This window comes from Sphingobacterium cavernae (assembly GCF_008520265.1).
GTDB lineage: Bacteria > Bacteroidota > Bacteroidia > Sphingobacteriales > Sphingobacteriaceae > Sphingobacterium > Sphingobacterium cavernae.
Genome location: NZ_VIQM01000034.1, coordinates 1 through 47,125, shown reverse-complemented (window position 1 = coordinate 47,125; position 47,125 = coordinate 1). Strand labels below are relative to the sequence as shown.

Annotated in this window: 47 protein-coding genes, 1 tRNA gene and 1 pseudogene; 18 read left to right on the top strand and 31 right to left on the bottom strand. The window is 36.8% G+C overall.

Annotated features, from left to right (window positions below):
- Nucleotides 1-116: pseudogene (locus tag FLS47_RS07010) on the bottom strand (transposase); the annotation flags it as partial.
- Between the two features lie 317 nt (nucleotides 117-433).
- Here FLS47_RS07010 and FLS47_RS07005 point away from each other — a divergent pair.
- Nucleotides 434-1,249, top strand: a complete 816-nt coding sequence (locus tag FLS47_RS07005) for a tetratricopeptide repeat protein (protein ID WP_188347378.1) — start codon at nucleotides 434-436, stop codon at nucleotides 1,247-1,249.
- A gap of 43 nt (nucleotides 1,250-1,292) precedes the next feature.
- Here the strand turns inward: FLS47_RS07005 and FLS47_RS07000 are convergent.
- Nucleotides 1,293-1,367, bottom strand: a tRNA-Arg gene (locus tag FLS47_RS07000).
- Nucleotides 1,368-1,568: 201 nt separating this feature from the next.
- Between FLS47_RS07000 and FLS47_RS06995 the strand changes: the two genes are divergently transcribed.
- The 6 genes from FLS47_RS06995 (at nucleotide 1,569) to FLS47_RS06970 (ending at nucleotide 7,636) form a co-directional block, all read left to right on the top strand.
- Nucleotides 1,569-2,201 (top strand): peroxiredoxin, encoded by a 633-nt coding sequence (locus FLS47_RS06995; protein WP_149913666.1) that lies wholly within the window; start codon nucleotides 1,569-1,571, stop codon nucleotides 2,199-2,201.
- A 61-nt stretch (nucleotides 2,202-2,262) separates the two neighbouring features.
- The gene (locus FLS47_RS06990; protein ID WP_149913665.1) at nucleotides 2,263-2,577 is read left to right on the top strand and encodes a thioredoxin family protein; all 315 of its coding nucleotides are present in this window, start codon (nucleotides 2,263-2,265) and stop codon (nucleotides 2,575-2,577) included.
- The gene (locus FLS47_RS06985; protein WP_149913664.1) at nucleotides 2,558-2,815 is read left to right on the top strand and encodes a DUF6952 family protein; all 258 of its coding nucleotides are present in this window, start codon (nucleotides 2,558-2,560) and stop codon (nucleotides 2,813-2,815) included. The genes FLS47_RS06990 and FLS47_RS06985 overlap by 20 nt, the downstream gene beginning before the upstream one ends.
- A gap of 340 nt (nucleotides 2,816-3,155) precedes the next feature.
- A complete protein-coding gene (locus tag FLS47_RS06980; protein ID WP_149913663.1) occupies nucleotides 3,156-5,624 on the top strand; it encodes a PIG-L family deacetylase in 2,469 nt (822 codons plus the stop codon).
- Between the two features lie 14 nt (nucleotides 5,625-5,638).
- Entirely contained in the window at nucleotides 5,639-5,833 is a 195-nt protein-coding gene (locus tag FLS47_RS06975) for a hypothetical protein (RefSeq protein ID WP_149913662.1), read from the top strand.
- Nucleotides 5,834-5,938: 105 nt separating this feature from the next.
- A complete protein-coding gene (locus tag FLS47_RS06970) occupies nucleotides 5,939-7,636 on the top strand; it encodes a sodium:solute symporter (protein WP_149913661.1) in 1,698 nt (565 codons plus the stop codon).
- 2 nt (nucleotides 7,637-7,638) lie between these two features.
- Here FLS47_RS06970 and FLS47_RS06965 read toward each other — a convergent pair whose 3' ends face one another.
- The 8 genes from FLS47_RS06965 to FLS47_RS06930 all read right to left on the bottom strand — a co-directional run bounded on the left by FLS47_RS06965 (nucleotide 7,639) and on the right by FLS47_RS06930 (nucleotide 13,633).
- The gene (locus tag FLS47_RS06965; RefSeq protein ID WP_149913660.1) at nucleotides 7,639-8,568 is read right to left on the bottom strand and encodes an N-acetylmuramoyl-L-alanine amidase; all 930 of its coding nucleotides are present in this window, start codon (nucleotides 8,566-8,568) and stop codon (nucleotides 7,639-7,641) included.
- Nucleotides 8,569-8,580: 12 nt separating this feature from the next.
- The gene (locus FLS47_RS06960) at nucleotides 8,581-9,573 is read right to left on the bottom strand and encodes a DUF3078 domain-containing protein (RefSeq protein ID WP_149913659.1); all 993 of its coding nucleotides are present in this window, start codon (nucleotides 9,571-9,573) and stop codon (nucleotides 8,581-8,583) included.
- Between the two features lie 9 nt (nucleotides 9,574-9,582).
- Complete coding sequence (locus FLS47_RS06955) at nucleotides 9,583-10,257, bottom strand: hypothetical protein (RefSeq protein WP_223225168.1); 675 nt, start codon at nucleotides 10,255-10,257, stop codon at nucleotides 9,583-9,585.
- A gap of 142 nt (nucleotides 10,258-10,399) precedes the next feature.
- On the bottom strand, nucleotides 10,400-11,236 hold the full coding sequence (locus FLS47_RS06950; RefSeq protein ID WP_149913658.1) for a glucosaminidase domain-containing protein: 837 nt from the start codon (nucleotides 11,234-11,236) through the stop codon (nucleotides 10,400-10,402).
- Nucleotides 11,233-11,754 carry a glucosaminidase domain-containing protein gene (locus FLS47_RS06945; protein WP_149913657.1) on the bottom strand — a complete coding sequence of 174 codons (522 nt, stop codon included), beginning with the start codon at nucleotides 11,752-11,754 and terminating at the stop codon, nucleotides 11,233-11,235. The genes FLS47_RS06950 and FLS47_RS06945 overlap by 4 nt, the downstream gene beginning before the upstream one ends.
- A gap of 22 nt (nucleotides 11,755-11,776) precedes the next feature.
- A complete protein-coding gene (locus FLS47_RS06940) occupies nucleotides 11,777-12,412 on the bottom strand; it encodes an O-methyltransferase (RefSeq protein WP_149913656.1) in 636 nt (211 codons plus the stop codon).
- Between the two features lie 150 nt (nucleotides 12,413-12,562).
- Nucleotides 12,563-13,192 (bottom strand): GTP cyclohydrolase I FolE, encoded by a 630-nt coding sequence (gene folE / locus FLS47_RS06935; protein ID WP_149913655.1) that lies wholly within the window; start codon nucleotides 13,190-13,192, stop codon nucleotides 12,563-12,565.
- A 27-nt stretch (nucleotides 13,193-13,219) separates the two neighbouring features.
- Nucleotides 13,220-13,633: a 6-pyruvoyl trahydropterin synthase family protein gene (locus tag FLS47_RS06930; protein WP_149913654.1), complete on the bottom strand. Its 414-nt coding sequence runs from the start codon at nucleotides 13,631-13,633 to the stop codon at nucleotides 13,220-13,222.
- Between the two features lie 53 nt (nucleotides 13,634-13,686).
- Here FLS47_RS06930 and mqnB point away from each other — a divergent pair, with 53 nt between their 5' ends.
- From mqnB to FLS47_RS06915, 3 genes are all read left to right on the top strand, one after another.
- Nucleotides 13,687-14,298, top strand: coding sequence for a futalosine hydrolase (mqnB, locus tag FLS47_RS06925; protein ID WP_149913653.1), 612 nt, complete (start codon nucleotides 13,687-13,689; stop codon nucleotides 14,296-14,298).
- A gap of 125 nt (nucleotides 14,299-14,423) precedes the next feature.
- On the top strand, nucleotides 14,424-15,410 hold the full coding sequence (locus FLS47_RS06920) for a pyruvate dehydrogenase complex E1 component subunit beta (RefSeq protein WP_149913652.1): 987 nt from the start codon (nucleotides 14,424-14,426) through the stop codon (nucleotides 15,408-15,410).
- Between the two features lie 114 nt (nucleotides 15,411-15,524).
- Complete coding sequence (locus FLS47_RS06915; protein ID WP_149913651.1) at nucleotides 15,525-16,277, top strand: hypothetical protein; 753 nt, start codon at nucleotides 15,525-15,527, stop codon at nucleotides 16,275-16,277.
- A gap of 77 nt (nucleotides 16,278-16,354) precedes the next feature.
- Here the strand turns inward: FLS47_RS06915 and gcvH are convergent, their stop codons facing one another.
- Entirely contained in the window at nucleotides 16,355-16,735 is a 381-nt protein-coding gene (gene gcvH, locus FLS47_RS06910) for a glycine cleavage system protein GcvH (RefSeq protein ID WP_149913650.1), read from the bottom strand.
- 73 nt (nucleotides 16,736-16,808) lie between these two features.
- Between gcvH and FLS47_RS06905 the strand changes: the two genes are divergently transcribed.
- Nucleotides 16,809-18,005, top strand: coding sequence for an anhydro-N-acetylmuramic acid kinase (locus FLS47_RS06905; RefSeq protein WP_149913649.1), 1,197 nt, complete (start codon nucleotides 16,809-16,811; stop codon nucleotides 18,003-18,005).
- Here the strand turns inward: FLS47_RS06905 and FLS47_RS06900 are convergent.
- From FLS47_RS06900 to gcvP, 13 genes are all read right to left on the bottom strand, one after another.
- On the bottom strand, nucleotides 18,002-19,582 hold the full coding sequence (locus FLS47_RS06900; RefSeq protein ID WP_149913648.1) for a calcineurin-like phosphoesterase C-terminal domain-containing protein: 1,581 nt from the start codon (nucleotides 19,580-19,582) through the stop codon (nucleotides 18,002-18,004). The two genes, FLS47_RS06905 and FLS47_RS06900, sit on opposite strands and share 4 nt — an antisense overlap.
- Nucleotides 19,583-19,607: 25 nt before the next feature.
- On the bottom strand, nucleotides 19,608-20,270 hold the full coding sequence (locus FLS47_RS06895; RefSeq protein ID WP_149913647.1) for a DUF2461 domain-containing protein: 663 nt from the start codon (nucleotides 20,268-20,270) through the stop codon (nucleotides 19,608-19,610).
- A 1-nt stretch (nucleotide 20,271) separates the two neighbouring features.
- Entirely contained in the window at nucleotides 20,272-21,072 is an 801-nt protein-coding gene (locus FLS47_RS06890) for a phosphatidate cytidylyltransferase (RefSeq protein WP_149913646.1), read from the bottom strand.
- The gene (locus tag FLS47_RS06885; protein WP_149913645.1) at nucleotides 21,062-21,286 is read right to left on the bottom strand and encodes a putative signal transducing protein; all 225 of its coding nucleotides are present in this window, start codon (nucleotides 21,284-21,286) and stop codon (nucleotides 21,062-21,064) included. Before FLS47_RS06885 ends, FLS47_RS06890 begins: the two co-directional genes overlap by 11 nt.
- Entirely contained in the window at nucleotides 21,267-22,199 is a 933-nt protein-coding gene (locus FLS47_RS06880; protein WP_149913644.1) for a CPBP family intramembrane glutamic endopeptidase, read from the bottom strand. The genes FLS47_RS06885 and FLS47_RS06880 overlap by 20 nt, the downstream gene beginning before the upstream one ends.
- A 66-nt stretch (nucleotides 22,200-22,265) precedes the next feature.
- A complete protein-coding gene (locus FLS47_RS06875) occupies nucleotides 22,266-25,559 on the bottom strand; it encodes a S41 family peptidase (protein ID WP_149913643.1) in 3,294 nt (1,097 codons plus the stop codon).
- Between the two features lie 137 nt (nucleotides 25,560-25,696).
- Nucleotides 25,697-26,431, bottom strand: coding sequence for a zinc ribbon domain-containing protein (locus FLS47_RS06870; RefSeq protein WP_149913642.1), 735 nt, complete (start codon nucleotides 26,429-26,431; stop codon nucleotides 25,697-25,699).
- A complete protein-coding gene (locus tag FLS47_RS06865; RefSeq protein WP_149913641.1) occupies nucleotides 26,431-27,528 on the bottom strand; it encodes a Nif3-like dinuclear metal center hexameric protein in 1,098 nt (365 codons plus the stop codon). The genes FLS47_RS06870 and FLS47_RS06865 overlap by 1 nt, the downstream gene beginning before the upstream one ends.
- Before the next feature lie 18 nt (nucleotides 27,529-27,546).
- The gene (locus FLS47_RS06860; RefSeq protein ID WP_149913640.1) at nucleotides 27,547-28,017 is read right to left on the bottom strand and encodes a hypothetical protein; all 471 of its coding nucleotides are present in this window, start codon (nucleotides 28,015-28,017) and stop codon (nucleotides 27,547-27,549) included.
- Complete coding sequence (locus tag FLS47_RS06855; RefSeq protein ID WP_223225167.1) at nucleotides 28,017-28,736, bottom strand: alpha/beta hydrolase; 720 nt, start codon at nucleotides 28,734-28,736, stop codon at nucleotides 28,017-28,019. The genes FLS47_RS06860 and FLS47_RS06855 overlap by 1 nt, the downstream gene beginning before the upstream one ends.
- A gap of 48 nt (nucleotides 28,737-28,784) precedes the next feature.
- Nucleotides 28,785-29,495 (bottom strand): SAM-dependent methyltransferase, encoded by a 711-nt coding sequence (locus tag FLS47_RS06850; protein WP_149913638.1) that lies wholly within the window; start codon nucleotides 29,493-29,495, stop codon nucleotides 28,785-28,787.
- A 47-nt stretch (nucleotides 29,496-29,542) separates the two neighbouring features.
- Nucleotides 29,543-30,556 carry a PorP/SprF family type IX secretion system membrane protein gene (locus FLS47_RS06845; protein WP_149913637.1) on the bottom strand — a complete coding sequence of 338 codons (1,014 nt, stop codon included), beginning with the start codon at nucleotides 30,554-30,556 and terminating at the stop codon, nucleotides 29,543-29,545.
- Between the two features lie 244 nt (nucleotides 30,557-30,800).
- Nucleotides 30,801-33,665: an aminomethyl-transferring glycine dehydrogenase gene (gene gcvP / locus FLS47_RS06840; RefSeq protein ID WP_149913636.1), complete on the bottom strand. Its 2,865-nt coding sequence runs from the start codon at nucleotides 33,663-33,665 to the stop codon at nucleotides 30,801-30,803.
- A gap of 315 nt (nucleotides 33,666-33,980) precedes the next feature.
- Here gcvP and FLS47_RS06835 point away from each other — a divergent pair, with 315 nt between their 5' ends.
- From FLS47_RS06835 to FLS47_RS06815, 5 genes are all read left to right on the top strand, one after another.
- The gene (locus FLS47_RS06835) at nucleotides 33,981-34,895 is read left to right on the top strand and encodes a dimethylarginine dimethylaminohydrolase family protein (protein ID WP_149913635.1); all 915 of its coding nucleotides are present in this window, start codon (nucleotides 33,981-33,983) and stop codon (nucleotides 34,893-34,895) included.
- Complete coding sequence (gene ctlX / locus FLS47_RS06830) at nucleotides 34,895-35,815, top strand: citrulline utilization hydrolase CtlX (protein WP_149913634.1); 921 nt, start codon at nucleotides 34,895-34,897, stop codon at nucleotides 35,813-35,815. The genes FLS47_RS06835 and ctlX overlap by 1 nt, the downstream gene beginning before the upstream one ends.
- Nucleotides 35,816-35,909: 94 nt before the next feature.
- Nucleotides 35,910-36,845 carry a hypothetical protein gene (locus tag FLS47_RS06825; protein ID WP_149913633.1) on the top strand — a complete coding sequence of 312 codons (936 nt, stop codon included), beginning with the start codon at nucleotides 35,910-35,912 and terminating at the stop codon, nucleotides 36,843-36,845.
- 88 nt (nucleotides 36,846-36,933) lie between these two features.
- Nucleotides 36,934-37,305 carry a ribosomal maturation YjgA family protein gene (locus FLS47_RS18975; protein ID WP_149913632.1) on the top strand — a complete coding sequence of 124 codons (372 nt, stop codon included), beginning with the start codon at nucleotides 36,934-36,936 and terminating at the stop codon, nucleotides 37,303-37,305.
- 74 nt (nucleotides 37,306-37,379) lie between these two features.
- Nucleotides 37,380-37,718, top strand: a complete 339-nt coding sequence (locus tag FLS47_RS06815) for a hypothetical protein (RefSeq protein ID WP_149913631.1) — start codon at nucleotides 37,380-37,382, stop codon at nucleotides 37,716-37,718.
- 66 nt (nucleotides 37,719-37,784) lie between these two features.
- On the opposite strand, the gene bshC is transcribed toward FLS47_RS06815, so the two are convergent.
- The 7 genes from bshC to FLS47_RS06780 form a co-directional block, all read right to left on the bottom strand.
- On the bottom strand, nucleotides 37,785-39,374 hold the full coding sequence (gene bshC, locus FLS47_RS06810) for a bacillithiol biosynthesis cysteine-adding enzyme BshC (protein ID WP_149913630.1): 1,590 nt from the start codon (nucleotides 39,372-39,374) through the stop codon (nucleotides 37,785-37,787).
- Nucleotides 39,375-39,515: 141 nt separating this feature from the next.
- A complete protein-coding gene (locus tag FLS47_RS06805; protein WP_149913629.1) occupies nucleotides 39,516-40,829 on the bottom strand; it encodes a nicotinamide mononucleotide adenylyltransferase in 1,314 nt (437 codons plus the stop codon).
- Nucleotides 40,830-40,898: 69 nt separating this feature from the next.
- Nucleotides 40,899-41,441 carry an NUDIX hydrolase gene (locus tag FLS47_RS06800; protein WP_149913628.1) on the bottom strand — a complete coding sequence of 181 codons (543 nt, stop codon included), beginning with the start codon at nucleotides 41,439-41,441 and terminating at the stop codon, nucleotides 40,899-40,901.
- 1 nt (nucleotide 41,442) lies between these two features.
- Complete coding sequence (locus tag FLS47_RS06795; protein ID WP_149913627.1) at nucleotides 41,443-43,182, bottom strand: phospho-sugar mutase; 1,740 nt, start codon at nucleotides 43,180-43,182, stop codon at nucleotides 41,443-41,445.
- A 96-nt stretch (nucleotides 43,183-43,278) separates the two neighbouring features.
- Nucleotides 43,279-43,917, bottom strand: coding sequence for a hypothetical protein (locus tag FLS47_RS06790; RefSeq protein WP_149913626.1), 639 nt, complete (start codon nucleotides 43,915-43,917; stop codon nucleotides 43,279-43,281).
- Between the two features lies 1 nt (nucleotide 43,918).
- Entirely contained in the window at nucleotides 43,919-44,788 is an 870-nt protein-coding gene (locus FLS47_RS06785; RefSeq protein ID WP_149913625.1) for an SDR family oxidoreductase, read from the bottom strand.
- 2 nt (nucleotides 44,789-44,790) lie between these two features.
- Nucleotides 44,791-45,558, bottom strand: coding sequence for an enoyl-CoA hydratase/isomerase family protein (locus FLS47_RS06780; protein ID WP_149913624.1), 768 nt, complete (start codon nucleotides 45,556-45,558; stop codon nucleotides 44,791-44,793).
- Between the two features lie 550 nt (nucleotides 45,559-46,108).
- Between FLS47_RS06780 and FLS47_RS06775 the strand changes: the two genes are divergently transcribed.
- The gene (locus tag FLS47_RS06775; RefSeq protein WP_149913623.1) at nucleotides 46,109-46,636 is read left to right on the top strand and encodes an ExbD/TolR family protein; all 528 of its coding nucleotides are present in this window, start codon (nucleotides 46,109-46,111) and stop codon (nucleotides 46,634-46,636) included.
- 177 nt (nucleotides 46,637-46,813) lie between these two features.
- A partial coding sequence (locus FLS47_RS06770; protein ID WP_449441407.1) for an ISAon1 family transposase N-terminal region protein occupies nucleotides 46,814-47,125 on the top strand: 312 nt, incomplete at its 3' end.

Genomic DNA, 47,125 nt, shown 5'->3' with positions numbered 1-47,125 from the left:
ATGGTTGATTTTCCAATTTCAGCAGTTCCTTTGAAGACCTTATTGGCTTTTATACGTTTGTTTTTGCAAACCCTTATTGGCGTAGAGTCCACAAATGATATTCCTGTACAAGAACCCGAACAACAGGATAAGAAAAACAAGAACGGTAGCGCGGGAGTTGCCAATTTTATTGCCGGTGGCAAGAGACATAACGGAAGACAATTTACTCCGGAAGACAATTTACTCCGGTAGGCAATACCATGTTTGTTGTAGGCGGAGACGCTGTCCGGTATTGGCTCGATAAATAAAAATCATTTTGAAATGAAACCATCATGATTTATTCAATCACACAGAGGAATGAATAAATCTGATAGCTTCATCACCATTAAAAAACAAAATACGAAGTATTCATGAATACCATTGAAAATAAACACAAATGAATAATTATATACGGATGAAAAAATCAATCCTACTTATCATCACATTCTTTACCGTTTTTGCCGTTTCGGCACAAGGTACGGATAGCCTTACAATCTTGGCAAACAAAGGTGTGGTAACGGCACAGTTCAAGCTGGCGATGCGTTATCTGGAGCAGGACGATTTCAAGCAAGCGGGACATTGGATGGAACGCTCCGCCATAAACGGACATGCCAAAGCCCAAAACAATATGGGCGTATATTACGAAAACGGTATGCTGGACGGACAGCGGAACTACGACAAGGCTTTTCAGCTCTATACCGCTTCCGCCGAACAAGGTTATATGGTCGCTATTCATAACCTCGGTTTGTGCTATTTCAACGGCAGGGATACTACGGCAGACCGCAGCAAAGGCGTATCGCTACTGAAAAAATCTGCTGATATGGACTACCCACCGGCTCAATATTATACAGGCGTAGCCTATATGAACGGTTTTGGCGTGGAGAAAAATATGCAGACGGCACTCGCTTATCTTGAAAAGTCTGCCGAGAACAACAATGCAATGGCAACCAACCAAATGGGCGTACTGTACGAATTTGGCAACGGTGTACCGCAAAACGGACAAAAGGGATTCAGCTATTACCAAAAAGCGGCGAGTGATTATTACCTCGCCGCCTATAACCTTGCCCAATGCTATTTCAACGGAACAGGCGTATTGCAGGATTATGCCCTCGCTCTGCAATGGTTTAAGCGGTCGGCAACGGCAGAATACCTGCCTGCTATCTACAACATCGGGGTATTTTACGACAGGGGTTACGGCGTAACGCAGGATTTCGTAAAGGCAAGGGAATGAGGCATACCAGAATTAGGACTGGATTATGCCTCTTTTGCAACGTTGGTAGCCCCGAGCAGAATCGAACTGCTATCAAATGTTTAGGAAACATCTATTCTATCCGTTGAACTACGGGGCCAGCTAAAAAATATAACGCCAAAAATATAAAATGACTTAATTAAAAACTAATTTCCCCTGAAATATAAAAATATAAAAATATAAAATATACCAATAATATTTAAACAAAAATATAGACTATACCAATGCCCTATAGGCAATAACTATACGATTGTATCGTCTTTATGTTTACCTTTGCAGCACATTAAAAGAAGATACTATTATGAGTTTTACAGGTAAAAATTTCCCGAACATTACTGTTGATGCTATTGATTATTTAGGTGACTATATTTCACTAAACCTTTTTGAAAAAGCACAAAAAGAAAATAAAAAAATCTTATTATTCTGGTACCCAAAAGATTTCACTTTCGTTTGTCCTACTGAATTACACGCGTTCCAAGAAGCTGTAGCAGAATTCGAGAAACGCAATACAATCGTTATCGGTGCTTCATGTGACTCTAACGAAGTTCACTTTGCTTGGTTGAACACAGCAAAAGACAATGGTGGTATCGAAGGTGTAGAATACCCTATCATCGCCGATACAAACCGCAACTTATCTAGTATCTTAGGTATTTTGGATGTGAAAGAAGTTGAGCACTCAGAATTCGGTTTAATCGCTGAAGGTTCTGCTGTCACTTTCCGTGCGACTTACTTAATCGATGAGACTGGTAAAGTATTCCACGAATCAGTAAACGATATGCCTTTAGGCCGTAACGTAAAAGAATATATCCGTTTGGTAGACGCTTACACACACGTACAAAAACACGGTGAAGTATGTCCAGCAAACTGGGAAGAAGGTAAAGATGCTATGAACGCAACTCGCGACGGTGTAGCTTCTTACCTATCAATGAACTAAGAAATTAGCTTTATCTCCAGAGGCGGAGTACTTCCGCCTCCTATTTCAAAATTAAGATATCATGTTACAAGAATTAGAAAACGACACGTTACAAACAGTTGTGGCTAACAACGATACTGTAATAGTACAATATTCGGCTTCATGGTGCGGAAATTGCCGTATTATGAAACCAAAATTCAAAAAAATGGCTAACGAGAACGAAAATGTAAACTTCGTAATCGTAGATGCAGAGAAATTCCCTGAGTCTAGAAAATTAGCTAACGTAGATAATTTACCTACCTTCGCCGCTTTCAAAAATGGTCAATTGGTAAATCAAGTACAAACAAACAAAATCGACGGATTAATCGACTTATTAAATGAAGTTACCAGTAATTAAGCACTTGACGGATTTCATCGAACAAAACGATGCAGATTATGTTTTGGAAACAATCGAAACATTAGAAGCTCTTACAGAAGTACCTTCCTTGAAACATGAAGAACTAGATGTCATCGGTGAACTAATTTCAAATATGTATGGTGCCATCGAAGTAGATAAATTAATCAAAGAAGGCACACCGAAAAAAGAAGCTTTAAACGTGTTTATGAAACGTGTTTTAGGCTCGATAGATAAATAAATATCTGTCTAATATTAGTAGTTACATTTATTTAAAAAGGTTTCCAGATTGCGTATGTGCAAAACTTCGTCAATGTGGAAATTTTTTTTTACTCGACTTGAAAGTATTTCAATCTTTTATACTACTTTTATAATAGAGCTCAGATAACTCTGATTAGTAACATCAGCCTTTAATTACTGACATTTTAATCATCGAAAGATTTATTTAAGCATTCTATTTAAGACTAAAAGATTTTTAATTGTTGTTGAAAAAGAGTTGAAATAATATTTCAGCTCTTTTTTCATTTTTAACAATTCTGTTTCAATAGTTTATTTATCAATGAAACCAATTATATTTAGCTATGCGAAATTTTTTCAAATACATCACCTTCGTTTTTTTATTGCTTATAAATGGTCAGCAAGCAAATAGTCAGACTTTATCAAAATCTGCAAGTGATATTGGAATTGGATTGCAGAAACTCAATACGCTAGGATCTGTATTATATTTTGCTGCGCATCCCGATGATGAAAATACCCGACTCATTGCCTGGCTCGCCCAAGAGCAAAAATATCGAACCGCATATCTTTCGCTTACACGTGGTGATGGTGGTCAAAATCTTTTAGGCACAGATTTAGGTATAAATCTTGGGTTGATTCGTACACAAGAATTGTTGGCTGCACGTGCTATAGACAAAGGTGAACAATTTTTCTCCTCAGCTTATGATTTTGGTTTCTCCAAAACGCACGAAGAAACTTTTGAATTCTGGGATCATGAGACAGCTTTGCGTGAAGCGGTTTGGATTATACGAAAATTCCAACCTGATGTTATTATCAATCGCTTTCCACCAGACAGAAGAGGAGGCCACGGGCATCATCAAGCATCAGCTATTTTGGCACATGAAGCTTTCATTGCGGCAGCTGATAAAAATAAATTCCCAGAACAACTTCAAACAGTGAGTACCTGGCAAGCCAAAAGATTGCTTTGGAACACAGCTAATTTCGGCGGACAAAACAATACTTCAGATAGTCAATTGAAGGTTGAAATTGGACACTATAACGCTTTATTAGGCGAATCTTATGGCGAAATAGCAGCTAAAAGTCGTTCACAGCACAAAACTCAAGGTTTTGGCGCTGCTTCTTCACGCGGCACGAGTACAGAGTATTTTGAACATGTGGCAGGCGCAAAAGCTAATAATAACCTATTGGATGGCGTTGAAACATCTTGGAAAAGATTGCCTAATTCACAAGCTATTCAAAAACTTATCACAAAACTAAACACTGAATTTCAAGCAAATCATCCTCAAAAATCTGTTAATGATTTAATTCAGCTTAAAAAAGCGTTAGATGCTTATAAAGTGGACACTAAAAATCTACAAGCCTCTAACCACCAATATTGGATAGCCCAAAAAAAGAAGGAAGTAAAAGATTTAATCATTGCTTGTGCTGGAATCTGGGTAGACGCATACTCAACCCAAAGTCAACAAGTCGTAAATCAGGAATTTACTTTTCAAGTTGAAGCAATTGTGCGCAACCGTGAAGTTCAGGTAGAGTTGGTTAATATTAATAATAAAAATGTCCAGCATAGTTTTCAAACAAATAATTTGTGGAGAGCCTCCGCGAATACAAAATTGAACAAAACATCACAGCCGTATTGGCTTGTTGAACCAAATACATTGGGGAAATTTAATATTCCAATCGAATCTGTGGGTTATCCAACCAATCCTGAGCACGCTCATGCAACTTTCACCTTGAAAATAAATGGCGAACCTATTTCTATTACACAAGAAATCCAACACCGTTATGTTGACCCTGTGAAAGGTGAAGTGAACAATCCATTGGTTATACTGCCAGAATTGACTGTTGAAACAAGCTCTTCCATTCTTCTGAGCAAAAATCAAGAGCAGAAAATAATTGAAGTAACTTTCACAAGACATGATAAAAGTACAAAGACATTTGAAGTAAATATACCTGCGTTAGAAGGTTGGGAGATTTCGGACAGCAAATGGACTTTGAATTTTAGAAATGAAAATTCGATAGTACAGACATTGACATTGAAGCCTCTTTCGGAGCGTTCAAATAATGCGACTTTGCGTTTCCAACATAATGGCAAAACGCTTACGCATATAAAAACGCTTAACTATGATCATGTCCCGTCGATTACATGGTTTCCATCAACAGAAATCTCTTGTCAGAATTTGCAATTGACAAATAAGGTGCAACATGTTGGCTACCTAGCTGGAGCTGGAGATTTAGTGGCAGAATCATTAGAACAAATTGGAATTAAGGTTACAAAACTGTCCGACAAAGACTTAACAACCGCCTCACTTCAACAGTACGATGCAGTATTAGTTGGGGTACGTTACTTTAATGTGGTGCAAAATGGCTCAAATACGCACAAGAAATTGATGGATTATGCGCAAAATGGTGGAGTTGTCTTAGTACAGTACAATGTAAATAGCACGTTGTCAACGGACAAACTTGGCCCTTATAATTTTAGCCTAGGTAGAAGTCGCGTGACGGAAGAAGATTCGCAGTTCTCTTTTGATGAAAAAGACATTGCACTGAACTTCCCTAACAAAATCAGCAATAAAGATTTTGAAGGCTGGGTCCAAGAACGAGGATTGTATTTTGCAGAAAATGTAGATAGCAAATACAGAACTCCACTGCGATTAAATGATAAAGAAGAACAAACACACAATGGGTCACTTTTAATCGCGAAACATGGAAAAGGTAAGTTTGTATACACATCACTTTCGTTTTTCAGACAATTGCCTGCAGGAGTTCCCGGAGCTTATAGATTATTTGTAAATTTGTTAACGAACGAAAATTAATATATCACAATAACATGGAAAATCAAGTAAATGAGCAGCCTTTAAATGTTAAAGGTTTAATCTTATTAATTGGAACTATCTTTGGTGCATTAATTGCATTTGCTAAAGAGGGGTCAGTCTTAAGTATTATTGGTGGATTAGTAGGCGGACTAATTGTTGCTACAATCTTTATTTCTGTCATTTTACCTCATAAAGAAAGTGATAGATAACAATATGCCACCATTTGCGCGTAGCTGGAAACAATTTTACTGGATAGTAGTTGTCTGGCTCGTGCTGTGCATATTAGGGATGTATTTATTTACACAATATTTCTCATGAGTATTATCGACTGGATAGTACTTTTTTCTACCCTGCTTTTGATAGTTCTGTATGGAATCTACAAAAGCAGGAATATTAGTAATATCGAAGGTTTTCTACTTAGCAATCGTGAACTGCCGTGGTATAATGTTGGACTTTCAGTGATGGCGACTCAAGCCAGTGCGATTACTTTCTTATCTGCTCCAGGGCTAGCGTATACTTCAGGAATGAGCTTTGTCCAGTTTTATTTTGGACTGCCTCTGGCCATGATTGTGCTCTGCATTACTTTTGTCCCTATATTTCATAAGCTTCAAGTCTACACAGCATATGAATTTCTGGAAAAACGATTTGACATCAAGACTCGTTCTCTTACCGCATTCTTATTTTTGATACAACGCGGAATATCTACTGGTATAACCATATTTGCACCTTCTATAATTTTATCTGCTGTATTACACGTTGACGTATTTTATACTACCATTTTGATTGGAAGTGTAGTTGTCCTTTACACTACCTATGGTGGCACTAAAGCTGTTTCGTATACACAATTACTCCAAATGGGAATCATTTTCGGAGGACTACTTGCTGCCGGAATGATGGTTATTCATTTTCTGCCATCAGAAATTGGATTTATTGAAGCTTTGCATATTGCTGGCGAATCAAATAAAACCAATGCTATTGATTTTACATTGGATTGGAACAATCAATACACAGTTTGGACAGGATTAATTGGTGGTTTCTTTTTGCAATTGTCGTATTTTGGAACAGACCAAAGTCAAGTTGGACGCTATCTTACAGGTTCTTCAGTACGTGAAAGCCGAATGGGATTATTGATGAATGGACTATTGAAAATCCCGATGCAGTTTTGTATTCTGTTAATTGGGGTATTGGTTTTCGTATACTACCAATACAACAATGCGCCGTTATTTTTCAATCCAACAGAAATTCATAAGATAGAAAATAGTATTCACGCAGAAGAATACAAAAATCTCCAAACAGAACAAAATGCGCTAACACAACAACGTATTCAGACGCTTAATGCTTTGTATGAAGCCAGAGTTAATAATAAAGAATCAAGTCTTGAGCAAGAAAAACAAAATTTAGAAGATATAAATGCAAAATCAGCGGTATTACGTAAGTCTGCTGTTGATTTGATAAAAGCCAACGACAGCAAAGCCGAAACGAATGATAACAATTATATCTTTCTATCCTTTGTGACGTCTGTCTTTCCCAAGGGCTTGATTGGATTGCTCATCGCTATCATTATGTTGGCGTCCATGGGGGCAACATCCAGCGCGATAAATTCATTAGCATCTACCACCGTTATAGACATCTACAAGCGCCTAATCAATCAAAATGCTTCCGAAAAAACCTACCTAAATGTATCTCGCATTTCGACTTTGGGATGGGGAATATTCACAATTATAGTGGCCTTATTTGCAAACAAGCTGGGTAATTTGTTGGAAGCTGTTAATATTTTAGGCTCTCTATTCTATGGCACCATTCTCGGAATATTTCTTGTGGCATTTTATTTTAAGAAAATACGTGGGAACGCCGTATTCTGGGCTGCTGTAGTTACCGAAATCATAATTGTTTATATCTGGTATTTGGATGTAATAGCCTTCTTATGGCTGAATTTAATTGGATGTGTACTCGTTATTTTGTTTGGAAATCTTCTAGAATATCTTTTACCAAAGAAACAATTAACAAATTAATACTAATAATACTTTCTATACAAATCGTATAAAACCGACTTATCACGAACTGTTAAGACACCATTGACTTCTGTGCGAATATATTTACGCTTGAACGCACGAATAGCGGCTTCTGGATTGCTCATATCGTAACCCATGATTTTAAGCGCATCTACTGGATTAAAGTTAAGAGGTGGTTCAGCCAGAAAATCTTCATTATACCATATTCCAAATCCACGCTCAGCTAATCTTTTCCATGGAAAATTTACATTCGGATCGTCTTTGCGCGTGGGCGAAATATCTGCGTGACCAATAAAATTAATTTGTGGAATAAGATATTTACTTTTTAATGTATCTAAAAGAATTATTAATGCATCAATCTGGGATTCAGGGAATGGATCTCTCCCATTATTATCCAATTCTATTCCTATTGAAGCAGAATTCATATCTGTCACAGACCCCCACTTACTTTTGCCCGCGTGCCACGCTCGCTCATAATCATTAAGCATTTGTATGACCTGTCCATCACGACCAATTACATAATGAGAGCTCACCTTAGTGTGTGATAATTGAAACGTACGAACAGTTTGAGAAGTACTATTTTGAGAGGTGTGGTGTATGATGACATAATTAGGCTTTCGGTTATCATAATGAATAGCACTAGCCCAATTTGCCGATTTATTAATTCCAGTACGCTTTTGCTCGGCTAATTTCTCTTCAGGAGTAAGCTCCTGAAAAGTTGTACCCGAATCGAATTGCTTTACGGAATCTACCCTTATTGGCAATACCACCGCACTATCTTGGAGATTTGCACTTGCTGATTGTTTGATTACAGAAGTTAGAGAATCCACCTTTTGCTGAGAAGTAGATACGAGTGGCTTCTGAGAACTTACTTTAGAACTACTACAAGCACTAAATAAAACTGCAGCCAACAATCCAACCCATTTCTGCATTTTATAAATTCTTTATCTAGGGAATGAGAATAATATACCTAAAGCTAGGGCTTGACTGAACTGCACCTTAGTGTCTTGATCAGAATCATATACTAATATACCAGAAGCACTCACGTTTACTAATCGAGTCACTTTAGCCGTTAATGTCAAGTCCAAACGATTATCGGGATCAGATAAATCTTTATAGTCCGCAAACAAATTATACCTTGCTTTTAGGTTTAGGTTCTTTGATAAATCTTTATCTAAATTGGCTGTGACCTGAAAAGCGAGATCATTACGAACTTTTTTTCCTGGCTCCACACCATAAACAGCTTTACCTCCCTCTGGTGGTGCAATTCTATTATCCAAAATCACTGTTTGACGTGCCGTACCAGTACCCAAACGTAAAGAGAATGATTTGTCTGGTTTATACTCCAAACCGAATGACTCCGTGAAATAACCTGGCGCCATAAACGCCGAAATTGTGTCTGTAATTATTTCAAAGCCATCAGCATCTTTTCCATATTTATAACCTTGATCAAATTGAGACTCAAAAGTTAAAGAGAAAAACAACGCCCATTTATCTGTAAAACGGTAAGAAAGCTTATTATCCCAGAAGATCCGATCGTTATTCTTCTTTGCTAATTGATCCTTATTCTGGATTTTACCATATTTAAGGTCCAATTCCGAAACAAAATTAAACCTGTCACGTGTGTAATCTGCTTTATGCCAAAATAAACCCATCAAAGACATCGAATTCACACCTCCGGCATTCCAGTTGTCACTGAAAGATGCTTGATTGGCATTCAATCCAAACTTCGTCCAATGTTTCCAATAATTGACCTCTAGACCTAATTGAGGAATAGGTACATTGATTTGCTTGATCGAATTCTCTTTAATCGTATCCGCATTCAATATTTTTGAATCTGGTTTCTCACGCAAATCTTTTAAATTCACCTGAGCATAAGATTGCATGCCCACAAACGACATGATAACAGTAAGGATAATAGTTAGATTTCTTAACATAAAAAACGTCTAATTTCCCAAATTTAAGTTTATTTCATTCAAATCTGGTAATGGTTTAATATATGGTATATGTTTAAAATATTCGTACTTCGTTTTAATATATTTAATTAATTGATATCGGTCCGCTGTCAACACAAAATTATAGGTTGGACGATATCGAATCATAAAATTATCGAGCGGTTCTCCTTCTAATCCAGTAACATCGCGAACTAGCTCTCTTGTAAAGACAATATCTATATAATTATCTTCGTACTCCTTTTGAAAATATTTTGTCAACCGGCGTGCATTTTTCCCTTCTCTACTGAAATAGTTATAAACGGCATCTATACTTAGCCCAGCTCCATTCTGCCCCACGCTAACAAACTCTCCCGGATCAGCAAGTCGATATGCTTTATTATACTCTTCTTTACGTCGCGCCAAAATCTCTTCTGGTGAAACACGGCCCATAACAGTAACTGGAGCTATGGCAATAGTTTTTCTTTTCAAACTAATTATAAGTGCCTTTGCTCCTTCGTATGTTATCGTATCACCATGATAATTTTCCTTATTCGCTATTATAATATCACCAGGTTTAAGTTTTAAAATAAACTCGCCTTTGCTGTTATTATAGATATTTTCGCCAGTTGTCTTATTTACAATCAATACCTTGGCTATACGCTGCTTACTCTCCGCATCAAGTACCATGCCCCCAATATTTTCTTGGGAAAATGACCAGAATGGGAACAAACTACATAGTAAAATTAAATCTATATGGCAGATATTGAGTTTCACAACGATAAAACTACATTATTATCCAATAAATTACCACTATCTTAACATCTTTTCACTATTTGCTGATTACTAACAACTGGCCAATCGATAGATTTTCAGAAGGTAAGTTGTTCAATTGCTTGATTTGATCAACTGTGACATTATATTGTTTAGAAATACTATACAATGTATTACCTGATTTCACTTCGTGAATAATCATTTGGACTGGAGATTTTATTTTCTCAGCCTGCACCACTTCTCCAGTTTCTTCCTTTTTTTCGATGGCTGTTTCAATTTTGACTTCACGAACAATTTTCTCCGAGCGACTTTCTGCCGAATCGTATTTATATAATTCGTAACGCTCAATCAAATCAATCAGCAATTCGGGATAGCGTGGGTTAGTAGCATAGCCAGCATCCTTAAGACCTCGCGCCCAACCTCTGTAATCATTCTTATCCAAACTAAACAATTTTTCATAGCGCTTGCGCAATAGAAATTGCGAATGATCTTTGAAAGACTGCTCTGGATTATCATATACACGAAAGCAATCGTTAGGATTGTCATCCGATTTCGTAATACTTTTCCCTGTCCATGTGCCACCACATTTGATGCCAAAATGATTATTTGCATCACGTGCTAATGTAGAATTTCCGTTACCCGATTCTAACAAAGCTTGCGCTAGCTTAATACTCGCTGGAATACCGTATTTTTCCATTTCAGCTATCGCAATATTCTTGTATTGATCGATATAACTCAAACCTGTAGTTGAGGTCGGTTTTCGCTCAGAAGAAGTGGAATTTGATCCTTTTGATGTGGTAGAAGCTGATGGATTTTTGGATAAAGTCGTCGTACGCTTACTCGCGCAAGAACTTAAAAATCCAACGATTAATAAAATATAAACAAGTAATCTCATTTTTGGGAAGCAGAATAATGGCTTATGTTATCGTATTGATCTAAATTATATCTCTTTATTGTCCCCAAAACATGTGTTTTCCATGATTTCGTCTGCGAATAACCCGAACGCGCTATTCCATTCACCCATGCTGAAAAATCTTTAAAAGCATATTTATCAAATAAATGTACAGTGGACTTTCTGCGCTTCAATAAACCAATAAAATCAGAATATGACTCTTTTGTGGAAGAATAACCTTTGTAAGCAGATTTGATCTTCTTACTGTTATTTTTTCCTTTGATTCCGAAGTGATTATTTAAGTGCTTTGCTATACGGCTATTGCCATAGGCACTTTCATGAATAGCGACTGCTAAAATCACAGATGCTGGCACACCTGTTTCGTGCATGAGCTGCTGAGCCATTGTTTTATGTTCCTCGATATAACTTTTTGGCGTAAACTTATTCTGTCCAAATAATGCTATACTACTGAAACACAAGAACACTAAAAGCAGCCATTTGCTGATTAATGATTTTTGCATTTTCTCTTTTTTAGTTCAACCATTACTTTTTGCGCAACACAAAAAGTCCGTCTCTAACAGGCAATATGAGTTTTTCAACTCTTGAATCTCTTGCCAATGTTTTATTTAATTCTAATACTTGTTTTGTTTGATTATCCGGGTTCTCATCAAAAACCTTGCCTTTCCACAATACATTATCGATCATCAAAATGCCCCCTGAAGGAACTCGATCTACTAGCATATCATAATAGATAAGATTTCTCTTCTTATCGGCATCAATGAACACCAAGTCAAAATCACCTTCCAATGTTGGAATTATTTCAAAAGCATCACCAATATGATAACGAATTTGAGTCGCAAAAGGCGAATGGTCAAAATAACTCTGTACATGCTCCTCTTGCTCTTCGTTAATATCGATCGTGTGCAAGAATCCTTCTGGCGCTAATCCTTCTGCCAAACACAATGTCGCATACCCTGTGAATGTGCCAATCTCAAGAATGCGCTTAGGAGAAACCATTTTACTTATCATAGACAATACACGCCCTTGATAGTGACCAGACATCATATGCGGCATAGTCTCCCGCAAATATGTCTCTCTATTAATCGTCTTAAGCAATGAATTTTCTTCATCGCAAATGCTCTCCAAATAACTATTTACGCGCTCCTCATTTTGAAACATAAAAGCAAAGTTAGAAAGTTATTTTAATTTCAATTGTATTTATAAAGAACAATGGACTATCCTAAATCCAATTCGTTTAATATCTAAATGAAAAAACCTGCATAATATGAATACTATGCAGGTTTTTGAATTATACTTTCAGCTGAAGATTTAATCCAGCGAAGCCGTGATCAAACGTAAAAATTCTGATCGTGTAACATCGTTTTGAAATGCACCCGTGAAAGCCGAAGTAGTAGTTACAGAATTTTGTTTCTGCACCCCACGCATTGCCATACACATATGCTTACATTCTATTACTACAGCTACCCCCGCCGGATTCAAAGTATCTTGAATACAATCTCTGATTTCATTTGTTAAACGCTCCTGTACTTGCAAGCGACGTGCAAACGCATCAACAACGCGAGGGATTTTACTCAATCCAACGATATGTCCATTTGGAATATACGCAATATGCGCCTTTCCGAAAAATGGCAACATATGGTGCTCACACATGGAATAGACTTCGATATCTTTTACTACAACCATTTGACTATAGTCCTCCTCAAACATTGCGCTACGTAAAACTGATGCCGCATCAATATCATAACCGTGCGTCAAAAACTGCAACGCTTTAGCCACACGCTCTGGTGTCTTTATCAAACCTTCGCGGTTTGGGTCTTCGCCCAAAGCTCCCAAAATATCCGAATAATGATTAGCAATACGGTCTACCTGCTCTGTATTATACTGGTCAATTTTTCTATAACCATCCAATTCCTCATTGAAATCCGTAGGATTACTCATTTTATTGTTTTTTGTTTGATTACTTGATTAATCGCCGAAATATTCGACGGAGTTATTTTCTGTCTCGTGCAACTTTACACTATGCAAAATGACATTTTCTTTATCAAAATGTGGTTTTAGCTGGTGAAATATTTCGATGGCTATGACTTCTGTTGAAGCCATCTTACCCTGCATAAAATCGACATCCAAATTAATATTCTTGTGGTCTAATTTATTAATCACGTACGTATTGATGATACTTTTCATGATTTTCAGATCAATGACGAATCCCGTGATTGGATCAACCTCACCTTTAACTGTGACAAATAGTTCATAATTATGCCCATGCCAATTTGGATTTGCACAATACCCGAAGATAGCCTCATTTTTCTCGGCAGACCATTCTTCCCGATGCAATTTGTGTGCTGCGCAAAAGCGCTCTCTTCGCGTGATATGTATCATAACTACAAAGATACCTTAAAAAAAATTAACTTAGCATTTCAAAATATAAGAAAATGAAGCCCTTGATTGTCGCTGCTACACGGTTTGAAATATTGGATAGCATTCCATTAATAGAAGAAAAACAAATACCTTATTTGATCACTGGAGTCGGAATGACTGCTACGGCGTATGCATTGGGTAAAGCTTTAACGCAGCAACACGATATTTCGCACGTATTGAATGTTGGGATAGCCGGATCATTTGATAAAAGTATTCCATTAGGTGAAGTTTTGGCTATTCATACTGACACATTTTATGAGTTAGGCGCAGAAGATGGAGAGGAATTTTTAAATATTGAAGACCTCGGTCTTGGTAAAGGAACTTACCATAATATTAATACGTCAATAGATTTCAAAATTCCGAAGTATGAAGCCATCACGGTGAATAAAGTGCACGGGAATGAAAAAACTATACAGAAAGTATTGATGAAGTACCCAAATGTCAAAGTGGAAAACATGGAAGGTGCTGCTGTATTTTATGCGTGTGAACAAGAAGGTTTGCCTTGTGCACAAATAAGAGCGATATCAAACTACGTGGAACGTAGAAATAAAGCGAGTTGGCAGATAGATTTGGCACTTAAAAACCTGAACAATTGGCTACAGAAATTCCTTTTAGAAAATTATTAAGTAATAGCAAAAGGTTATCAAAAAATGACAAATATCATCGCAATTCCTCCATCGTAATTGCAAAAATATCATTTTAAAATATTAGCTTTGCGTATTCTATAAAAATAAGACTATTTTACAGACTAATGAGAGAAATACAATTCAGAGAAGCACTTCGTGAAGCATTGAACGAAGAAATGCGTAAAGATGAAACTATATTTTTGATGGGTGAAGAGGTAGCTGAGTATAACGGTGCTTACAAAGTAAGCCAAGGTATGCTTGACGAATTCGGGCCTAAACGTGTTATTGACACACCGATTGCTGAGCTTGGTTTTGCAGGTATTGCGGTAGGTGCAGCTACACATGGCTTGAAGCCAATTGTAGAGTTCATGACATTCAACTTCTCATTAGTAGCGATTGATCAAATTATCAACTCGGCTGCAAAAATTCGTCAAATGTCAGGCGGACAATTATCTTGCCCTATTGTATTCCGTGGCCCAACTGGTAATGCTGGTCAATTAGCAGCACAGCACTCTCAAAACTTTGAGAACTGGTTTGCAAATACGCCAGGCTTGAAAGTTGTAGTTCCTTCTAATCCTCACGATGCAAAAGGTTTATTAAAATCAGCTATCATCGATCCAGATCCAGTTATCTTTATGGAATCTGAGGTAATGTACGGAGATAAAGGGCCTGTGCCAGAAGAAGAATATTATTTACCAATCGGTAAAGCAAATACAATCCAAGAGGGTACTGATGTAACGATCGTATCTTTCGGTAAAATGATACCTCGTGTAGTAATTCCTGCTGTAGCAGAATTAGAAAAAGAAGGTATCAGCGTAGAATTAATCGACTTACGTTCGGTACGTCCAATTGATTATGCTGCAATCTTAGAGTCAGTTAAGAAAACGAATCGTTTAGTAGTAGTAGAAGAAGCATGGCCTTTGGCTTCAATTTCTTCAGAAATAGCTTTCCACGTACAGAAAAATGCATTTGATTATTTAGATGCTCCTGTTACACGTGTTACTTCGGCTGACGTTCCTTTAGCATACGCGCCTACTTTAGTAGAAGCTTCATTACCAAGCATCGAAAAAGTAGTTAAAGCTGTAAAAGAAGTCTCTTATTTGAAAAAATAAGACTTGAAACATATAAATGTAAAAGGGATAGCATGTGATGTTATCCCTTTTTTGATAAATATAACCAATGCAATAAATCTGAAATTGCTATATTGCAGTAACAATTTAAATATTATGAAAAAATTCACAAGCACACTCGTGTTAGCCATGCTTACTTTTTGCGCAGTAGCACAACAAAAAGTACTTTTTAAACTTGCTCCAACCTCGAATGCACCTATCAAATATGAAATGATAAACAAAATGGACATTGAAGGTCCACAAACTATTATCATGGATATGATTATGCATATGAATCTTAGTTTTAACGAGCATCAAGATTCATTATTAAATATTGTAGGTAAATATACGTATGCAAAAATAGATTTGGACGCTGGTATGATGACTGCATCATACGATTCATCGAAAGAACCTGCAAACGAAATGGAGAAAGCTTTTGCTGCGCAATTCAATCCTTTATTGGAAAACGAACTAACTTATAGTATGAATAAATTCGGTCAGATTAAAGATGTTGAATTTCCAAATGTATCGGACCAAATCTTTGATAAATCAAGTGTGACTAGTTTTGGAGTCGCTTACCCATCATATGCTATTGCCGTGGGTGAAAGTTGGACTGCAAATAATAAAATGGAAAAATTAGGTCTTTCCGCAAACGCAAAATATACTTTTGTAGAGAAAAATGACCAAGGCTATAAAGTGGATTGTGATATCACAATGGAAGATGCTTCAGGCAATGCAGTAGGTACTTCAAAAGGACATTTCATTGTACATCCTAGGACTTTTATGACTGTATCTTCTTCGACTGTCACAAACGTAGAAATGCAGGGAGCAAAAGTGCAAACTACAACAGAACTTAAAGAGGTAAAATAATTTGACTGAAAAGTCAGAAACACAAAAGGGAGCAAAATTTGATTTTGCCCCCTTTTGTGATTTTTATAAAATCGCTATTACGCGTTGATTTCTGATTTGTATTCGTCAGCAGATAATAAGCCGTCTACATCAGCAGGATTTGCTAATTTAACACGGATAATCCAACCTTCACCATAAGGATCAGAGTTCACCAATTCTGGAGAAGCATCGATAGCTTCATTAACCGCTATAACAGTAGATGTTACAGGCATGAATAAGTCAGAAACTGTTTTTACCGCTTCGATAGTACCGAAAACCTCATCAGCTGCTACTTCTTCATCAACTGTATTGATATCAACAAATACGATGTCACCTAACTCACGTTGTGCGAAGTCAGTAATACCAATAACGGCTTCATCGCCTTCCACACGAATCCATTCATGATCCTTAGTGTACTTTAATTCTGCTGGAAAATTCATTCTATATTCGTTTTTTTTCAAAAATATGATTAACAATCCACATTACCAAAGAGATTGTATGTAATTTTAGAGCATGAATAATCAAATTAAAAAGCTTTATAACATCAGTGCGAAAAACAATCGATTGATTATAGGTCTTATGTCTGGAACTTCGTTAGATGGCTTAGATATTGCCTTATGCAGAATCGAAGGAGCAGGATTTACCACAAAATTAGAGCTTATAAAATTTGAAACTTTTGATTATGCGGATGATTTTAGAACCTACATCCGTAAAATATTTGCGAAGCGACAAATAGATCAACAAGAATTCTGCGGGATTAATGCCTACGTGGGTCATGCACATGCTGACTTAATCAATCAAGCGCTTAAAAAATGGGATTTATGTGCTGAAGAAATTGACTTAATAGCGAGTCATGGGCAAACAGTTTATCATGCTCCGCAGATTTTGACGAAAGATCTTACTCTTCCAAATAGCACCTTACAAATTGGTGATGCGGATCATATAGCCGTAAACACTGGGATTATTACACTTTCGGATTTTAGACAAAAACATATTGCCGCAGGTGGTGAAGGTGCTCCATTAGCCGCTTATGGCGATTATTTATTGTTTACAGATACTACAGAACATCGCATACTTTTAAATATTGGCGGTATCTCGAATTTTACATTTCTACCAAATAGTAATTCAGAATTGCAAGCATTTGCCACAGACCTTGGACCTGGCAACACCATTATGAATCAATATGTGAAGCAACATTTTGATTTAGAAATGGATGAAGATGCGCGTATTGCTTCAAAAGGAAATGTAAATCAGGAATTGTTGGCAGCCTTGCTTTCAGAAGAATTTTTGACGTTGGATTTCCCAAAAACAACTGGGCCGGAACTGTTTAACTTAACTTATTTGGAAGAAAAACAAAAATCAACGTATACTGAAAATCTTACGGAAGAAGATATTATGGCAACGTTAAATGCCTTTTCTGCGAAAGCTATTACAGACGGCATTTTAAAAGTATCAGAAGGTCTAGATAATGTAGCGGTTTATGTTAGTGGTGGAGGTTTGCACAATCCTTTACTTATGCAGAATATTAAAGAAGGTTTGCCTAAATATAAAGTAACTTCTATAGATGCTATAGCGATGAATCCTGATGCAAAAGAAGCTTGCCTATTTGCTATTTTGGCAAATGAAACAATAGCAGGCTCACCTGACAATGTGCGAAACATCAAAGATTCACCTGCTATTTGTATGGGTAAAATTAGCTTACCGAATTAATTCTTTGCGACTTCGTATTCACGCGTAGTTGTAAATGTTCTACCAAACATATCACGCAGACGAAACTCAATGGTATGTTTGCCAATCGGCAAATCCGAAGGAACTGTTGCTTTCCAAATATGCGAACTCAAACGAGGATCATTAGGACGTTCCCCTTTCAACAATTTGGTGGATGTATCCCAATTGAACACTTCCAAAAGTAAATATGGATCAAATGTTTCTGTACGATTCATTCGCATCCATTTCCCATTATTTACGCGATAATCAATCGTATCTTGCTCTCCACCCAAGTAGTAATTCACGTACATACTCGCTTTGGAGTTTTTGCGTTTCTCGGTGACTTTAGGAAGAAACACATTCATTTTATAATCCTTAGGCGCATTACTTACATGATAATCCACCTCATACTTATTCCCCTTAAAAGTAACTACAGCATAGCCCTTTTTGGTACCATCCGCCATTGTCGCCGAAGGAACTCCATTTGCATCCAACTCTCCTGAATACCAATTGCCACTAGTAGTTCCCACATTATAATGGTGATGTGGTTTATCTTGTTTCCAGCCTAAGGACTTATCGATAAAAGTTTGTGCCTGCACGTGTGTATGCGCTGACATCGAAAAGGTATATGGAAAATCCGCTAAAGCATTAAATAACCTTAAATTATCTTCTTCACGAATTGCATGTTTTCCATTATTAACCAATGGAATATGTGCACATATCACAATCAAATGATCTTTTGGAACAAATTTTAGATCGTTTTCTATAAATTCTAATTGATCTTCACGTAATCCGCCGATATATTGTCTTGTAGCTCCTTCTCCGTTATAAATAACATCGTCCAAAACAATAAAATGTACTTTTCCTTTATTAAATGAATAATTGTTAGGTCCAAAATGTGCTTTAAAACTGAAATCAGACATCTCGTCATTTGGCACATCAAAATTAATATCATGATTTCCCATTACCTGATACCATGGCACGCCAATATCCTTCATTACATCGATGTAAGGATTGAATAAATCAGGATTATTTCCAACTAAATCGCCCAAACTAATTCCAAATTCATAACCTTGCACACCTTTTAATTCTTCTACGACCCCTCTTTTCAAGTAATCAACTTGATTCAAGTTATAGACTTGTGGATCTCCAAATACTAAGATTTTGTATTCTTCTTTTTCCTCGGTACGATAAAGCGGAAAATCTACTGATGTGGGTAAGGCTCCAGTAGCTGAGACGCCCTTGTACTTCAAATCAGGTGCGCCATTCGGATTATGGATATAATAAAATTGGGGTAGATTATTCTTATCGACAGGTGTTGTATAGCCCGAAGGCTTAATTACAAACAAAATATTGTCTTCCCCGACAGGCAAAGCATATTCTCCTTTATTATTCGTCTGTACAACCTCTCGTCCGTTAGAAACCGCAACATTTGCTAGAACTTTTTCTTTTTTATCACGCTTTCCGTTTTTGTTGACATCTTCATAAACCACACCTTTGGCAAACTGCTGTGCAGATGCTTCAAAAGCTAAGAGAAAGACCCCACTTAAAAAAGCGATCTTCAAAAAATTGTTTTTCATAATATTAGGTGGTAGATATAGTGAATCAGCTGTTTATAGCTTCATGAATAAAATTTTTGAAATTAATAGTTCTTTGGTACAATTGTACCATATCTTCCAAAGCAAAAGGTTTAAGTACTTCCCGATCCTCCAGTGAACGAAATATGATGAAACTCTTTAACTTCAGATATTCTATAGCATCATTCTCCTCGCTGTAACCTGCTGGTGGTCGTACCAGCTTGTCCTCAGTTGATAGATCATCTGGTGTGAGATTTCCAGAGCTTAAAGTTTCTTCGAAAGCTACTAAATTATAATCAATTTCTTGACGAATGCTTTCTAAATGCTCTTTCTTAGGTCGCCAGTAACCCACTGCCATAAATGAAGAATCTGGACCTATGTGCAAATAATATTCTGGTCCCTCTAATTTACGGCCATCAAGAGAAATCCCTGCGGCAAACCAAGTTTTATAAGGCGACTTATCCTTCGCAAAACGCACATCTCTATATATTCTGAATAGACACTTCTTTGCCTGAATAGAGGAATCAATATGCGGATCAAAAGTTGATAATTTGCTAATCAACTCCTGGATAAAATCTTCCACATTGGATTTAGCTTTTTCGTAATCAGCTTTATGCGCATTGAACCACTCTCTGTTGTTATTTTCTTTGAGTGCTTTCAAAAATTCAAAAGTCGATGCCGATATATTCATATTATTGAAGCATTAATAAAAATAAAAAAACTAACGGTGCAGCGATCAGTAAACCATCAAAACGATCCAACAAACCTCCGTGTCCTGGTAATATACTGCCCGAATCTTTCACGCCTAAACTGCGTTTTAACATAGACTCTACTAAATCGCCTAAAGTTCCAAACACGCCTATGATTGCTGCCATCGTTACCCATTCCCATTTTTGTAGCGACCCAAAGTACTGTGCTAAATTTAACGCTATAAGCATCGCAAATAGTACACCTCCTACGAAACCTTCCCAGGTCTTATTTGGTGAGATACGTTCAAAAAGTTTATGTTTTCCGAAACTGCGTCCAGACAAATAAGCTCCTGTGTCATTTGCCCACAGAATTATCAAAAATCCTAATGGAATGTAGTGATTGAATGTGCCTTGTATAAATCCCAAAGCAACAAAAAATATAAAAGGAATGCATGCGTACATAATTCCCAATAAGGTATAGCCAATATCATTGAAAGGCAATTTACTCTTCTGGTATAGACTTACGATGAATATCAAAGCAAAAAAAGGAATTACTAACCAGACAAATTTGAATGGAATGTAACCTAGGCAATGTATACCAACTAATACAGTCAATGCGATTGCTGCAAACATTCCTAAAAAAAGATTTGGCTTATTGTCTTCGGATTTTGTTATTCCGTAAAATTCGTACAACGCTCCCAATCCGACCAAACTAAAGAAGATAGTATAAACCACTTCACCCAACAGCAAGGCACCGATCAGTACAATAATAAAAAATAATCCAGTGATGGCTCTAGTTAGCATCGTCCTCCTCTGTAAATGTTGCGCTATTAATCAACACATTAGCTAAAGCTTCGTTCGATTCATTGACATACAGTTCAATCTTTCCGAATAAATAAGATGAGTCTTGTTTGTTTAACAAAACAGCTGGAATTTCATGTTCTTCCAACATTTGCTTCACTATTTCTGCCTCTATAGGCTTTGCGAATGTTTTGACCTTAATCCAACCCTTCTCCATTGTTAATATTTGATTTCGATTTTTTGTAAAATAAAACAGCAATTACTACCGTCAACATAAAGCTACCAAGATACACAAAAATGGAATAGCTATCGAAAGTTTGCAACTCTTCAAACGTCTTCCCTTGTGTTGTATAATAGAATGCCAGCACCGTTACAATAGCATTATTGACAAAATGCGCAAGAATTGGTACCCGGATATTATTCGTCCAAATCAGCATATATCCAAAGAATGCTCCCAATATCACGCGGGGAAAAAATCCGAAAAATTGTACGTGAATAGCACTAAAGATAATCGCTGTCACCCAAATCGTCACGTGAATATTTTTGAAAATACGATTTAAAATATGCATCAACGAGCCCCTGAAGTAATACTCTTCAGCGACAGCTGGGAATACGGCTAACACGATAATATTAACAAATAATAACCCGATATGATCCACCATGACAATTTTTTTGATCAAGTCGTTGGAAGCATCTTCTTGCGTGCGCATCCAGTTTTCTACTCCTTTAAGACTTTCTGGTAAAGTCATCTGCGCATTCCATTCCCCTATGAGTTCCATCATCGGACTAAAAGCTACCAAGATTGCAACAGCCAACACATAGAACATCGGTACAGTTTTTTCTATAGGAAAATACGTATGTAGTGGTTCCCTTTTTTGTAAAAAAACTGAAGGAAGGTAGAATGTTCCAAAAGTTCCTGACGCTAAAAGCGCATACATAAAGAATCGCGAATTACCTCCTAAAGATTCGGGACTATTATTCCCTTGCATAAAGCCAATCGCAGAGGAATTTGTCAACTCCCCCAACATTAAAACCAGCAACTGTATACCAATACTAAATGCAAAGGTATATACCAAGAGCATCATCAATGAATACCACGGTGAAGGTTGTTTTTCCAAAAAATCATTCATTGGTTAAAGTTATATAATATTTATGAATGAAAAAGGGACTTTTCAGTCCCTTTTTTATGCTATAATTTAATTAACACGGATTGGATCCGCAGGCTTTTTAAGCTCTTTGTAAGGATATGTTTTCATTTCCTCCAACAGCAACTGCACTGTTCTTTCCAATTGTGGATCTCTACCTTCTAATAAATCCTTTGGCATTTGTTCTACAAAAACATCTGGTGCTACACCTTCATTTTCGATGATATAATTACCATTCAGGTCGAACACCCCAAAGTTTGGTGAAGTGATACTTCCGCCGTCCAATAGTGGAGGATAACCTGAGATACCAACCAAGATACCCATTGTCATACGACCAACTAATTTGCCTAATCCTTTGTGACGGAACATATATGGCATCATATCACCACCAGAACCTGCATTTTCATTGATGATCATCGCTTTAGGTCCGTAAATTCCATTTCCTGGCGTAGTGAATGATTTTCCATCACGAATACCCCAGCCAGCGATTAAATCACGTGACAACAAGTCAATCACGTAATCCGCTACAGAACCGCCGCCATTGTTACGTTCATCTAAAAGCAACGCTTTCTTGTCCATTTGCGAGAAGTAATAACGGTTAAAGTTGGTGTACCCTTCTCTACCCGTATTTGGCATATAGACATATGCAATTTGACCATTACTCAATTCATCCACTTTCTTGCGGTTAGCTTCAATTTTATCGGTTTGACGAAGTGATATTTCTTGACCAAATGAAATTGGCTTCACAATCACTTCACGCGCACCATCAAGAGAAGGCTTACCGTTGATTTTCAAAGCAACTTGCTTATCGACTTTGTTCTCTAATAATTTGTACAGATTTACATCAGCAGAAAGTTTCACCCCGTTCACTGCAACAATATACTCACCCTCTTCAATGTTTGATCCAGGCACAGCTAAAGGAGCTTTGAAAGATGGATTCCAATCCAGTGTTGTGAAAATCTTGTTGATTTTGTACACACCATTTACGTATTCCAAATCCGCACCTAATGTACCTGTGCTAACTGATGGACTTGATGGCTGATCACCAGGATAAATATAAGCGTGACCTACAACAAGCTCACCCATCATTTCATTTAATAAGTACCCTAAATCCGAACGGTGATTCACATACGGAACAAATTTCTCATATTTTGCTTTTACAGCATTCCAATTAGCTCCATGCATATTTTCTACATAGAAAAACTCTTTCTGCATCGCCCATACTTCATTGAAAATTTGCTTCCACTCAGCAGATGGATCAACTTCGATTTGAATATTATCTAAGTTAACTTTCCCTGTATTAGGCGCTGGTTTTTGACCCGCGTTAGTAATGAAATAGTCACGGCCAGATTGATACAACATTTTCTTACCATCGGCACTAATTACAAACGATCCTGCATTTTCTACTAAAGTTTTATCTTCTGCCTTTTCTAAATCAAAAGCACCGATTATACTTCCGCGACGGTAAATCAACATTTTATCTACATTACCATCCAAAGAATAGTATCCCGGTTGCAATGGCAACGCAATGATTCTTCGATTGATATTATCAAAGTCAACCTCTAGCTTTTTATCATCTGCTTTGGAAGCATCTGATTTCTTCGCAGTTTCTGACTTTTTATCGTCCTTCTTATCCTCTTTTTTAGGCTCTTCCTTTTTATCCTCTTTCTTTTCTTCTTTTACCGTTTCCTCATCGCTCTCATTTTTGAAAATTGTAGGTGTATTTTTCGATAAAATAAAAGCATACACATTAAAAGCTGGGCTGCGATCATACGCAGACATATGTAAACCTGAGTTACTCAATCCTACATTGGTACTCGCCGTAAAGAATAAATATTTACCATCCCTACTGAATGTCGGTTGACTCACATAAGACATTCCGTCTGTAATTTGCTGTGATACTTTGGTATCCAAATTATACATAAATACCGCCGTAACACCATTATTCAATGTCTTAACGTAAGAAATCCAATTGGAATCAAAAGACCACGAAGGTGTGAAACTATTTCGAGTACGACCAGTCGTAGAAGCTAATTTATCAGAGTCGACTAATACCACTTTTTTAGTAGTCACATCTACATAATAAAGATTCAAATGCGCATCCGCATAGAAAAGCTTCTTGCTATCTGGAGACCAAGTAGGTTCAAAATAAAAGATATCCTTACCCAAATCAATATAGGTAGGCTCTTCCATTGCTTTCTGATCGCGCAATACCAATTGATATTTTCCTTTTGCATCAGACAAATAGGAAATCCATTTTCCATTTGGAGACCAAGCTGGATATTTCTCATGACTTCCTACTGCATTGGAGATATTTCTTGCTTCACCTTTTTCTTTTGGAACAGAAATGATCTCACCACGTGATTGGATTAATACACGTTGACCTGTTGGAGATATATTAAAATCGCGGATATCCGAACGTATTTGTTCATATCTAGCACGTTTGTACATTGGATCTGCAGCAATAGCAATTTTTAATGTATTTACTTTTTTGCTATTTGTTTCCAAAATATGAATACGACCAGCTTGCTCAAATACTAATTCACTGCCTTTACCCTGTAGGGTGCGCACGTCGTAATCTTTATAGTTAGTTAGCTTTTCAACTTTTTTAGTATTTGTATCATAGCTAAAGATATTTACCATCTTGTCTCTATCTGACAAGAAATATACTTTAGAACCCAACCACACAGGTTTTACATCGTTGCATCTTTCACCTGGGATTGCCTCAACATTTTTGGTTTGTGTGTCAAAAATCCAAATCGATACCATACCACCACCACGGTAACGTTTGAATGCTACACGATCACGCTCTGTAGGATCCGAGTTTTTGATATATGCCCAATACCGGCCATCGGGAGAAGGTGTACCTTGATAAGCCTCTGGCATTATCAATGGCATATCAACAGCAGAATTTGTACTTGTCTTATATATTCTTGAGCCTAATGAGTACTGAAACTCACGCGTAGTTGTATAATAAAGTTCATTATTATTCAACCACCCACGTACGACATCCGAAGAAGGATGGTAGGTCACACGCTTTGGCTCTCCACCATAAACGGGAATGGTATACACATCGTTGTTGCCATCATAATTACCAGAAAAAGCAATTTGCTTTCCGTCAGGAGAAAATATGGGATTAATTTCTACACCAGGATTTGTCGTCAGACGTCTAGGGTTGCTTCCATTTTTATCGGCTATCCACACGTCGCCACCATAGACAAACGTCAGATGCGTATCACTAATACTTGGACTACGAAGTAAAAGCGTTTCCTCTTGTGCTTGAGAAAATGTTATGCTCGTTAAACTTAACGTAACACCGAGCATCATAGATAGTTTATTTAACATATTATGTCAATATATGGTTGTTATACGAATCAAATATACTTATTAAAACATTTACTGTTTATCTATATCCAACTTGTTGCAAAAAAGAAAAGGGTAAAATCGAATGACTTTACCCTTTTAATATTTTTAGAAAGAAATTAATCTTCTGCAGCAATCTCTTCGTCTACCAAAATACGACCGCAGTGTTCACAGATAATCAATTTTTTACGTTGACGGATTTCTGATTGCAATTGAGGTGGTATTTTATTGTGACAACCTGAACAGCTATCACGCTCGATAGAAACTACAGCCAAACCATTGCGGTAAGAACCACGAAGTTTGTTGTATACTTTCAAAAGACGTTCTTCGTTCTTTTGAGAAGCAACTTCTGCTTTCTTTAGTAACGTTTCTTCTTCAATTTGAGTTTCCGAAGAAATAGTATCTAACTCTTGCTTCTTAATTTCTAATTCGCCTTTAGCATAATCTAGATTGCCTTGTGATTTTTCGTAAGCTTCAGTTTTGTTTTTAATTTCAAATTCTGCTTCTTTGATACGTTTTTCACAAACTTGGATTTCTAATCCTTGAATTTCAATTTCCTTAGAAATAGCGTCGTACTCACGATTGTTTTTTACTTCGTTCAATTGACCTTCGTATTTTTTGATCGCTGCTTGCGCATCTTTGATCATATTTTTACGTTTTACAATTGAATCTTCTAAATCGTCTAAATCAACTCTGATTTTTTCAAGACGAGTTTCTAGCCCAGCGATTTCATCCTCTAAGTCAGCTACTTCAATAGGTAACTCGCCACGTACTTGACGAATCTTATCTATTTTGCTGTGAATCGCTTGCAACGACCACAATGCCTTTAATTTTTGTTCTACCGTTTGTTCCATTAAATGAAATATTTTATGGGATTTGTGTCTATTCCTGTCAATAGGACAGCAAAGTTAACAAATTTTTTCTGAATTATTTCTAATAATAATTCTTGCGTAAATTGTTCTGATTCATAGTGTCCTATATCCGCGATGACAATATCATTTTCGGCATCAAAAAACTCATGGTATTTGTAGTCTGCTGTAATAAAAATATCTGCTCCAGATCGTTTAGCCTCGTTTAATAAGAATCCTCCAGCCCCACCACAGACCGCAACTCTTTGGATTTTCTTATCAGACAGTTTTGTATGGCGGATGACATTAAGATTTAACCTTTCCTTCAAATAAGCTAAAAAATCTTGCGCCTCCATCGCTACCTCTAAATTCCCGATAGCACCAGATCCTACATATTGCAAGTTATTGTCCAAAGTAATAGTATGATATGCAACCTCTTCATATGGATGAGCTGCCAACATACTAACTAAAACCTGTCGCTCTAACTGTTGCGGAAAAATAACTTCAATCTTAGTTTCCTCCACACGTTCTTGCGCCCCTACCTGACCTATAGTCGGATTAGCACCCTCCAAGGGTCGAAAAGTTCCATATCCAGCCGTATTGTAGCTACATTGGTCGTAATCTCCGATACTGCCCGCGCCAGCATCAAATAACGCTTGACGCACTTCTTCGACATTAGCACGTGGAACATACACGACCAGCTTTTTCAACAAACCCGATTTTGGACTTAATATCGCATGGTTTACTATTTCCAACTTCTCCGCAATTTTCGAACTCACGCCTCCCATCACATTGTCCAGATTGGTATGAATAGCGTATAATGCGATATTGTTTTTAATGGCTTTTATTACCGTACGTTCTACGTAATTCTTATTATTAAATTTTTTTAAGCCATTAAATACGATAGGATGATGCGAAATAATAATGTCACAACCTTTAGAAATAGCTTCATCTACAACTTCTTCAGTACAATCCAAAGAAATCAAAGCTTTAGTAACCTCATCATTTGGATTTCCAACAATTAAACCAGAATTATCGTAAGACTCTTGATACGCTAAAGGTGCGATAGACTCTAAATAAGATGTAATATCTTTTATTTTCATAATTGTAACTACTAAAGTCTAAAATTTGTCTTCTAATCCCAACGTTTCATCTTCCAATAACTTCTTGTATTCATTGATTTTAGCAACATAAATTATTAATGCAACAATACTTAAGATGTACATCACGAATCCAACAAACATAGGTAAAGGAAAATTATATACTAAAAATGTACCTGCAAAAAAGTATCCATATTTTTCTGTAGGATTTTCCTCAACTGCAACCTGTCTATCGTAAAATTCATTATTTAGCGAATCAACTATTCTGCGCATAAATATAAAATTCCAATATATATTGAAAAACGGAATAAGCAATAACCAAACCTGTCCAGAAGTTATACAGCGGTTTTCTTCCTTAATCAATAACAAGGCTTTTTTACTCGATACACATAAAAATATTACAAATAAAAGTCGCAAAAAAACTGCTGTAAGTAAATAAGGCACATACGGCAATAATTTTTGATACTCAGGGCTATTAATTATCTCTTCCATTACTTCTCTTCTAACAATATAGCTACTAACTCGTTCAACTTATCTATTTGTGGATTGTGCGAGGCTTCCAGCTCAACGATTTTCCAATTTCGCGCTTTAGCCTTTACATAAAATCTATAAAAATCATCCTTTTCCTTTCCACCATTTGCATGCTCATACGTTAATATGTATGTGATTGGGAGCTTTGCTAATTTTTCTGCATCATACTTCAATGGCTGGGTAAATGTAGCAGCAGGATGTGGCACATCACGTGGCGTTTTTGTAGTATCTCTTACCCAACCTGGGATGATACGACCATTTTGAGCTTTGAATGAATTGCTACCGTTAATTTCGCCCATTCCTAATGCCTGAACAGCAGATTGGTTTACTTCTGGAACGATAGCATCGAGATAAATAACTTTCTTAATACGCTCCGGAATACTATCCGCTACACCTGTCACGATCATTCCTCCATAACTATGGCCTATTAATACCACACTCTGGAGGTCTTCAAATAAAATAGTATTGACCACATCCGTAATATGCGTAGTCAAATCAACTTGATCATTGTACAAATGATGACGTTCGCCCAATCCAGTCATAGTAGGTCGATATACAACATGACCTGCTTCTTGCAGATGCTTTGCTGTGTTTTTGAACTGCCAAGCTCCTCCCCATGCACCATGAACAATGACATACGTGGATTGCGCTTGTGCAATGGCAACAAAAATTAGCGCCATTAAAAGTGTGATTAAACTACGTTTTCGCATATTTAAAAATACAAATACTTAGGCAAACATTAAAAATATTGCAGGTATCTTATGCAAATCAATTGCTGTGTTTTTCCATTCTGCAATAGATTTGGTTTTAATATATTCATCCGCTGAAGTAAGATTTGCTGCAATACACAATTTTGTAGAAGGCTTGCCAATACGAATGATCTCGGCTAGCATTTGATTATTGCGAAAAGGTGTCTCTATAAAGATCTGCGTCATCTTCTCGCGCGCGCTTTGATTCTCCAAATCTTTTATTTTCTTCGAACGATCACTTTTATCTATCGGTAAATAGCCATGAAACGTAAATTTTTGTCCATTGAATCCAGAGCCCATCAACGCTAATAAAATCGAACTTGGCCCAACCATAGGTATCACTTGAATACCTCTTCTGTGCGCTTCGAGGACAATATCCGACCCCGGATCAGCTACCGCTGGACAGCCTGCTTCTGACATCAAACCAATATCCTTTCCTTTAGCAACATTCGCAAAAACTTCATTATAATCCATCTTTTCACGCGTGTGTTTACCATAATCATGAATAATTAATTGGCTCTGCGGAATTGTTAAGCCCGCAGCTTTTAAAAATTTGCGTGCTGTTTTCTCATTTTCCACCACATATTCCTCAATCGTATTGATGATATCATGGTGAATCAATGTATAGGACAATTTTTCAGCACCCTCAGAAAGTGGTACCGGAATTAGATAGAGTTTGCCTTTTTGCATATGCAAACCTAACAAGAAAAGTCGATATAATAGGACTTCGGGATTGGCTAAAAATACTTAGGCATTGGAAAACGATTCATTGACTTACCTAAAGACACGCCCAAAGATATTTCATGTGTGCCGTTATTCATTCCGGCAATTTTGTTTAGACTGTGCTCAAAAGAATAGCCGATTCGAAGTTTTGAGCTTGTGTACAGCTGTGCCAATAAACCTATAGACTTGTATGAAGTAAATTTAGAAAGTGGCAAATCATCGTAATCACGATTAAAGATCCTTGACCTTGAGCGGAATGCAGCGCCTACCCAAAATTTTTCATCAAAAATCACCATTGCATTCACATCAAAAGCTGTTGGACCAATTAAATCGTCCTTTATTAATAAACTCGGTCTAAAAATCAAACCATCAGCAACTGGAAATGCCGCTCCAGTCATTAAATAGCCATGCGTGTTACGATAAAGTCCCTCGAGTGAATTCTGATTGTAAACAAAATCCTCTCGACTATCTGAATTGGCCAACAAATCGTGAACTGAAAAACCCAAATACCAATTCGGATGATAATAAAATGCACCAAGTCGAATATCTGGACGCCATGTCGTAATCATTCCTCGCGGAATATAGGGATCATTCTCGTCAATATAAATTAGATCATTTCCATTCAAACTGTACTGCGTCGCTCCTCCTGCTATTCCTAAACTCAACCGCTGTGTATCATCATCGTCCATTTGCAACCGCAACGCATAGCTTACGAACATCGAAGTAGCTGATTGGACTCCTATCTTGTCATATGCAATTTGCAATCCAGCGCCATGACGCTTCGCTACAGGATCCAAAATACCATCTACATTAGCATAACCAGATTTGGGCGCACCATCCACCTTGGCCCATTGTGAGCGTATACCAACCTGTGCAAACCACATTTCTTTATAGCCGACGTATGCAGGATTGATTTGTGAACCATTAAAAGCATGCTGTGCAAAAGGAATATATTGTTGTGCTTTAGAAATTGTAAGGCTTCCAAATAAAAAAAAGAAAGAAACGGGTAGATAACACCAGAATTTCATAAGCGAGTTAAATCATAATTATAGATATATCAAATATAATGTATAGTTATGATTAATTAAAAACAATAATTTTTACTGATAGTTAATTATTGTTTTTAAGCAACTTCTATTTTATTATTAGTTGTAATATTCTAGTTTGATTATTTATAGTCAATATTTGATTGGTTATTAACAAGAAAAGCCTCAGCAATCAAAATGATGACTGAGGCTTCTTATAGTTTATCTCTTCAGAGAAGAGAATTAATTATGCGTACTCTTCGATTGAAGGACAAGAACAAATCAACATTCTATCACCTTGTGAATCATTCACACGTCCTACTGATGGCCAGAATTTAGCCGTTTTCAAGTAAGGAAGCGGATAAGCTGCAGTTTGACGTGAATATGGTCTATCCCATTCGTCTCCCGAAACTACTGCTGCCGTATGTGGTGCATTTTTTAATACGTTATTTTCTTTATCAACTTCGCCAGCTTCTACTGCTGCGATTTCTTTACGGATGGCGATCAACGCATCACAGAAACGATCCAACTCTGGTTTTGATTCCGACTCAGTAGGCTCTACCATCAATGTACCTGCAACTGGGAATGATACCGTTGGCGCATGGAAACCGTAGTCCATTAAACGTTTTGCGATGTCTGCTACTTCCACACCAACATTTTTGAAACCACGACAATCTAAAATCATCTCGTGCGCACAACGATCGTTTGCTCCTGCATAAAGCACAGGATAATGATCTTCTAAACGCGCTTTAATATAGTTTGCATTTAAGATAGCTGTTTTAGTAGCATCTGTAAGTCCATTTGCGCCCATCATCGCAATATAAGCATGAGAAATCAACAAAATGGAAGCCGAACCAAATGGTGCTGCTGAAACAGCTGTAATACCTTCTTCACCCGAAATTTCCACAACTTTATGGTTTGGTAAGAAAGGAACCAAGTGCGCTGCCACACCGATTGGCCCCATACCAGGACCACCACCACCATGAGGAATACAGAATGTTTTATGTAAATTCAAGTGACACACATCAGCACCAATGAATCCTGGGCTAGTCAAACCAACCTGCGCATTCATATTCGCTCCGTCCATGTATACTTGACCACCATTTTCGTGGATAATATTACAGATTTCAATGATTGTCTCTTCAAACACACCGTGAGTCGATGGGTAAGTAACCATCAAAGAATTCAAGTTGGCAGAATGCTCAATAGCTTTCTCTCTCAAATCTTCAACATCGATATTACCTTTGTCATCCGTTTTCACAACGACAACTTTTAGACCAGCCATAGAAGCTGATGCTGGGTTTGTTCCGTGTGCCGAAGCTGGGATCAAACAGATGTTACGGTGACCTTCACCACGGCTTTTGTGGTAAGCATCGATTACCATCAAACCAGCGTACTCGCCTTGCGCACCAGAGTTTGGTTGGAACGACATTTTCGCAAATCCAGTAATTTCAGATAACCAATCATTTAATTCGTTGATTAAATGCATATAGCCCGAAGTTTGGTCTGCTGGTGCGAATGGATGCAATCCACCAAAACGGGACCAAGTCACAGGAACCATCTCTGTTGTTGCATTCAATTTCATTGTGCATGAACCCAATGGAATCATTGAGTGACACAATGACAAATCTTTAGCTTCTAAAGATTTGATATAACGCAACATTTCGTGCTCTGAGTGGTATGTATTGAAGATTGGGTGGGTCAAATAATCGGAAGTGCGCTCCAATTCCGCAGGAATTGAAGTGCCTAATTCATTTGCCAATTCTTCTAAATCCAAATCGTCCTGTAATTTGCCTTTTACTTTAGCAAATACACGTACGATAGTTTGAATATCTTGGAAAGTTGTAGTTTCATCGATTGAAATTCCAACTGTACCCTCGTTATAATAGAAATTTAATTCATTGTTTAATGCTTCTGATTTCAAGCCGTCAACCTCATTACCCAAATTGAATCTTAATGTATCGAAATACGTTTTGTTCACTTGCTCGTAACCCAATGATTGGATTGCTTTATCCGCAAGTTTAGCTAGATCATTGATACGTGTAGCAATATTTTTGATGCCTTTTGGACCGTGATATACGGCGTAGAATGACGCCATAATCGCTAACAATGCTTGCGCAGTACAAATATTCGAAGATGCTTTATCACGACGAATATGTTGCTCACGTGTTTGTAACGCCATACGCAATGCGTATTCACCATTAGAATCTGAAGTCACACCGATGATACGACCAGGAATATTACGCTTGTACGCATCTTTAGTAGCGAAGAATGCAGCGTGAGGACCACCAAATCCCATCGGTACACCAAAACGTTGTGAGTTACCTACCACAACATCCGCACCCCATTCGCCTGGAGGCGTTAATAATGCCAATGACATTAAATCTGCAGCCACACAAATTGTAATATTTTTAGCGTGAGCCACTTCTGCAAAGTTTTTATAATCAGCAAGCGTACCATCAGCAGCTGGGTATTGCATAAAAACTGCAAATACATCATCTGCCAAATTATCTTCTGTGATATCAGCTATGCGCAATTCTACACCAAATGGTGTAGCACGCGTAGTCAATACATCTAAAGTCTGAGGAAATACATTTGGAGACACCAAAAATACATTGGCATTTTTGTTTTTGCGCGCCGAATACAACATGAACATGGCTTCAGCAGCAGCTGTAGCCTCATCCAATAAAGAAGCATTCGCAATTTCTAAACCTGTGAAATCTGAAACTACAGTTTGGAAATTCAATAACGCTTGCAAACGACCTTGCGCAATCTCCGCTTGGTATGGCGTATATTGTGTATACCATCCTGGATTTTCGAATACATTACGCTGAATTACACCTGGAAGAATTACATCATTATATCCTTGTCCGATATACGATTTGAAAACTTTGTTCTTCTCCGCAATCTGTGCTACTTTCTCCAAATAAGCGACTTCGCTCAATGCATTTGGAAGATTCATAGCCTTTCTTCTAATCTGAGCAGGAACAGTTTGTTCGATCAACTCATCTAAAGAAGCTACACCCAAAAAATTCAACATTTCTTCGGTTTGTGCAGCACTCGGTCCGTTGTGACGGTCCTGAAATTTTTCTTGGTAATGTACGTTACTCATTTGCTTTATAATTGCAAGAACATTAATGTATTAACACTTTGACAAACATTTCTTTCGCTTTACGAAACCTAAATATTTGATTGCGCAAAGATACGGAATTTTGAATACTTTTTGAACGAATACAGCCTTCCAAAAAATTTTATCGTGATGCAAACGTTTGTTCGATTTTATTATTAAAAAATCAGATAAAACAATTTAAAATTCAAAAATATTCAGTCTCCTGGGCGTAGCCTGACAAAACTCTCAAAAGTTTCTATCAATCAAATTATTACAATACAATTTGCTAAATTACAAGCAAGTACAAGCCAAATTTATATGCTAAAACTAAATGTTAAAAATGAGACTGCAAAATTAAAATCTGTAATCTTGGGAAGAGCCGACAGCAATGGACCAACGCCCCTTCCCGAAGAAGCATATGACCCAAAATCACTAGAGCACATACTTGCTGGAACTTACCCCACCGAATCAGATATGCTCGAAGAAATGTCAGCTTTCGAAAAGGTATTAAAAAAACATAATGTTGAGGTCTTTCGCCCAAGACAAATATCAAATTTAAATCAGATTTTTACTCGTGATATTGGATTTGTAATTGACGATAAATTCATAAAATCTAACATTTTACCAGATCGCGCAAATGAGTGGGAAGCTATTGATTTTATCGTAGCAAAAATCGATAAAGATAAGTTCATCGTTCCTCCTGAAGAAGTTCATATTGAGGGTGGCGATGTCATTGTTTGGAATGAATATATTTTCGTAGGCACTTATTATAATGTGGATTATTCCGAAATCAATACAGCCCGCACCAATCGTCATGGAGTTGACTTCATTCAACATTTATTTCCCAATAAAACCGTTATAGACTGCGACTTGATAAAATCAATGACCAATCCAAGAGCCAATGCGTTACATCTAGATTGTTGCTTTCAACCCATAGGACTAGACAAAGGAATTATCTTTGAAGGTGGCTTCCGCAATCCAAATGATTACCACCGTATTGTAGAGATTTTTGGCAAAGAAAACTTATTTCATATTGATGCTGACGGCATGTATGAAATGAATTCCAATGTCTTTTCTATTTCACCTGAAATCATTGTTTCCGAACAACGATTTGATAAGTTGAATATTTGGCTGGAGGAACAAAGTTTTATAGTTGAACGAATTCCATACCATGAAATTGGAAAACAAGAAGGTTTATTACGTTGCTCCACCTTACCACTAATTCGCGAATAATGACACAGTCTACAAACACTATATTGATGGTTCGCCCTGCTGATTTTCGTGCCAATGAAGAGACCGCAGTGAATAATTATTTTCAAGATATTGAAACTGTAAACAAAGACACCAATTTATTGGCGAAAGCTGAATTTGACAATGCTGTAAAAACGTTGGAAGCAGCAGGCGTACAAGTTATCGTAGTCGAAGATTCAGGGAAGTTTGATACACCTGACAGTATCTTTCCTAATAATATCATTTCTTTTCATGGTGACAAGGCGATTCTTTATGCCATGTTTGCCGCGAATAGACGACGTGAGATTTTCTTAGGGCATTTGGGAATATTGGAAAAACATGGAATAAAATTTAAAACCATCAAAGATTATTCCCTATATGCAGATAAAGAAATATTCTTAGAAGGAACGGGTGTACTAATTTTGGACAGAGAGAATAAAATCGCTTATTGTTCTATTTCCGAACGCGCCAATGAATCACTCGTTCAATTGTATTGCGAAGATAATGGCTACCAACCTATTATTTTCCATGCTACACAAGAAGCCAAACAGCAACGACTTCCCATCTACCATACAAATGTCATGATGGCATTGGGATCTAAATTTTGTGTAATTTGTTTGAATAGCATTCAAAATGAAGAAGAAAAAAATCAGATCATCCAATCCTTAGAATCTACCCAGAAAACAATTATTCCAATATCCGAAGCCCAAATGAACCGTTTTTGCGGCAATATCTTAGAACTAAAAAACAAAGAGGAAGAAACCTTAATCGCTATGAGCGAACAAGCCTTTAATGCATTTTCAGAAGCACAAAAAGAGCAATTAGCAAGCTTTGGTAGGCTCATTAACGTCCCAATTTATACCATTGAAAAATTCGGAGGAGGTTCGATACGATGCATGATCGCCGAAGTATTTCACACTTAACAAACTAGAATTTTAAAATTAAGGGGTAACAATATTTTAATTCTGTTGATATAATGGAAAGAACAGAATAAATAACCCTTTAAATTTTAAAATTATGAAAAAGCTTATACAATTATTCGGAATAGGAGCATTAATTATTAGCTCAATTTCTTGTTCAAATGAAACAGTTTACGAGCCCTTATTTGCCCCAAATGGAGTAGCGCTAAAAAACTTATTTGCTAGTAACCTAGATGCTATTACACAACATGACTCTTTTGACGCTTCTGATGTTTTTATGTTTACTTCAGAAAAAGGTGTAAAAGTCATGATCAATGGTTCGTGTCTCAAAAAACAAAACGGTGATCCTGTAGTAGGGGAAGTTGACTTTTCTTACGTGGAAATATTTGATAGAGGTACCATGCTCGCAACCAATAAACCAACTGTAGCAATGCAAGGCGGAGAACCTAGATTACTAACTTCTGGTGGTGAATTCTTAATCAAAATCACGCAGAATGGAGAAGAATTAACTACAGAATGTGGGTATTCTATTCATGCTCCTACAAGTATTACAGGTGGTACAGATCAAGATATGGGTGCTTTTGCTGGAACAATAGATGCGAATGGGGATTTGTCTTGGGAAGATATTACACAGACGACAGAGATGTGGACAGGATTCAACCAAGCTACAAATGCAGAAGCGTATAATGCATTTGTCAATGATTTTGATTGGTTCAACTTCGATAAATTTGTGGATTTGGGGCAGGGTTTCACTAGCGTTTCGTTTCAAAGCCCAGAGGGTTTCAACAACAGCAACAGTTATATTTTCATGGCGACAAAGACACGACCAAATTCACTAGCTTATGCAAGCACTAGAATGCCAATCGGAGCTGAGGTGTATTATATTTTAGTAGCAGAATATAATAATGGATTCAAATATGCTGTAAAACCTGCTATGACACTGACGGCAAATCCTACAGTAATTTTTAATCTTTCAGAATTGCAAAATGGAACTATCCAACAGGTCATCGATGCCATAAACGATTTGCCCTAATCTAAAAAATAGCTTATATCACAACTTTTATATCCTCCAAAGTTATCTGACTTTGGAGGTATTTTGTTTTATTACGCTATTTTGCTTTATGTTAAAAAGAAGACTCATATATTTTATCCTTATTATTATCACAATTGCTCTTGGATTGTTTTCACGAAAAATAGAGTTTCTTCCTTTAGCAACTGGTGATGCGCTATATGCCATAATGGTGTATTGGGGATTTCGGTTTTTGTTTACCAAGAGACCTTTACATTACGCGCTCTTATTATCAATTGCATTTTGTTTTAGTATCGAGTTCTTACAACTTGTCCGAATACCATTCCTTATCGAAGCAAGAAATCATTCCTTATTAAGATTAGTTTTAGGCCAAGGTTTTCTTTGGTCAGATTTAATTGCCTACGGCAGCGGGGCATTTGCGTGCTACCTTCTCGATAAAAAATTTCTATTTTCTAAAAAATAAATTTCAAATCAATTGAATCTGCACTAAACCTATGTAATATTTAAAAGTCATATTTATCGACTAAAAACAATATTATGAAATTACTAAAAGCCTCTTTCGTGTTGATTACTCTTGCAATTTTTTCCAGCTGTGGTGTCTATTATTCACAAGACTATACTTTAATCAAAATTGGTATGACTACAGAGGAAGTCATTGCTATAGCCGGAAAACCAATTCAAATAGTTGCAGCAAAAAAATATGACGATGGAATTTTAGAAATCTATGAATACCCAAGTCGTCCATTTAGAACAGATACCTTATTGAACTGGTATCATTTTATTGATAATAAATTAGAAGAGTGGGGACCTAAGGAACAATACGCCCCTTCTGACTATGACAGGTACTATCATAAATATAGAAGAAATAACAGATAATTATACTTAAATATAAATATTATCAAAAATATAGAAATAATCGAAGATAGCTTAAGCTATCTTCGACTAATACAATATTGTAAACTTGAAATCCAAGGGATTAAAATGTTTTATCAATTCTTTGATTAAATCATCCCCATATTTGACATATAACGTTGCAAAGTTTTCCGAACGCTCCTGCAAACCTCCATTGGGGAATAATTTTTCTTTTACACGCTCTATTTGGATTAAGGCTTCTTCGTGATTGTGCTTATCAGCCTTCAACAATTTCTTTTCCAAATTATCGATTGCCTTTTTCAATCGTGCTTGTACAGCTTCCGTACTCGGTGCTAGACTAGCATCAATCTTGTGTGCACGCAATTTTATCTTTCCAAAAATCGCATTGAATTCCATCCATTCATCACGTAGATTGAGCCTATGGATTGTATGTCTTCTTACATAATCATTCTGCAATGCAGTAGTAGATTTGAAAACAGATTTAAAGGTCAAGTCTAATCGGTAAATCTTACTTGCTACAGCATCATCCGTAATCATAGCCGAATTACGTGGAATTAGAATCGGATAAGGAATCCCGAATTGATCAAAATTGGCTTTAAACTGCAACCAGTACACAATCTCAGCACCTCCACCAATATAGGCTAGATTTGGTAATATTACTTCTTGATACAATGGCCGCATCACCACATTAGGACTGAAGCGCTCCGGATTTGTTGAAATTTCTTGCTTTAATCCTTCTACCGAAAAAAATATATCTTGATGCAAAACTTCAAATCTTCCATCCTCATTTTTCACTATGCGCTCTCGATATTCATCCGTCAAATAAAAGAAATTACACTCCCGTGCATGTACTTGCGTTGAAAAACCCTTTTCTTCTAATTCTTTTGTAGTATTTGAAATGGCTTGGAAACTCTTCTCCTCTAGAATATCTTCTTGAATAATTGGCACAAATACTTCTTTTAGCTCTTTGCGATCCGCATCTACGATGACTAACCCGTATTCTCTAAATAATGCATTCACCAATACACGCGTTGCATCCGCGAGATTACGACCTTGCAAATATGCTTCTTCGACAATTTCAGCCAATTTCGAGGAGTTTTCAGAAAGCCCCAACATCCCAATATATTGACGCACAACAGCCTCCATGGAAGATGTATCCATTTTTCCTGCACCCGAAATTCCCGGAACATCCCAAACGATTTTTTTGCCGTATACACGTGTATTGTTGATTTCAGCAAAATCGTGATCTTCTGAAGCCATCCAATACACAGGAACAAAGTTTTGATCTGGAAACTTTACTTTCAAATCTTTTGCTAAACGAATGGCGCAAGCAATCTTGAAAAGAAAATAAAGCGGACCTGTAAAGATATTTAATTGGTGACCAGTCGTAATTGTATACGTATTAGATTGCGCTAGTAAGTCAATGTGACGAGCAACTTCGGGCGCGTCATTGAGTAAATCGCCGTATTGATTTTTTAAAGATTCTACTAGAATTTCGCGATGCGCGAAGGATGATTTAAGTTGGATTTGCTTTTTGAATCCCTCATAAGTGGGTTGATTGCCATAAAATGATGTTAACTCTTCATTTCCAGCTAAATAAGCCAACAAGGTTTTAGAAAAGCTGTTCGTATCTTTATAATCAATATAGGTTGCTTTCATTAAGAAGAATTATTTCACGACAAATGTATAGTTATTAGGTATACAATTTACAGAAAATTGCAAAAAGGAAAAGGGCAACAATCAATTATAGCGAAGATTTGACAAATCGAATCCCGAAAGTGAGGCTTTCGGGATTAAGATTTATACAGTTTTCACGTATTTCTCATCGTAATTTTCAATGTCGATAATATATCGATTTTGAATCAAGAAGTCGTATAAAGGTTTCGCCTCTTCCGATACTTTAAGATTTTGCGTGGTAATAATTTGATTTTCTTTTTTATTCAAATAAGGATAAGCGTACAATTTCACATTCTTACTAAACATCCCAGAGATATACGACAACAATTCATTCGTGTAGTTCTCTTTATTATAATTGTCAGAATTGAAGATATTGCGCAAGTTCGAAACGTTGGTTGCGATACCTACATTGGCAGGTTTGAAGTTTTTGAAAAATTCCGCTAGGTGATTATTACGTCTGAAGTTAGACACCAAAATATTATTGCCCGTAGCACACAGTTCTTCGGCACGATCTGCAAAATATTGCAAGTCTTCGATCGTCAAATCCGAATCTTCATCCAACACATTTCCCATCAATACCTCAATCAATACAACTGTATTTTCGGGCTTAGCGTTCGTGTTTTTCTTGAATTGCTCGACAGCTTGGTTGAATAAATCAAAGTTTGGTAGTGATTTTTGACGGTATTTTGTACGAAGTACGATAATATCTTTTCTATACAAAAAGTCTTTAATTTGTGCTGCTTTACCATCTGGTTTAAAAATTGCAGCATTGGAGAATCCTTTAGCTATCAAATACAAATTGACCAAACGTTCGTTTACATTTTCGAAAACAGGACCTGTAACTTTAATTAAGTCAATTTCTACAGCACCTACCGACAGATTGTCAACCAAAGATTCGATCATCACTTGCGGATCATGCGCATAATAATAAGCTGCAAAAACTAAGTTTACACCTAAAATCCCCAAAACTTTAGATTGAAGACGGTTATCCGAATCCAACAAGCGCACGTGCATAATGATATCGTTTGTAGGTCCATCGACTTCGGATTGAAAGCGAATTCCCAACCAACCATGTGGTTCATTTGTTTTGGTAAAATTTAGTGTAGTAACCGTATCTGCAAAGGCAAAGAATTTTTTATTGTCGTATTTTTCGGTGTGAAGTCTTTCTGTCAGCAGCGTAAACTCATGCGCTAGCATTTTGCGTAATCGTGTTCTACTCACATATCTTCCCGAATCTTCAGCGCCATAGATAGCGTCTGAAAAAGCCATATCGTAGGCCGACATAGTTTTTGCAATAGTTCCTGATGCGGCACCCGCTTCAAAGAAATTACGTGCAACTTCCTGTCCAGCCCCAATCTCCGCAAACGTCCCATAGATAGCTGGATCGAGGTTAATTTTCAAAGCCTTGCGCTTTGTTTCGAATATCTCTCTTGCCATAATGCAAAGATAAAAAAATGCGTTTAATTAGTTAGATAAACAATGACTATACAAAAATGGGCTTACTTTTTACAGTAAGCCCATTTTGTGAAATGTGTAGAATAGCGCCGAACTGTGTAAGGCTTGTCCTATTTTATTATCAAATAAGAACTTCTTAGCTTCTTCAATTGTCATTTCTACCACTTCTATATCCTCAGAACTGTCTAGGTCTTGTTCTTGTACTTTCTTTCCTCCTGTGAGCAAATAGGTGTACGTTAGATTTCCACTCGTGGCTGGATTGGCAAATAATTCGCAGATGTATTCTATCTTATCAAATGCATATCCTGTTTCCTCCAACAACTCCCTACGTGCCGCAACTTCGGGTTCCTCGTCATCTTCGACAACACCAGCTGGTAATTCTACCATAATCTGATCTGCTCCATGACGATATTGTTTCACAAAAAGAACATTTCCGTCCTCCGTGATAGCCACCATATTCACCCAAGTTGGATATTCTAATACGTAATATTCATCTTTTATATTACCATTGGGCAACTCTAGCTTATCTACACGTAGCCTTGCCCAAGGTCTTTGGATGATATATTTAGATTCTAATAATTTCCACTTTTGCATATTAGCCTTTTACGATATCAGCCATGATGTTTTCTACTTTTTGTTCCAGCTTAGCTGAAATAGCTTCATAGTTTGACGCATCAAGCAACGTTTCCTTTACCGAGCAGTAGAATTTTATTTTCGGCTCTGTACCAGAAGGTCTCGCGGAAATAACATCGCCATCCACTGTGATAAATTGCAAAACATCAGATTTTGGCAAATCGATTACAGAAGTGTCTCCCGAAATTAAATTTGTAGCAACCTGATTCTCGTAATCACGAATTTCTTTTACCTGCACACCACCTAATGTTTTAGGTGCATCGGCACGCAAATCCACCATCATTTGCTTTATTTCATCGGCTCCAGCTTTTCCTTTTTTAGTCAAAGAAATTAGCTTTTCCTTGTAAAATCCATAGTTTACATAAAGTTCTAGGAGAACCTCATAAAGGGATTTACCTTGGGTTTTGAAATAAGCCGCCATTTCTGCGATGAATGCGCATGAGTTTACGGCATCTTTGTCACGCACTAAGTCGCCCACTAAGAAACCATAACTTTCTTCTCCGCCTACAAGGTAATTTTCTCTACCCAATTCACGTGTTATGACCTCACCAATGTATTTGAAACCTGTAAGTGTATCGTAATATTTGACACCGTAATCTGTACCAATATCTGAGATTAGATTTGTAGTAACGATCGTTTTAACGATGTAATCATTATCCTTAAGCTCGCTTTTGTCTTTCTTCGAAGAAAGGACATAATAGGTCAATAAGCTACCAATTTGGTTACCATTTAATAATTGATATTCACCTTTGCTATTGCGCACAGCAACACCCACACGATCTGCATCAGGGTCTGTTGCCATAATAACATCAGCACCCAATTCTTCGCCACGTTGCTTTGCCATAGACATCGCATCCTCTTCTTCTGGATTCGGATATACTACTGTTGGGAAATTTCCGTCAGGTTTAGCTTGCTCTTCTACGACTGAAACATTCGTAAAACCCCATGCTTCTAGCATCTTAGGAACTACCGTAATACCTGTGCCGTGAATCGGAGAAAAGACAATTTTCAAATCTGTCTGAGCCTCTACAGCTTCTGGATGAATACTTAAGCGCTTATTTGCTTGCACATAAATGTCATCAAAGTCCGATCCAACGATTGTGATATTATCGCTATTGCGTTCAAATTTTATGTCTTTAACAGATGTAATTGTATTTACTTCAGTGATTACATTCGCATCATGCGGAGCGACTAACTGGCCGCCATCATTCCAATAGGCTTTGTAGCCATTGTATTCTTTTGGATTGTGCGAAGCCGTCAACATTACACCACTTTGGCAATTGAAATGCCTTACGGCAAATGACAACATTGGTGTAGGACGTAATTGCTCAAATAAAAATACATGAATATCATTAGCAGAAAAAACATCCGCAACAAGATGTCCTAATTTTTGTGAATTATTACGGCTATCGTAGGATACAGCAACTTTGATTTGTTGATCCGGGAATTGCTTCTTCAAATAGTTTGCCAATCCCTGCGTTGCCTTACCTAATGTATATTTATTGATACGATTAGATCCTACGCCCATAATACCACGTAAGCCTCCTGTACCAAATTCTAGTTCCTTATAAAAAGAATCCAAAAGTTCTGTTTCTTCATTATTATCAACCAATTGCTTTACTTGTGCAACTGTTTCAGAATCATATTCAGCTGATAGCCACTGGTCAATTCTTGATTTGGTTTGTTGGTCTAGTGTGCTCATATATCTTCTTTTCAGTAATCTATAATTTATTAACAATTTATTAAAAATAATTCATATTACAGAGATTTGTAAACCTGTAATATATAACGATTTAAATTATGCATCACATCCCGCATATGCTCTATCTAACGTAGTAACATACCAGCCACCTTTATACTTTCGAACATGAAAAACTAAAGGGTATTGGGAAGTGAGTATAATTCTATAACTTTCTTTTTCAGCACGTTCAATTTGAATCAAGTCATCTTCTGAAAATTTATCTTCATCAAACTCATCTTCAAATGCTGCGATATTTGATAATTGGTTAGGATGAGAAGTTGTATCACAAACAAAACCCATTTTATCCCATTTTTCTGAACCACAATCAAAAGCAGGAAGTTTTTCATATGCTAATGCAAAATCAAAGCTCAAATCTGGATAGGCGAATACTTCGGGTATCGGCTGACTGAAATTCAAAGAATCTATTTTGACAAAAGTGTCAGCAGCACCTGGACGGTAGATTATATATATCCCCAAATCTGGATGTATTAAAGTATTTGCTTTTAGATTATCTTTACTCGCATATGCTCTTGCAAAACGTGTAATTACTTCAGATAATTGATTCTGCTCTTCCGAAGTAGTTGGAACTACTGTAACTACGGAATCTTGCTTTGTCTCTTTTTCCGACTTTTTCCTTGGATTACAACTGATAATCAAAGCAAATAAAAGCACCAAACTTATACAGTGTTTATACATATTATTTATTGTTTTCACGGATAGCTTTTTCAATATAATCCCACATTTCCGGAGCGATGGCTTCCATTCCATTCATCTGACCAGCACCTTGCAGCCATTCTCCGCCATCAATCGTAATGATTTCTCCGTTGATATATCCTGCAAAATCAGAAATAAGAAAAGCGGCTAGATTCGCTAACTCTTGGTGCTCACCAACACGTTTTAATGGTACACGATTTTTGAAGTCAAATTTTGCAGCCAATTCTTCTGGCAACAGACGATCCCAAGCTCCTTTGGTCGGAAATGGTCCTGGTGCAATTGCATTGCTTCGAATGCCATATTTTCCCCATTCAGCCGCCAATGATCTTGTCATCGTAAGCACACCTCCTTTTGCCACAGCCGAAGGTACGACATATCCCGAACCTGTAAAAGCATAGGTTGTAATAATATTCAAAATATTCGCCGTTTGCTTGCTTTCAATCCACTTTTTACCAAAAGTTAATGTACAATTTGCCGTTCCTTTGAGCACAATGTCTATAATGGTTGAAAATGCATTTGCTGACAGTCTTTCGGTCGGTGAAATAAAATTTCCAGCGGCATTATTTACAAGTACGTCTACAGCACCAAAGTTGTCGACCGTCTCTTTATATAATCGTTCGACATCTTCAATATTTCTAACATCACAACTGACAGCTACAACCGAATTTTTTGTTTTCGATTCAATTTCATTAGCTGTTTGACTCAAAACATCCAGCTTGCGACTAGTGATTACCACATTAGCACCTAATTCAGAGAAATAGGTAGCCATTGCCCTTCCTAAGCCTGTTCCACCACCAGTAACCACAATTGATTTGCCCAACAGCGCGTCTTCGCGCAACGCTCCCTGTACCATATTTATACTTTTTTTTGCGTCAAATTTTCAATGATTGTCTTGAGTATTGCGCGTGTGCTTGGTTTCCACCATTGCTCTAACACCTGATTGATGGTTTCTGTTTGGTCTTTTTCAAATTCAGCTATCAAATTCTTTCTAAAATTCAATTTGGATATACGCCAAGCATTTTTTTCATATTGTGTTAGAGATTTAATCTTACGCATTGCCGCACTTTGAATTCGATCAAATTGCACTACTTCATCTACTAACCCAATTTCTTTCGCTTCTGAAGGATTGAATAACTTACCTTCTAATAGGCTCCTATAAGCATTGCCTTCTCCTAGCCAAAAGCTATACAGTTTGAATATACTTTCTGGAACAACAATTCCTACGGGCAGTTCATTCAATCCAATAATAAAATCGCCATCTGCCATCACCCTATAATCGCAGCATATCGCCATTACACAACCGCCTGCAGGACTATGTCCGGTAATAGCAGATACTGCTGGTTTTGGAAATGATACTAACTTATGAAGTAATACTATAAATGTATTCCAAAAAGATTTCATCTGAACTTCATTATATTGATAAAGTGTAATTAAATCCAGACCTGATGTGAAAAAATTTTCCTTTCCGCTTAAAATCAGACCTTCTACAGCTGGATCTGCGGCAGCTGCATCAATAGCCGTAATAAGCTCTTCAACCATTTCAAAATGCATAGCATTTGATTTACCACGATCTAAAAGAATATGATAAATATGATCTTCAATGTGCGTCTTGATGAATTCCATACGTTTATAATTAGACAACAAAATAAGGATTTTTTAATAAAAAAAGTTTAAACGAAACTATAGAAACTACATTTATCGAAACACACTATATAAATTAGAAAACTAAAATTAGTAGGTTAAAAAACATACCTGTGCTGTTGCACCGAAAATAAAATATTAAAAACTAAAAATATTATTTTAGTCTTTAGTTATATATTTATCTTTGAAGGTGTTGTATTTCAAAATTACAAACATAACCATCTCAAGGTAATTATTTATGCATTGCGTGATATAATTAATAAAAATTTAAATAAGACAAAAAAATCGCCTTCTACTAAAAAGCCGTAGTTTTACGATATGTGAATATTTCATTGGCGAGCATTACTTTTTAAATATTATTTCCCCAATAATAGTGTGTGTATTAACAGAGTGTACTTACTCCGCTTTCTGTATTAAAATAAGATATTGAAGACTCGATCTAATTAAACTTAAAAATCTAATTTATGGAAACTGGCATATAAACTCATCATTAAAGTGATAACTCATTTGAATACAATTATAATCATACATTATGGCTGAATTAAACAACACTAATAATGCAATTTCCAACAAAAGAGGCAGAAGTAGAAAAATTGCGCCCAAAGTAGATTTAACAGCGATGGTTGATTTAGCTTTTCTTCTAATAACTTTCTTTATGTTAACAACGTCACTTAATAAACCAAATTCATTAGATGTGGTTGTGCCCGATAAAAATTTAGATGCACAAGTAGATATGGATGAAAGGAGAATAATAAATCTCATAGTCCAGGATAATTCCTACACATTAATTCATGGAGATATACGAAACCCTATTCAAACTGTAAACAATATTACAGCAACAAATAAAAGTCTAAAAACTAAGCTAAACGAAATAAGTCAATCCGTTTATACACTAACTAACGGAAAGAAAGCTGTTGTACTCATAAAACCCACAACTGAAGCAAATACCAAAAGTATAATAGACAGTTTCGATGAGATTAGGTCTGCAGGTATCAAACATTATATGCTCAGCAAACTCTCGAAAGAGGACGAACAGTTTGTAAGTGTGATGAGATATTAAGACAACGCTAACCTAGTCCCAATAATTGAATTATATATCTTAAAGTAACATGGTTTAAATATAGCACGATGAAGATTACATCAAAAGTTGGATTATATAGATAGTTAAAGGGATCATGTACAAAAGTTGTGGAGTAGATGAAAAATAATCGGATATTTGGATAGTTATATTATTCAGATGCACGATTCATTTAAAGCTTTAATGCCTCTTATTATTCCAGAAGGGGTTTCCGATTATTTTGAGATGACCCATTATTCAAAAGACGAAGGTCGCTTGGATATATTTTTGGAGGAGATGAATGTTATTCCTGATGAATTCAAAACCAATAGCTTATTATCCAAAGGTTTTTTTGATCCCGTTATTTTACAAGATTTTCCTATTCGTGGTCAGCAAGTTTATTTACATGTTAAACGTCGAAGATGGCTCAATCAAGATACTGGTAAGGTAGTTTATAGGGATTGGAATTTAGTAGCAAAAGGAACGCGTGTC

What these genes read in the sequence shown, in the direction of transcription:
- FLS47_RS07005 (WP_188347378.1), top strand. Translation starts at nt 434, where the DNA reads ATGAAAAAATCAATCCTACTTATCATCACATTCTTTACCGTTTTTGCC.
- FLS47_RS06995 (WP_149913666.1), top strand. Translation starts at nt 1,569, where the DNA reads ATGAGTTTTACAGGTAAAAATTTCCCGAACATTACTGTTGATGCTATT.
- FLS47_RS06990 (WP_149913665.1), top strand. Translation starts at nt 2,263, where the DNA reads ATGTTACAAGAATTAGAAAACGACACGTTACAAACAGTTGTGGCTAAC.
- FLS47_RS06985 (WP_149913664.1), top strand. Translation starts at nt 2,558, where the DNA reads ATGAAGTTACCAGTAATTAAGCACTTGACGGATTTCATCGAACAAAAC.
- FLS47_RS06980 (WP_149913663.1), top strand. Translation starts at nt 3,156, where the DNA reads ATGCGAAATTTTTTCAAATACATCACCTTCGTTTTTTTATTGCTTATA.
- FLS47_RS06975 (WP_149913662.1), top strand. Translation starts at nt 5,639, where the DNA reads ATGGAAAATCAAGTAAATGAGCAGCCTTTAAATGTTAAAGGTTTAATC.
- FLS47_RS06970 (WP_149913661.1), top strand. Translation starts at nt 5,939, where the DNA reads ATGAGTATTATCGACTGGATAGTACTTTTTTCTACCCTGCTTTTGATA.
- FLS47_RS06965 (WP_149913660.1), bottom strand. Translation starts at nt 8,568, where the DNA reads ATGCAGAAATGGGTTGGATTGTTGGCTGCAGTTTTATTTAGTGCTTGT.
- FLS47_RS06960 (WP_149913659.1), bottom strand. Translation starts at nt 9,573, where the DNA reads ATGTTAAGAAATCTAACTATTATCCTTACTGTTATCATGTCGTTTGTG.
- FLS47_RS06955 (WP_223225168.1), bottom strand. Translation starts at nt 10,257, where the DNA reads ATGGTACTTGATGCGGAGAGTAAGCAGCGTATAGCCAAGGTATTGATT.
- FLS47_RS06950 (WP_149913658.1), bottom strand. Translation starts at nt 11,236, where the DNA reads ATGAGATTACTTGTTTATATTTTATTAATCGTTGGATTTTTAAGTTCT.
- FLS47_RS06945 (WP_149913657.1), bottom strand. Translation starts at nt 11,754, where the DNA reads ATGCAAAAATCATTAATCAGCAAATGGCTGCTTTTAGTGTTCTTGTGT.
- FLS47_RS06940 (WP_149913656.1), bottom strand. Translation starts at nt 12,412, where the DNA reads ATGTTTCAAAATGAGGAGCGCGTAAATAGTTATTTGGAGAGCATTTGC.
- folE (WP_149913655.1), bottom strand. Translation starts at nt 13,192, where the DNA reads ATGAGTAATCCTACGGATTTCAATGAGGAATTGGATGGTTATAGAAAA.
- FLS47_RS06930 (WP_149913654.1), bottom strand. Translation starts at nt 13,633, where the DNA reads ATGATACATATCACGCGAAGAGAGCGCTTTTGCGCAGCACACAAATTG.
- mqnB (WP_149913653.1), top strand. Translation starts at nt 13,687, where the DNA reads ATGAAGCCCTTGATTGTCGCTGCTACACGGTTTGAAATATTGGATAGC.
- FLS47_RS06920 (WP_149913652.1), top strand. Translation starts at nt 14,424, where the DNA reads ATGAGAGAAATACAATTCAGAGAAGCACTTCGTGAAGCATTGAACGAA.
- FLS47_RS06915 (WP_149913651.1), top strand. Translation starts at nt 15,525, where the DNA reads ATGAAAAAATTCACAAGCACACTCGTGTTAGCCATGCTTACTTTTTGC.
- gcvH (WP_149913650.1), bottom strand. Translation starts at nt 16,735, where the DNA reads ATGAATTTTCCAGCAGAATTAAAGTACACTAAGGATCATGAATGGATT.
- FLS47_RS06905 (WP_149913649.1), top strand. Translation starts at nt 16,809, where the DNA reads ATGAATAATCAAATTAAAAAGCTTTATAACATCAGTGCGAAAAACAAT.
- FLS47_RS06900 (WP_149913648.1), bottom strand. Translation starts at nt 19,582, where the DNA reads ATGAAAAACAATTTTTTGAAGATCGCTTTTTTAAGTGGGGTCTTTCTC.
- FLS47_RS06895 (WP_149913647.1), bottom strand. Translation starts at nt 20,270, where the DNA reads ATGAATATATCGGCATCGACTTTTGAATTTTTGAAAGCACTCAAAGAA.
- FLS47_RS06890 (WP_149913646.1), bottom strand. Translation starts at nt 21,072, where the DNA reads ATGCTAACTAGAGCCATCACTGGATTATTTTTTATTATTGTACTGATC.
- FLS47_RS06885 (WP_149913645.1), bottom strand. Translation starts at nt 21,286, where the DNA reads ATGGAGAAGGGTTGGATTAAGGTCAAAACATTCGCAAAGCCTATAGAG.
- FLS47_RS06880 (WP_149913644.1), bottom strand. Translation starts at nt 22,199, where the DNA reads ATGAATGATTTTTTGGAAAAACAACCTTCACCGTGGTATTCATTGATG.
- FLS47_RS06875 (WP_149913643.1), bottom strand. Translation starts at nt 25,559, where the DNA reads ATGTTAAATAAACTATCTATGATGCTCGGTGTTACGTTAAGTTTAACG.
- FLS47_RS06870 (WP_149913642.1), bottom strand. Translation starts at nt 26,431, where the DNA reads ATGGAACAAACGGTAGAACAAAAATTAAAGGCATTGTGGTCGTTGCAA.
- FLS47_RS06865 (WP_149913641.1), bottom strand. Translation starts at nt 27,528, where the DNA reads ATGAAAATAAAAGATATTACATCTTATTTAGAGTCTATCGCACCTTTA.
- FLS47_RS06860 (WP_149913640.1), bottom strand. Translation starts at nt 28,017, where the DNA reads ATGGAAGAGATAATTAATAGCCCTGAGTATCAAAAATTATTGCCGTAT.
- FLS47_RS06855 (WP_223225167.1), bottom strand. Translation starts at nt 28,736, where the DNA reads ATGGCGCTAATTTTTGTTGCCATTGCACAAGCGCAATCCACGTATGTC.
- FLS47_RS06850 (WP_149913638.1), bottom strand. Translation starts at nt 29,495, where the DNA reads ATGCAAAAAGGCAAACTCTATCTAATTCCGGTACCACTTTCTGAGGGT.
- FLS47_RS06845 (WP_149913637.1), bottom strand. Translation starts at nt 30,556, where the DNA reads ATGAAATTCTGGTGTTATCTACCCGTTTCTTTCTTTTTTTTATTTGGA.
- gcvP (WP_149913636.1), bottom strand. Translation starts at nt 33,665, where the DNA reads ATGAGTAACGTACATTACCAAGAAAAATTTCAGGACCGTCACAACGGA.
- FLS47_RS06835 (WP_149913635.1), top strand. Translation starts at nt 33,981, where the DNA reads ATGCTAAAACTAAATGTTAAAAATGAGACTGCAAAATTAAAATCTGTA.
- ctlX (WP_149913634.1), top strand. Translation starts at nt 34,895, where the DNA reads ATGACACAGTCTACAAACACTATATTGATGGTTCGCCCTGCTGATTTT.
- FLS47_RS06825 (WP_149913633.1), top strand. Translation starts at nt 35,910, where the DNA reads ATGAAAAAGCTTATACAATTATTCGGAATAGGAGCATTAATTATTAGC.
- FLS47_RS18975 (WP_149913632.1), top strand. Translation starts at nt 36,934, where the DNA reads ATGTTAAAAAGAAGACTCATATATTTTATCCTTATTATTATCACAATT.
- FLS47_RS06815 (WP_149913631.1), top strand. Translation starts at nt 37,380, where the DNA reads ATGAAATTACTAAAAGCCTCTTTCGTGTTGATTACTCTTGCAATTTTT.
- bshC (WP_149913630.1), bottom strand. Translation starts at nt 39,374, where the DNA reads ATGAAAGCAACCTATATTGATTATAAAGATACGAACAGCTTTTCTAAA.
- FLS47_RS06805 (WP_149913629.1), bottom strand. Translation starts at nt 40,829, where the DNA reads ATGGCAAGAGAGATATTCGAAACAAAGCGCAAGGCTTTGAAAATTAAC.
- FLS47_RS06800 (WP_149913628.1), bottom strand. Translation starts at nt 41,441, where the DNA reads ATGCAAAAGTGGAAATTATTAGAATCTAAATATATCATCCAAAGACCT.
- FLS47_RS06795 (WP_149913627.1), bottom strand. Translation starts at nt 43,182, where the DNA reads ATGAGCACACTAGACCAACAAACCAAATCAAGAATTGACCAGTGGCTA.
- FLS47_RS06790 (WP_149913626.1), bottom strand. Translation starts at nt 43,917, where the DNA reads ATGTATAAACACTGTATAAGTTTGGTGCTTTTATTTGCTTTGATTATC.
- FLS47_RS06785 (WP_149913625.1), bottom strand. Translation starts at nt 44,788, where the DNA reads ATGGTACAGGGAGCGTTGCGCGAAGACGCGCTGTTGGGCAAATCAATT.
- FLS47_RS06780 (WP_149913624.1), bottom strand. Translation starts at nt 45,558, where the DNA reads ATGGAATTCATCAAGACGCACATTGAAGATCATATTTATCATATTCTT.
- FLS47_RS06775 (WP_149913623.1), top strand. Translation starts at nt 46,109, where the DNA reads ATGGCTGAATTAAACAACACTAATAATGCAATTTCCAACAAAAGAGGC.